Consider the following 57671-nt stretch of genomic DNA (forward strand, 5'->3'; position numbering starts at 1 on the left):
CCGGGAGCTACACGCGGGAGTGCTGTCCCGAGTATCTGAAGGAAGAGAATTTCTACAAGTTGAAAGGGGGCCTCGTCGATCGCATCACGACGCACACCAACACGGTGGAAGGTTTTCTTGTCGAGAATGATGTGGCGATCAGCAAATATGTGCTTCTGGATCATATGGACTGGTTGGCGGGGCGTTTCTTTCCGCTTCTGGAGGCGGAATGGCAGGCGATTTTCGATCGTGCCAGGCCGGGAGCGCGGGCGATCTGGCGGAGCGGCGGGCTGCGGACGGACTTCGTGGATCGTGTGCGCGTCCACATCAACGGCCGGACGGTGTCTTTGGGAGAACAACTGACTTACCATCGCGAACTGGCCGAGCAGTTGCATGCCCGGTGCCGCGTGCACACCTATGGGAGCTTTTACATTGCCGATTTGAACACCTGAACGGTCGCCAGCCGATTGTCAAGAAAGCTTATCCACGATGGGTCTGTGGAGTGACCTGAAAGTTTTGTATCACATGGTGTTCCGCCCGGGACGTGGTCGCGACCATGCCGAGCGGATGGAGAGTTTTTACGGGCCGCAGGCCGAGGCTTACGACAGTTTCCGCCGCCGACTGCTTCAGGGACGCGAGGATCTCTGGGCGAGACTGGGCGTTCCCGAAGGGGGGCTTTGGGTGGATCTCGGTGCGGGAACGGGCTCGAATGCCGAGTATTTTGGCAACAATATCCAGCGCCTGCGAAAAGTGATCCTCGTGGATCTTTCAAAATCACTGCTCGAGGTGGCTCAGAAACGCATCCAGCGGCACGGTTGGACGAATGTGGAAACGTGTCTGGCAGATGCCACCACCTTTACCCCCGGCGAGCCCGTTGACGTCGTGACGTTTTCCTACTCGCTCACGATGATTCCCGATTGGTTTGCGGCTGTGGATAACGCGCGGTGTATCTTGAAGCCCGGTGGGCGGATTGGTGTAGTGGATTTTTATGTCTCGCGGAAGCATCCTGCCCCCGGAATGCGGCGGCATGGCACGTGCGCGCGGCTCTTCTGGACGTTTTGGTTCAATTACGATGACGTCTTTCCGTCCCCCGATCATATCCCCTATTTACGCTATCGTTTTCGGGAGCTTTTTCTGGAAGAGCGGCGGGCCAAGGTCCCCTATCTCCCCCTGGCACGGGCTCCCTATTACATCTTCATCGGCGAGAAGAATACCGATCTGACGCCCGATCTCCCGGTGTGACGGGCGGGATGTTTTAAGAATTGGGCGACAGGGGGCTTCCTGTACGCAACCCAGGGACACCCGGGAAGTTCCTTGGACAAAGGATAACCCCGAGGATGACTTTGACCTGGGGTGAATTCTTCCGCGGACGATCTGAGCTGATTTGGCATTTGGGGGGTCTACAGGAGGGGGTGGGTTGCCGGGAGATAGGACGGTAGAGTAACGTAATGGCTATTCAAGTAGGGGCCGTTGGCTAGAAGACACTCAGATCTTATGCGGGAAGGAGTCCATCACGATGATGCCGGGTCGTAACCGCGTGGCGCTTGCTTTCATGGCCCATCCGGACGATGCGGAGTTTTGCTGCGGCGGAACGCTCATTCGGCTGCGGGAACTGGGTTGGGAGGTCCACATTGCCAGCCTTGCGCCCGGTGACTGCGGAACGATGACAGAGAACCGCTGGGATATTTCCAGTCGTCGAACGCGGGAGGCCACAGCCGCCGCCCAACTGATTGGGGCCACCTACCACTGCCTCGACGAGCGTGACGGTTTCATCGTGTATGATAAGCCGACAATTCAAAAGGCGGTGGATTTGTTCCGACGCATCGCCCCCGGTTTGGTGTTCACCCATGCCCTTCGCGACTACATGATGGACCATGAAATGACGGCGCTCGTGGCGCGGGCGGCCAGCTTCCTGCACGGTGCTCCGAATGCCTCGGCTTTTCCGCTGAAGGAGAATACCGGCGTTCCCTATCTCTATTACTGCGATCCGCCGGAAGGGCTCGATCCCTACGGCCAGGTTATCGCACCCACGACATACGTGGACATCTCGGCACAGTTGGAAAAAAAGGCCGAAATGCTGGCGTGCCATGCCAGTCAGCGAGAATGGTTGCGATCGTATCACGGAATGGACGAGTACATCGATTCGATGCGGCGGCACGCAGCGTTTCGCGGAAAGGAGATCGGCGTCGCCGCGGCCGAGGCCTTCGTGCAACATCGAGGACATGCCTATCCCCGAGACGATATCCTTGCGGAACTTTTTCCGCTGAAACGATAGCATCCCGGCGCACCTGGTCGGTGGGCTGGAGGGTTTATGTCAGAATAACCACGTGTGGAGGGCCGAAGAACGACAAGTGGGCCGGAATTCCAAACGTTGACAAAAACCGACGCTTGGTGGCAAATCCGCACGGCAAGACGGCGATAACCATGATCCTGACCAGCGAATCGTTCGGCATGGGAGGTGGGGGATTTTCTGGAAAGGGAATGTCAACAAGGAAATATGAGGCGAGCGGGCATGGGATCTTATGGTTCTGATTGGCCGAGGGAAAAACCATGGCGAAGAAAAAAACACAGGCGAAAAAGCGGACGGCCGCGGTCACGGCCAAAGATCTGACGCCGCGGGAAAGACAGGTGATCCGGCTTATCAGCCTGGGGTGCTCAGTGAAAGAGGCAGCCGCGATCCTTAAACTGGCCCCCAGTACTGTCGACAACCACAAGTCGAACGCGATGAAAAAACTGGGGGTCAATAAGTTACCGCTCGTGACGCGGATGGCGATCAAGTTGGGCATCAGCCCACTCAATGATCGTCTCACCCCTCTCGAAAAGCGCAGAAGTGGGCGAAAGAACGACGGCTGGAACTGATCCCAAGCCTGCCGGAACAAGATCCGGTGAGACGCTCTTCACCACAGCTCTATTCGGTGGGGGAAGACTGGGCAGGTCGTGAATCTGTCGGTGAGCCTTGAGGGTCTGCTGGCCCGATTTTCGGCGTCGCGCTTTCCCCTGCGGCCGGTTGAGGGTTGTCGATAGGCCTGACCAGCACGAGGCGAATGCGGTATTTCTTGGTCTGCGTCTTCGAAATCTCAATGGATGGTGAAGTCGGCTGCCCTTCCACCTGAGCGGCTGCCGCAGCAGGCGGGGCTTGCCGCCGAAGGCCTTCCCGTTGGGACCCCTCGACTCCGGCGGCTAGCTGTCGAGCCTCGGGAACAACGGCCCGTTGTTGGCTGCCATACACGGCCTTGCCCGATTTCGTCATGGATTCACTCTCAGGAATGGTCCCGGGAGCCGCTGGTTTCCCTGTCCCTCGCGCGGGAGAATGTGCGAGCGTTGTCAGCGACTGGGGCAAATGGACCTCTTTGACCCAGGAACGGTTTCCCGCCAGTTCATCGAGGATGGCCTTGAGTTGTGGCTCCGTGGCCGAGAATTCAAGCACGGCAAGTTGCTGATGGTCTTCGCGAGTTAACTCGAGACGTGTCCCGGGTGGCAGTCCACTCCGTTCGCCGGAGGCGACGAACTGGTCGCTTCCGGCGCCGCGCTGGAGGTGACCGGCAAACTCCCACGGACTTCCGGTGACGGCACCATCCGGTATGGACTCGCGGCGTGCCACCAATCGCTCGACAAGTGCTTGAAGGGGAGCATCGGGGGACAAGCGGCAGCGGATTTCCGCCGTCAGCGACTCTTCCGGAGATGTTGCCGCGGCGACCTGCTCTCGATTAGCCCGATCAGAGGGACCAACGGGGCGAATTCCCTCGATCACCAGAGGAGCAGCAGGGGCAGCACTCCCTCCACCGGGGGCAGACGCGATCGCTCCACCTGATTGCGTTTGGCCGGGTTGGGGAGTTGGGGCCATCGCACCCGGTGCTGCCTTTCCCATTTGTGGGGTTTGCGCCGGGGCCATCTCCGGCTTGACTGGCTCTGCCGCACGGCGCCGCGCGGAATCGACAGCGAACCCCTCAGCAGCCGGAGCCGCTTTCAACTCGGGCGCGGTCGCCTTCGCAGAAGCTGGCGCTGTGCCAGCTTGTTCAGGCTCGGACTGCGGGGTCGCGGTGGGATGAAAACCAACCTCGCGGGGGTGCCTTTGGGGGTACAAGAGCAAGATGGCCAACCCGATGGAACCCGCCAGGATGGCCCAGCCAAGATTGCGAGGTCGGAAAATCCGCCGGGCAACGGAAAGAGCCGCTTTCAGGCTGCGTTGTTCCCCCCGGCTGACTACCGGCTGGCTTACCGCAGAAGGGGCTCCCTCGAGGAGGATTCGCCGTTCCGCCGTCTCCAGAACGAGGGGGGCGAGGTCTCTCGGGCAGCGTGAACGCGGCAAACTGGCGAGGAGTTCTCGCTGCCTGCGAAGCCGGTCCAGCAGCCGTCTGGCCTCCGGATCGCGCGAGAGCCACTGCTCGACGTGGAGCTTTTCCTGGGGGGTTAGCTCCCCATCGAGGTAGGCGCTCAGGAGTTCTTGATCTGGCTTCCGGGACATTGTACTCTATCCGCCGCGATCCGTAACCCGTAGACTCACCATATTGGTGAGTCAAAAATGCATCGCTATCTGCGAAATCGGAATGGCTTCCGATTGCTACTCGGCCTGGATCGGGAGGGCGAGGAACCCAGTTTACCAACCCTTTCGATCTTAACCGATTTTTCAGTGCCGAATCTTTGACGCACTACCTGTTGAGTAAGTTCCCGCGTTTCAACCGGGATGTCAATAATTATCTCATTTTTTCGCGATAGCCAACGGGAATTTTGAATCGACCTGTGTTTCCGTAAGCTAGCCCACGCTGGGCCCGTATCCTCAGCGGGTTGACTCGCTGGAAAACCGATACATCCGCCTGGTCGTCTGGCTTACCTGACCAGTCAAAATAATTCGTTCTCCCAAGCCTTTAATCTTTCGTAGAGTTCCATCCGCGCGCGGTGAAGGCGGCTTCGCACGGTTCCTACCGGAATATCCAGGATGGTGGCAATTTCCTCGTACGAGTATCCCTCCAAATCCCTTAACGCCAGGATGGCGCGATGGTCTTCCGATAGGGTGGCGATGGCCCGCCTGACCCGCTCACAGCGTTCCTGAACCTGAAGTTTTTCTATAGGGGATTGATCCGGGTCGGCCAGTTGGTGCCCCTGGTCGCCGGTGAGTTGATCGAACGATTGTGTGGATTTGCGCCGCCGGTGATGAGTGGCTGCCACGTTAAAAGCAATTCGGTACAACCATGTGTAGAAGGCGCTGTTTCCCTGGAAAGAGGGGAGGTTCAGGAAGGCCTGCACGAACGCCTCCTGCACCACATCGAGGGTTTCATCGGCGTCACCGACCACGTGCAGCATGGTGTTGTAAAGCCGGTCCTGGTATTTCTGGACCAGCTTGCCGAACGCGGCAGGGACGCCTGCCAGAGTTTCTCGGATCAGATCCTCGTCCTCTTTCACCGTCGTTCCGTATTTCCGGGCTGCCCGCCGAGTTTTTTGGCCCTGACGCCGTTCCACCTTGAGTTGAGCGATCGTCTATTCATCATGAGGCGCAGGAGAAGGTCTGTCAAACGGTGCGAGGAGGGACGCTTTCAAGCGGCTGACCTGGGGGTTTCCGCTTGGGCACCTACCACGGCAGGCGGAACGGGTACTCTTGGGTCGGCGCTCGCGTGTCCGTCTGCCCTTGAAGAACACAATGCGCTGCCCTCGGAGGTCCCGTGGTGGCAAACCTGGACATTTCCGTTGGGTTCGATGCGATAGGTGATGCCACGCCAGGTCACCGACCGATGTAAGCCCGCGGAAATACTGAGAATAAACCCCACGGTGCCAATGAGCAAATTGGCCACCCGGTCCCACCAGAAAACCCGGCGAAAAGGACGCTGCTGGGACAGCTGCGGAAAGTAAACCTTGGCGGCCGCCGCACGAAACTCGGCCCTGACCCAATTGAGAATGAAAATGACACCCGCCGTGGCCAGGCCGCTCCATCGAACTGGACCTCCCCCTGAAACCGCGGCACCAACCGCCAACCAAAAAACGAGGATATGGTAATTTCCCACTAGGGTATCGAACAGCCACCACTTGGGAAGGACATGTCTCAGCAGAAAATACTGCCGATGAATGAAAGCGACCATTTCTCGGGTGGAAGCATAGCAAGCGGTGGCGACAAGGCCCGCGGGCTCGTATTGGACTCGCAGGCCGTGGCGTAATAAAAGCCGGGCGACGACGAGATCATCGCAGATTTGGCCTTCCCAGGCGGCGCGGATACCGAGTTCGTGAAAACTCTGGCGGGCGATGGCCCAAGTTCCACCCCAAACAAGATTGGGCGTCTTACCCGCCATCAGCATGGCGTACGATCCGTTGAGGGAAGAAACGAGTGCCTCGCGGAATGTCCCCCGGGCGGGAACGAACCAGCGATAGCCGGTAACAGCAGCGGCTCGAGACTCTTCCAATCGGTTTATGAGGGCCCTCAACCAGGTGGGACAGGGCGAGGCGTCTGAATCGGCGAAAACCAGATAGCGAACCCGCTCGGGGATTGAGTGGGTCGCCGCCCGAAGGTTATGGACCTTTTGGGCCTCGTTGGTAGCTAACCCGGCCACGACAAGCTCCGCTGGAACGCGGGGATGGTGACTCATGAGACGCCGAATGACGCTGGCGGCGGGGTCATCTTCCGACTGGACGACGAATCGGAGTGAATAGTTGGTGTAATCTTGACAGAAAAAACCGGCCAAATTCTCCTCCAGATTGCGTTCTAAGCCACGACAGGGGATGATGACGAGGGCCTGTCCAGTCGGCTGACCGTAGGCTTTTTTCTGGAGTCGGCGCGCCGCGTAACGGTAATGTTCAAACGCCTGAAGAGCAAGGAGCACCAATTGAGCGGCGGCCAGCGCACCAGCCAAAATCAAGCCGATTGAAAATCCGTCCATGGACTGTGCCTTTTTACCAGCTTTTTCTCCATTGTCCATTTCTCCCTTTGCACCAGCATAGGCATGAAGCAGCAAAAGTGTCAACATGACGTCTGAAACATCCCCACTTTTCCTCTGGCGATGGAGACCCCGAGGTCCACACGAGTTTGCCCCAGTCTGGAGGGACCTATTTGTCAGTTCCGCTTGTCAACGTTCGATGTTCCACTGCAATCTACTCGGGTTTCGGTAGGGGCAATTGATGAATTGCCCCCACCACGCTGGTGACGTCCCGTGGGAAGGGACACCGGGCACGACAAGCGTGCGCCTCCGAGGTACATTCGCCTTCGGAGGGGCCTGCTTGTCAGTTCCGCTGTTCAACGTTGGATACTCCGTCCCGCATGAGCGGGCACGACAAGCGTGCCCCACCGAGGTACATCCGCCTTCGGAGGGACCTGCTTGTCAGGTCCGCGGTGGACCGGCCATAACAATCTGCCGGTTTGCGCCCCCCAGCCCCGGATTGTCACTCCGCACCGAGTTTGACAGTAGCAGAATTCGACGAATCGCGTGACTCTGATAACAGTTCTCAATCGCGTGAGTCGCGACAGACTCGGATGCAAGGAAAAGCGTTCCCTTACGCGTGGCAAGATTCGATCATGGTGCCGAGGTGCCTGAGAATCGCCGCCTATCGGGATTGCATGCGACAGACCGAGCAGGATCAAGTTGCGTCCGGCAGGCCGGCGGCATTTCCCGGCTGAGATGCGGGGGGCTCCTCCCGAGGAGCAGTGAACGGGTTTTCTGTCGAGGGCCGGTTGGTTTCGGGAACCAGGACAATACGGTTCGTTCGTGGGCTGCCCGAGCCGCTTGGGGGTTGAACTGGCGGCGAATGTGCCAGGGAACCGCTCCGTTGCTGGCGGATTGCTTCCCATTGTTCCAAAGTCATGAGAACTTCCCGAGCTTGGGAGCCGTTGTAGGGCCCCACTATGCCGTCCTCCTCCATATAGTCGATGAGTCGGGCTGCCCGACCGTACCCGATGCCCAGCGCGCGCTGCAGAAGCGACACACTTCCGCGCCCTTCTCGAATGATGATGTCCACGGCGGCTTCGTAGAGTTCGTCGCGGGCTGTCGGGGCACCTTTTTGTCCCTGTTCAGGCAAGGACGGTTTCAACTGCACAAGCTCCTGCACGTACTCCGGTTCGTGGACGGCCACCGCGTCGATGACGCGATTGATTTCATCGTCGCTGACGTAGGTGCCCTGGCCTCGAATGAGGGTACTGGTACCCGGGCGCAGGAACAACATATCGCCATTACCCAACAGCTTTTCGGCCCCCATTTCGTCGAGCACGACGCGACTGTCCACCCGGCTGGCCACTTCGAAGCAAATCCGGGCGGGTAAGTTCGATTTGATTAATCCGGTGATCACATCCACCGTTGGTTTTTGTGTGGCAAGCACGAGGTGAATTCCCACCGCTCGGCTTTTCTGGGCAAGCCGAATGATATGAGTTTCCACCTCTTTGGCGGCGGTCATCATAAGGTCGGCCATCTCGTCAGCAATGATGACGATGTAGGGCATATGGGTCGGGATTTGGGCCCGTTCTTCCTCGCTTTCCGGTCGCATGCGGCGCATCAACTCTTCTTCGCCGAGCTGGTTGTAAACGCTGAGGTGACGAACTCCTGCCCGGGCCAGCAGGGCGTATCGTTCCTCCATTTTCTCCACGGCCCAGGCCAGGATGGCCTCTGCTTTACGCATATCCGTAACGACGGGATGCATGAGGTGCGGTACCCGCTTATACGGACTGAGCTCCACCATCTTCGGATCGATGAGAAGGAGGCGCACCTCATCAGGCGTCTTGGTCATCAGGATGGAAAGAATGATCGAATTGAGGCAGACGCTTTTACCAGTTCCCGTGCGGCCGGCGATGAGCAGATGGGGCATTGTGGCCAGGTCCACGACCATAGGATGGCCGGCCACGTCCTTGCCGAGGAAGATCGGAATCCGCATCGCCTGGTACTTGCCGTGGCTTTCCTCGATAACTTCTCGCAACCGAACGATTTGCCGCTCGTTATTGGGAACCTCGATGCCTACCGTGTTCTTACCTGGAATTGGCGCGACGATCCGTACACTGGGGACCCTCAGGGCGATGGCCAGATCGTCCGCAAGGGCCGTGATCTTGCTGAGCCGCAGACCGGCCTCCAGCTCCACCTCAAACTGCGCAATGACGGGCCCCGTCTGAATCTCTACCACCCGCACGTGATAGCCGAAGTCGGCGAAGGTTTTTTCCAGGATTTGGGCTTTTGCGCGGACTTCCTTTTCCTGTTCTTCAAAACGGAAAGGCTCTGGCTCCAGAAGCAGATCGATGGAGGGCAGCTTGTATTGCACGGGACGCATAGGGCGGGAGTTGCACTCAATCTCTTCCAGCAGTTCCTCGCGAGGAGGTCGCACGGGCTTCCGGATGCGGGGTTCACTCACCCTGCGTTCTGCAGGTTTGGAACCGCTCGGCAACTCTTCCTCGGTTGCCTGTGTCGAAGCAATGGGAGCCACCTGGGCGGGTTTCTTAACGACGATTTCGCGGGAACTGTCGCTGTCACTTTCGACCTCCCGTCGCTTGTCTCCAGCAGTGCTGGAAGGAGTTTGCTCTTCTTCTGGAAATGCCGCTTTCGGCTTCGCGGGGGATGACGTCGTCTCGGATGCGCGGCGGAGGACTCCGTAACCCTCTGCAACGACAACCAGTCCGCGGAGGATCCCTTTGACCGGCCAAAGAGCGGCCGTTGTAATGGCTCGCACCAGCGAGAGATCCGTCCACAGCAGGAATCCCAGAGAAAAGGTCCCAAAGAATGCTCCTACTGTTCCCAGATATCCGAGCCGCTGTTCCGCGAGGTAACGGAAAAGGAAACCAAGATATCCGCCTGGACCTGCAATACTTCCCGGGCTCCATGTGGGAAACACACAGTCCGCCAGCGCCAGGAGTGAGACAAGTGATACAAGCCAGCCGACAATTCGGGTATTGACTCGGGTGATGGGCTGTCGCATAAGCAGCGTTACGCTTGTAAGACAGAGACTCAGCACCAAGTACCAGCTGCCCAGTCCCAGCCACTCCAAAAGGTGAAAGGCCACCGTGGCGCCCAGCGGACCGCAGACATTGATCACCTGCGTGTGGGAGGGAAAAACGAGATCACTAGGGGGATCTGCGGGATCAAAAGTGATTAAGCTCGCCCCCAAAAATAGCGTGATGGCAAGAAGCACGAGGGCTAGAAGATCTCGGCGCAGGTCGGAATGAAACGACATACGAGTTGGGTGGATCGACGGACTGAGCGAGCTGTCACCTCCATTAGAGATGGAATATCCCACTCGCGCATCGGCGTTGGGCCAGCCGGGAGAAAAGAGATTCTCGCTCCGGGCTTCGCACCAGCGCATCCGCTTCTCTTTGCGGAACCCTTTCGAACACCGTGATATTGAAAAATTTTGCAGTCTGTGTAACACGGGTGATCATTTTTTCCAATACATTGGGAAGAATTCTCCCTTCCCACCTTGCCAGCAAGTCTCAGAATGCGGATATTACCGGGGTGCGCTGACCGGCCATCGAGAAAGCCGGACAGACATTCACGTGAGTACCCGGCCGGGTTTCTGACGTTGCCTTTCCAAGTATGGTCCTTCCGGAACGAGGAGGCAAAGCATGCGAGTGCGAGTTGTGGTGGGTCTGATTCTGGTTGCCGGCACGTTTGCCACCGCCTGTGGCGAAAGCATCTGGCAGGAAGGGGAACAGCCGACGGCCCATAAGATGAACCGCCATCCTTGGTGGTACGATCAGGTAAAGAAAGAGTTCCTCTCGGGAGGCGACTGGATCAGCAATTTTTCAGAAGAGAAAGAAGGCACCGCCGAATATCGAATCCGTGTGCGAGAGGGCGGCGAATACGTCCTGTGGCTGCGGATCAATCCGGTGCGGACTCGGGTGTCCCTCAGCATTGATGGCGGTGGCTGGCGGGAACTGGATCTCTCCAATGCCCTGGAGGTCACGAACATCGCGGCGGATGGAAAAATCGATCTGCGTTTCATCGGTTGGGTTAATGCCGGCCGAGTGACGCTTGCTCCCGGCGAACACACCATTGCCTTCCGTTTCCATGGAGAATTACAGAACCACGGCGGCCTGGATGCCTTCGTTCTCACCAATGAGCGGTTTTCACCGAAAGGACTGGCCAAACCGGGCTCGCCAGAAACCCAGGCGGACGTCGTGACGGAGGTCGGAACCTGGGCGTTCCAACCGAGTGACGATCCCGTCCGTCCCGGGGCACTCATCGACCTTCGTGACCTCAATGAGCCAATCGCCGGGGAAAAAGGTTTTATTCGGCTTTCCGCTGATGGAATGAGTTTCGTTCGTGGAGACGGGCAGCCGATTCGCTTTTGGGCAATTGTGGATTACGGCTGGCGAATGGAACCCGACAAGATGCAGCGACATCTCCGCTGGCTGGCGAAACTGGGTGTGAATATGGTGCGAGTGCATGCCCAATTGTGTGTGGAAAAGGAAGGGGCAAAATTGACAGACGTGGATGAAAAGGTCATCGATCAAATCCAGCGGTATGTGGCTGAATGCAAAAAGCATGGCATTTATGTGACGATCTCTCCCTACTGGTCGCACACGCAGAAGATCCCGGCGAGCTGGGGACTCGATACGTACACGGGACATTCCGGGCCGGAGGGGCTCATCTTTTTTGAAGAAAGACTTCAAAACGCCTATAAAACCTGGGTGAAAGAACTGTATACACGCCCCAATCCCTACACCGGCATTCCCCTTGCGCAGGACCCCACGGTGGCAATCATCCAGGTGCAAAATGAGGATAGCATTCTGTTCTGGACGTCTCAGAACATTCGGGAACCATTTGCCGGTAAGCTCCGCCAACTGTTCGCGAAGTTCCTGGTGAAAAAATACGGCTCGCTGGAGAAGGCTCAGGCAGCTTGGGGCGGAGCCAAACATGAAAAAGACCGTCCTGAAGCCGGCGAAATGTGGATGGAAATCATTTGGCGGATGACGTCCCAGGCCCCGAAGCCGAACGCCGCCTGGGCCAAGCGGCTTGCCGACCAACTCGAATTCATGAGCCGTCTCCAATACGACTTTTACGCGGATATGGCAAAGTATTACCGCCAAGCGCTGGGATGCAGACAACTTCTCAACGCGACCAACTGGCGGACCGCCGATCCAGTACTGCTTGAGGATTGTGAACGCTGGACCTACACCGCGATGGATGTCTCGGCGATCAATCGTTACACCGGGGTTATCCACATTGGGCCTAATGATGGGTGGCGGATCGATCCCAACCACTTCTATTTGAGTCAATCCTGCTTGCTCAATCCGGACGAGTTTCCTGGTGCCCTCAAGCAGACGGTGGGCCAACCGATGATCCTAACCGAGGTGGCCTGGGTCCACCCGGGGTTGTATCAGACAGAGGGGCCTTTCCTGGCTGCTGTGTACATGTCGCTGACGGGCGTGGATGCGTTTTACTGGTTTTCGTACGGCGACGAATTCTGGACAACGGATCCCGTCTGGCCGTGGTGGAAAGTAGGCGGGCTCAATTCTTTGAAAAAATGGGAAGGCTCCGTGCCGACTCAGGCGGGGATGTTTCCCGCCGCCGCCCTCGCCTACAGGCTGGGGTACATTCAGACGGCCGACCAACCCGCTGTGTACGAAGAGCGAAGTCTCCAGGGGATGTGGGAGCGGCGTGTTCCGATCATCGCGGAGGCAGGGAAGTTTGATCCCAATCGGGATCCCGGGGATTTTGCTCCTCAATCGCCGATCAAGCAGGAAGTGGATCGGCTGGCATTCTTTGTGGGGCCTGTCCATGTTAAATTCGACGGCCAGGAGAAGAACAGTCGGGTGGTTGATCTCTCCCGCTACATCGATCGGGAAAAGGGTATCGTCCGCAGCATGACAGGGGAAATTACCCTGGATATCCGCAACGGGGTGTGCACGGTGAACACGCCCAAATGCCAGGGATGCACGGGATTTCTTAAACAGGCAGGAGGGCGATTCCGCTTCGGCGATGTGATGCTCACCTCGGACAACGATTACGCCACCATCATGGTCGTGGCGATGGACAATCGTCCACTCCGGGATTCGGAAAAGGTCCTCGTTCAGCTCGGAACCACTGCCCGAATGACCGGCTGGACCGAGCGTGATGCGACCTTCGAATCGGGAGGGCAGAAGCTCCAGGGCAGGCAGATTCTCGATACGGGGCGACCACCTTGGCGACTAGCGGATAACCGGGTCAAGCTTACGCTAAATAATCCGTCGCTACAGCGAGCGATCGTTCTGGACGTGGATGGCTATCCCCGCCAAGAAGTCTCCCTGGAGCGGCACGGTGGTGCGGTCATGCTCGATATTCCTCGCGATTGCCTGTATGTGATTTTGACGAAATAAGCAGCGAGCCAACCGCCGAAACCTGCCGAGCCAAAGAAAGCGGAATTACCGCGGTAGTTCCAAAGACGTAATCCAGGATACCGAAGACGCTAATGACAAAGGCCCGCCGGTGAGCGAAAGGCCTTTCGGTTGGGACTTTCCACGTACCGGCGGAATAGCTTGTGCGCCGACAAGGCGGCATGGAAAAAGAGACGGCTGTTCCATGCCGGCTGGGCAGATTGAGCCATGGGACCTCTTGAGGAGCATCATGATGAGTCAACCCCGAGTTGTTTCGTTTATCAACTACAAAGGAGGAGTGGGCAAGACGACCACCACGTACCACATCGGATGCAGTTTGGCGGAACACCACGGCAAACGTGTGCTTCTAGTGGATATCGATCCGCAGTCCAACCTCTCGTTGCTGTGTATGGCATACGAAAAATACGACGAATTCCGCCGCCAGCAGGGGACGATTCGCGATCTTTACCGACGTTTTCGCGAGAGTCGACATCCACTGGATGCCCGCGATTTCATTGTTCGCAACGCAGTGCAGGGGGGTGGAGAACCCATCGACGGAGTTGATCTTTTGCCCTGCGATATTGACCTGCTGGGCGAAGACCTGGGTGGTTTGGTCCCCACAGTGTCGGCAGCCCGGGCCGCCAGTGGGTACGAAGTCCTCCAGCAGCTTGCCCAAAAGCTGCTCAACGAGTGGGCATTTTTGGAGCGTATTTGCAAAGAGATTGGGCAGAGCTACGATTTTATTCTCATCGACTGCCCTCCGAATCTCTACCTGATGACGCAGAACGCCATTCGGGCCTCGCACTATTACATGGTAACGCTGATTCCTGAATTTCTTTCTGCAATTGGTCTCGACATTCTGGTGCGAAAGATCGACGATATCAGAAAGAAAATCAGCCACGTGGGTGCACTCGCCGGGTACGACAATGTCCCCATGGCAACACTGGGCGGTATTATTTGGGTCAAAAAGCGGAACACCAAACAGCACGAGCGAACGATCGAAAGACTCCGTGAGCATGAAATCTTTGGACCGTTTGTATTTGATTGCGGCACCACCGAGCGGACCGGCTACAGCGAAGCTGCTGAGGCCCAGTGTCCAATTTGGCGAGTGAAAACTCCGTCAGCCCAGGATGCCGCACGTTTAGGCGAATATGAGAAAATTACCGAGGAATTCCTGAAACGCTGTCAGTAACGGCAAGGGATGCGATATGGGCAAGAAGTCAGGTTATTCCATGGAGACGGTGCTCCAGGATTTGCAGTCCGTTGTTGGGATGCTGCCTGAGGAGGAGCAGAAGAACGAGTTTTTGACCGTCGTCCAAAGGATGATTCACATGATGGGTGAGCTGAGGGAAGCGATCTCGCGTGTCCCGACCCGGGAACGAATCGCCTCAGAAGGAATTCCCGAAGGACTCAAACGCATCAGGGACTTTTTGAAAACCTTTGAGTCCGGGAGCACGCGGGGGCGCGGTCGAAGCCAGTCGAAGTCGGTGGACGAAGCCAAGATCGCGGAATTTGTGGAGCAACTCCGGCAATTGCCAGAAGCGGAGCTGCGGGCGTTGGTTCAGAAAACAAAGCTCAGTAAGGCAGAGTGGCTTGCTGCCGTAAAGTACGTGGGAGGTTATACCACCACCAAAGACTCAATTACCACGCTCCAGCAGCGACTGGTGCAGGAAATCATCAACCGCCGAACACACGAGGGAATTCTCGGCAATGCCCGACCTTGATGGACTCACACGGATACCGGCAGAAAAGACACGGTGCTGTATTCCGGTGATTATCAAGCCGTCAGGTCTTTCCGAGGGAGAACCTGATGTTTCCGCGTTGGAAACGATGGTTGTACTGGCCCTGTAGCGTAAAATCTCCGCTGAAAATATCCAAAAACGTTGACCGCACGCACTCACGTGGGGAGAAAGAAACACGAGGGAATCTCCATGAAATCGCAGAAGAGTTACAGCAGCAGAACTGACGATCATCGATTGTCTCGACGCGATCTGCTAAAAGCCACCGCGCAGATTGCCGCTTTGGGCATTGTGGGATGCAGCGGTGTGTCGGCAGCCCCCGACGAATGGGTCAGCCTGTTCGACGGCCATTCCCTGGACGGCTGGCGAGCATCGGAAAACAAGTCAAGCTGGAAGGTGGAGGGCGGCTGTCTCGTCGCGGATGGGCCCCGCAGTCATCTTTTTTACGAGGGGCCTGTGGGCAACCACACGTTCCGGAATTTTGAGCTTACGCTGGAGGTGCTCACCAAGCCGGGCGCAAACTCCGGCGTCTTCATCCATACGCGTTATCAGGAAACCGGCTCCCCCACCGCCGGTTACGAAGTGCAGATCAATAATTCCTATCCCATGGTGGGCGAAAACCCGGAGTTTCGGCGGACCGGGGGGCTGTTTGCCATCCAGGACGTTTTCAAAGCTTTTCTGCGCGACGATCAGTGGTTTCGGATGCGGATTCTCGTGGTGGGCAAACGGATCCGGGTGTGGGTGAATGAGTTCCCTATGGTGGATTACCTGGAACCTGCGTTTCCACCCCGGATGAAAAATCGTATGGGGCGACGGCTTTCCCAAGGAACGATTGCCCTTCAGGCCCATGATCCAGGCAGCCGCATTCATTTTCGCAATATCCGGATCCGCCTTTTGCCCGACGATGCCGACCCGTTTGCGGAACCTCGCCCCGATGTGAGCCCGTACGGCATGACCGAAGGACTGATTGACCGACTTTCGATGCTTTCAATTCCCGTCACGGACTTTCACATTCACCTCCGCGGCGGCATGACTGTCGAGAAGGCTATCGAACGTCAGGCCGTCACGGGAATTAATGCTGGCGTTTTGGAGAATCACGGTCGTGGCTGGCCGCTGGACACCAACGAGAAACTTGCCGCTTTCCTGGATGGCGTGGTGGGTAAGCCGGTTTTTGTGGGGATCCAGGTCAACGATCGGGATTGGGCAGAGACAATCGACCCCAAGCTTCTGGATAGGTTGGACTACGTGCTTGCCGACACGATGATTATGCCCATGCCCGATGACAACAGCCCGCCGGTAAAACTCTGGTTGACCGACCAGTACACGATCGACGACCCCAAAGCGTGGATGGAGCGCTACATTCGGCACAATGTACGCGTGCTTTCGGAACCGATCACGATCCTGGCCAATCCCACCTGGCTTCCCAAGCCAATTGCCCATCTTTACGACGAACTGTGGACGGAAGACCGAATGAGGTTGATTATTGAAACCGCTGTCAAGCGAGGTGTGGCTTTCGAGATAAACGCAAGTGGGTATCCGCCCGAGAAATTCATCCGGCTTGCCAGGGAGATGGGGGCCAAGTTCACTCTGGGAACGAACAACTTTGATGACCGGCCGATCTCGCTTGCCCGATGCTTTGAGATGATCGACAAATGTGGGCTTCACGGACGGGATTTCCTGCTCATCCGGCCAAAAAGCGGTTCGGGCGCCAGCTAATGGGGGCAGAGCCGTGCGGCTGGAGTGACGAAGCGAAAAACGACGGATGTTAGGGAGCACGTCGAGCGTGAACGAAACGCTTACCAAAAGGCAGCTTGTTTATCGGGGCCTCGTGTTTGTGTCCCTCGTGATCGTTGGTCTTGCTGTAGACCTCGCGACAAAGGAGTGGATTTTTCGGCAGTTGGGTATGCCTGGTGAGAGGCCTGTGTGGTGGATTATTCCCGGCGTGTTTGGCTTTCAGACCAGCCTCAACGAAGGGGCCCTTTTTGGTATGGGTCAGGGTTTGGCACCATGGTTTGCCGGACTGTCGGTGATTTTCGCCTTGGGGATTTTGGCGTGGCTATTCGTCGGTGGAGCCGCCAGAAGTTGGTGGCTGTTGATCAGTCTCGCGGCGGTCACTGCGGGGATCTTCGGGAACCTCTATGATCGTTTGGGGCTCCATGGGTTGAAGTGGCATGAAGGAAACCCCCTCCATCCGCCGGGCGAGCCGGTGTATGCCGTGAGGGATTGGATTCTGGTTATGATCGGCTCCTGGCCGTGGCCGAATTTCAACGTGGCAGACAGTCTCCTTGTCTGCGGCGTGATCGCGCTTGTGGTTCATACGCTATTTTTTTCTGGGGACGCTGCGTCAGAGGGGGCAGTTCGTCACGCGCCGCCCACCTAATGGTGCCACAGGTAGCTCACATTGGTAGGGGATGACCGCGGTGGACGGCGGCTTTCCCTTGGGTGTCCACGCTCGAGGCGATTGTCTTCCCTGCGGTGCGCACGTGGGACACGGCTGTCTCCCGGGTGCAGACGATCTTCTGCGACGGTTATACTCAAAAGATTGTTAATGCGAGAATTGCCTGGGACGGGTCACTTACCGTGAAAAAGCTGGGGACATCAATTTTTCGAGATCGCCTGGCCATCTCTTCGCGACCAAAGCTCGAATGGTATCGGTGGGGACGTCCGCTGGGCTTTGCCGTACTTGTGGGCGTCTGCACGGGTCTGGCGGCGGTTGTATTCACCTGGGCTCTGGAAAGTTTTCAAGGCTTTGTGCTCGGCGATCTTCTCGGCTACCATGCGCCACCCCAGCCATCTGGAAATCCAAATGCGCCATTTGTGTTTCCTCGGGCAAGCTGGCTGGTGCTGGTTATCCCCTCCCTGGGGGGGCTGCTGTGTGGGCTAGTCATTCACTTTTTTGAACCTGAAGCGGAAGGTCACGGCACGGATGCGATGATCAAAGCCTTTCATCGATTGGCGGGAAGGATTCCCCTAAAGGTGCCCATCGCCAAGGCTGTGACCAGTGTGCTTGTGATTGGCACAGGCGGGTCGGCGGGGCGCGAAGGGCCCATCACGCAGATCGGTGCTGGGGTGGGATCAGTCGTGGCCCAGCTCTTCAAATTGGGAGATTGGGATCGCCGCATTCTCATGCTGGCAGGGGCAGCCGGGGGACTGGGGGCGGTATTCCGGGCACCTCTGGGTGGGGCGATGTTTGCCGTGGAAGTTTTGTACTCGGGGACAGCGATCGAATTTTCGGCACTGGGACCCGCCTTCGTGGCTTCGGTCGTCGCCTACACGGTATTTGTCGGTGTCTTTGGACAATCCGTCATGTTCTATTTGCCGCGGACGCCAGATCCGGTCACCTGGCTTTATCCTTGCGTTTTCCACGGAGCTCACGAATTGCCGTTTTATTTCGCGCTGGCGCTGCTTTGTGTGGGCGTATCCTTCGTCTTCAGTGAAGGCTTTTACGCCATGCATGACCGAGTGTTTCGGCGATTGCCAATCCCGTTGTGGGCCCGGCCGGCGATCGGAGGATTGGGGGTGGGGCTGCTTGTGCTCGCGGGCTTTCCGCATGTGATGGCGGGCGGATACGGCTGGATGCAGAAGGCGATTCTTGCCAGTCCGGATCTGCCGTTTCGGCTGGCCCTGGTCCTCGTGCTGATGAAAATCCTTGCCACTTGCCTTACTGTGGCATCGGGTGGGAGTGGGGGGCTTTTCGCACCGTCGTTATTTGTAGGGGCGATGACCGGCGCCGCCTTCGGTTGGGGATGTCAGGCCCTGTTTCCACATTTTGCCCCGCCAGTGCCGGCATGCGTTCTGGTGGGGATGGGCGGCGTTCTCGCGGCCACGTTCAAGGTTCCCCTGGCGGCGCTGATTATGGTGTCGGAGTTAACCGGCTCGCACGACTTGCTCGTGCCCATGATGCTCGTGGGGGCTGTGGAAATGACAATCTTACCGGGAAGAATTTCGCTTTGTCGGGAACAGGTGCCTTCCTTTGTGGATAGTCCGGCGCATCTGGGTGATTTCGTGATTGATGTTCTGAAAGAAATGCGGGTAGAGGAGGTGTGCCCGCTGGATCGGAGGCCGGTTGTCATTAGGGAGGACATGCCGCTTCCGGAGATCCTCCACATTGTGGCGGAAACGCAGCAACACGCGTTTCCGGTGGTGGATCGTGAGGGACATCTGGTGGGCGTCATCTCGCTGCACGACTTGAGGACGGTCCTGGCGGGGGATGGAGCTGGCGATCTCGTGCGAGCAATTGACCTCGCGGTCCCAGTCAGGCCGGTGACACCGCAGGATGACCTGCACACGGTGCTCCAGGTGCTGGCGGAGTCTCATTTGGAAGAGGTCCCAATCGTAGCGCCGAACGATCATGGCCAGGTGATAGGATTGATCCGCCGGGAAGTGATCCTGAGGGCCTACGATCGCCGCGTGGCGGGACTTCAGGCGGGGTTGGTCCCCCGCTCCGGGACCCCCGCGTGAGGCTTCGATAGAAAGGATCTGCTGCTGTGGACGCCATTGAAATGGGAAAACTTTCACCGGTGTGGTGATAGCCAAGTTTCCCTCCGCAGCGATCAACCACCCTCTTCCGGAGTTACGGCGAGCAACAGTTCTTCCGTTCTGCGGTAACGGGCAATAACCTGAGCCGCCTGTAAAAGATGCGTGTGGGCACTCTTTTCAACCACATCAGATGGGAAGAATCCCAGGATGTGACCAAGAAGGGCCAGTGTCCAATCGGAGTGGGGTTGATACTGAAAGATCCGCTTGTTGTACGCGGCTCTCAGCGAAGCCTTCATCAGTTTCCACGTTTGCCGTCGCCGTGCTTCGGTTTTGATGTGCTGGTAATCCTCAGCGAACTCTTCCAACCGGTAGGTGTCCACAGCCAGCGATCGGATGTCCCCAAACGAGGCGAGCATTCCCAACAGCAGGTCGTTCCAACGGTCGGTGCGCTCGCACAGTTGGAGAAGTCTCTGGGCATCCGCCCGAGGAAGGTAGTCGGGGCGATTGAGGGCTCCCAGGATGCGGCCTCGGAGCTCCAGGTGGGAGAGATAAACGTTGTGCACAAGCGAGGCTGGGTAGTCGTCGCCCGTCTTTTGCCCGTACAGGTGCAGGACGGCCATCCAGATCCGGGTGAGTAACTCCTGGGTGATGATTTCCTCCGCCAGGCCGCCACGTTGGTGCCGCAACGGGTACTCCTCACCATTTCGTGATGCGGTTTCGAGAACCTTCAACTGGCGCGTCCAGTTGTCCATTTGCAGTCGGGCGGCCAGCCAGTAGCCGTCGATCGCCGTTTTGGGAACCTCAAGGTGCCGCCTTTCCCATAACTGGGGGCCATAATCCATCAAAAAGATGACTAGGTCAATGATGTCCTGATTGTGCATTGGCGACCACTCGTGATGCGATATCAACACACTGACCACCCATTTCCGCCGGTGTTAAACGTCTGAGAGACGTCCATGCAACTGATGTGCCAGACCCCGTGGTCGTGTAGAAAGGACTTTTTCGTGCGATCTGGGCGTCGCAGTCCAGTGTAAATTGCGCATCTTACGGACTGTGACGAATATTCGTTGAATACAGAGCTCCCTTTTGGCCGATGGAATACAACAGGGCGTCGGCTCCTATGGGAGGTGCCAGTACGGCTGATTGGGGCGAACAGCCGGCCACGGAGGGTGTTAGCGGTTGAAACAGATCCGTTGTTTGTCACGGTTTTGGTGCTTAACACAGGGGGAAAACATGTTCCGCCGTATTGTGTTGCTCGGCGTTTTAGGCGTTTTGCTGGGGTTGGTCAGCGTCCGAGAGGCCTCGGCTCAGCAGGCATTCGGACGGCAATGGGCTCGAACTTACAGCACCCAGGACTGGCAGCGGTTTTACCATTATCCGTACGTGTACTATCCCCAGAATTTTTACGGGCCCGACTATTTTAAGAGCTCAGAGGATCTGTATTACCGCTATCCACCCGAGATGAGGATTCCAGTCTACAACCGAAAATGGCAGAACTTTTATCCGGAACCCCGTCGGTACCACCAGGGCCATCACTTCATCCTGGATGTTTTCTGAGTTCTGCCGTTGTTTGCGGAAAGGTTATTGTGGCGGGCCCTGCTGAGTTGCGGGGCCTTTTTTACGTTATTCAGGTTGGACGAAATCTGTCCAACCTAGATGGGGTATTGCAACCCACTCTGGGTAAGGGCATTCAGATGTCGGGGTAGTGTAAGTCATCGCCAAAAACTGCAGTCAGCATGGGTGGGCTTCACCGTGCGGGGGCTTGGGTGGGCCGGAGGACTCGCTCGATCACTTCCGCGTAGGCCAACAAGGTCAAATAATTCCTCAGCCCATAGCCGGAGCACCGCAGAGCTTCTGAAGAAAAGTCCCCCATGAATCTCTGCGGGTTGCTGGGATGGACCCCATCGCCGGAGATGAGCGTGGGCACCTCGTAGACCTCGTAGCCGCGGAATGCGTCGCTGGCCCCGTCCCAGTCGGTGGGGCGTCGTTTAAGAATTTCCGCGTGATAGTCAATGAGCGGTACCCGCAAAGCGTCTGCTATTTCGCGAACAATTTGGGCAAATCGGGCGGCTTTTTCTTCGCGTCCGTGCCGCGGGGGAATTGTCGTCAAAATGACCACTGTTCCGTTGTCGAGACATTCCTGAACAACCTGCTTAAGCGTACTTCTGTATTCATCCTCGGAAAGATCGTTGAGATCATTCGTACCCCACATTATGATGGCGGTCTCAGGATTGAGTTTTTTGAGCCATTCACGGATATGTTCTTTGCCCCAGCGGACTGTGGTTCCGCCTTCGTTACCAAATTCTGGACCGCGCCACTCCCGCCAGCATTCCGGTCGCATGTAGTCCTTGACGATGGCCAGGGCGTGGGCCATCTCCGGGGGGACGTTGCGGCACTCGTAAGCCAAGGGTGCCCAAAACGCCAAACTGACGGTGATCGAGTCTCCAAAAAGGGCAAGGGTTCCGGGTTGGCCGGTGAATCGGGCATGAACCTCTCGCACGGGCCCCACCCAAGCCGGAAGTGGTGTCGGCTCGGGAGTTGGGGAAATCTCGGAAAAAACACCCACCAACAGTGTGAGTAGCAACGAGCGCTGCATAACCTGAATCCCTCCCGTTTGGAAAGTAACCCTCAAGGGACCGCCGGCCCCTATTGTCTGGTCTTGTTGATGGATTGCAAGCCGGTCGGACGCCATCCGGCCTTTCTGAGGGTGGCGCCGGTTGGAAGAGTTTTGCGGAACAAATCGTGGAAGACTTCGGTGACCCTCTCACTTCGAGGGAACACACTTTGCAGGTCGAATTCATTGAGAAGGGGAAAACGAGAGGGTTTCGCTGGAGCCGACGCCCCGTTGTTCATCTTGGGCAGATCGTCTTCGCAGGACACTGAACGCCACTCCCGTCTGTTGCCTTAAACAGCAATGCGTGCAAGTGAGATACACAACTACTGGGAAGAATCGCGGGTGCCGCTGGCCAGCCTTATGTTCGTTGCCCCGTTGCTGGTCTTTTACGAACTGGGTGTGCTCTTGCTTGGACCGGAGGCCATCCGCAACGGCGCTGAGGTCTGGCTCCGTCAAATTCTCTACACAATCGGGTTGGGGCAGTATTTTTTCTTGCCCACCCTGACGGTTGGAATTTTGCTGGCGGCACATTATCTTTCGCGACGGCCGTGGTATGTGCGTTCGGCAACATTGTGGGGTATGCTCGTGGAGTCTCTGTTTCTCGCCGGTTGTCTGAGGGTGTTATTGGGGCTTCAGGCGATTGCTTTCCAGCAACTTGCTCAGCATGGGCTGATGGCGACGGGGATCAATATTTGGTCCCGTTCTCTGGCAGAGCGGGCGGTCGCCTTTGTCGGAGCCGGAGTTTATGAGGAACTGGTGTTCCGCCTGATTATTTTGAACCTCGTGGTGGGAATGGCGCGGGTCTTTCATCCGACGCCAACCGCCGCGATGTTCTCGGGCGTGGTGGTCAGCAGTTTGATATTTGCGGCCGCTCACCACGTGGGGGCATTCGGGGAGCCATTCGAGTTGTTCACTTTTCTCTTCCGCTTTGTGGCGGGGATCTTTTTTGCCCTCCTTTTTGTGCACCGCGGATTTGGCATTGTTGCAGGGGCCCATGCAGCGTACGACCTGCTGGTCGGCCTGGTGTGAGGTTCCTCGCCGGAAGTTTGTTCGATGGGCATGGGGCAGAGTTGGTGTGTGTGAGGGCGGTGCATGCGGCGTGCGCAACGCTTTTGGCAATGGCTCCCCATCGGCAGAAGCACTGGAGGGAATGCTCCTCAGGCCGGTTGTCAGGGCCTTGCGGGAATGGCTTTTTCGACGAATCCGCGGGTCTCCCGGACCTGACACGCGTTCTGCCAATGCGAAAGAAGCTTCAGAACAATCCGCCGCAGTTGTCACATAGGGTTTTTACACTTGGCTGGGAAACGAATCTAAAACTTTGCCAGTGTTAAGCCATTCTTGCAGGACGACCGCCCGCGCGGAGCGCGCAACGGACCGATATAATCCTGTTCCAACTTGGTCGGACCTGGAAATATCAGCTTCCTGTGTCTCAGACACACCTATCTTCCCTGTTCCACGCATCCGCTTGATCTCTCTTTCGGCGGCTGTTTCTGATCTATCCAGTTCCGCTCACTTAACTGACCCCCGGCAAAGAGGTTACAGTACAAACGGCTCAGCTTGTCTGCTCGGCTGCCGCCCAAGGGAACTTGCGGAAGCGAATTCTTACCACCGGGGCCACCGCCCGTCCAATAGTGGATACTCTGCGAGGCTCGCGGAGTTGACCGTTGCGGTTCTCATCCTTGCGCCGCGGGAGTTTTCTTCCCCATCCGCGCCAGGTCGATAAGCGCTTTGACCAGCACCTGAGCGGCGTTGGGTTGGAAGGGCGGCAAGTCGAGGATTTTGGGAACCACCACAGCCGCGTATTCCTTGGCGGCGTGAGCGCGGGGATCGGTGAGATACCCCACGAAGTCATCGGCATATCCTACCACCAAGGTATGCTCGGTGGGAGAATGCTTGCGCAGCCACAGCCCGTAATAACTGTACAGCTCGCTCCCATGAAACAGGAGGCTGAGCGGCCCCAATCGCCAGCAAGCGATTTCGGTGTGCAGTTCCCGTGGCACGGTCTGGGGATCGCGGTCTTTATTGGCTTCGAACCATTCAGCGGCGAATGGGGCATCCACCCACACGCCCGACTTGCATGCCTCGGGATCCCGGCGGTATTCGTCCACCCAGGCCGCCCACCGATCCACGTCCAAGGGCAGGGCACAGGATCCGCCGATGATCTCCAGGCGGTCGACGCTGACGGGCTGCGCGGAGTTGACCGCGGCTTCCAAGCCCGCCCAAACGGCAGTAGACGTCTTGCTGGCATCGCCTCGCCACGGATTGCCGTCGCCGGGATTCACGTCCCCGATATGCCCTTGGAGATAACCGGGGGAAAGACCCCACCGAGCTTCGGCCTGGTGCGCGACCATGGCCGGCCAATCCGGGCCTGTGAGTTCGTCGGCGAAACAGACCGGGTGCGCCGAGAAATGATACCACAAGACATTCTTCCGCCCTTGCCTCTCGAAGAGTAGGGCGTGCAAATGACGATCCAACCAGCGCTCTTCTTCAGTCGCCTGATCGCCGAAGGCGTCTTCCGTTTTCCACGTCGGTGCGGTGCGGTTGAAGTTTCCGCCCACAACTGTGGCCCTACCCAGTTTCAGCCGGGCAGGCGCCAAATCCCCTAAGGCCTGCCGCACGGCGGCGACAGTCCGCTCCTCCACCAGGGCCAAATAGTCTGGCGAGACCGATCCCCACTGGCGAAGCGGTTGCAACGAGGGCATGGAGTGCGTGTGCGTGGCGCAGAGCTTCACATGCTCCGGCCTGAGTCCCGTTGTCTGCGAGATGGTCCGCCGTATACGTTCCGAGGCCGCACGCCCAATCGCCAGCAACTCTAAAGAGACCACTGCAGCTCGGAGGCCATGGACCTCCAAGACCAAGGCACGAACCGAAGACGGTTCTCGGACGCCCGCGGAGCGGCGTTCCTTCCCCGGCGGATAATGAAAACCGGCCAATTCGATGCCTTTGGGCGGGGTGATGTCGGCCACGCCTTCCCCCACGCTCAAATCGGTGTCCGCCAGCTTCTTTGACCATCCCACCTTAGGAAGACATGCCCACGCAACTCCACCGCCGAGTGCCGCCAAAAAACTCCGGCGAGCGATGTCGTTCTTCGCGCAGCGATTATCGGATCGATTCATGCAAGGTCTCCTCGCTTAAAGCGTGCTTGCCAATAGGGGCGTTAGCCTGCCCAGCAGACGCCGCCGATGAAGCACGTCGCCGATGTCGGGGTTGGAGTCTACCGGGCTCGGCGGCCATCGGGGTGCGAGGAACATTATATCACCGAGCGCGAACTGGTCTATTATTGGCGAGCCGATCGGGAGATTCTTTCCGACCCACTGCCGGCCAGAGTGACGCAGAGGGAACAACCAAGAGCCGTTGGCGTTGTACGCGAGGCGTTGGGGCAGCGGATTTCCGCGACCGGCCTGAGCAGAGGGGCGTGGAGAAAACTCCAAATCTTGGAGAACTCGATGGATCCAGTGGGACAGAGTGCAGAAGGTAAACTCAGATGAGGCACGAACCTCCGTTTGCGTCGGAGAATCGTGGGCACTATTGCCCGTGTGCGGGCCTTGTCACATGCCAATAATAATGGAATCAACTCTTGTTTTTCAGGGAGGTCCGCAATGAAAGTTGCCGTATTCAGCACCAAGTCATACGATAAAGAGTTTTTGGAAGCGGCGAATCGGTCCTTCGGACACGAGCTGGTCTTTCTGGAACCACGGCTGACGAGCCAAACAGTGTCCCTCGCCAATGGCTTTCCCACGGTGTGCGTCTTTGTCAACGACGAGGTGGATGCACGAGTGCTGCTCCATCTGCAGCGTCATGGAACAAAACATATTGCCCTCCGTTGTGCCGGTTACAACAACGTCGATCTTCAGGTGGCGGAAGAATTGGGATTCATCGTCAGCCGCGTTCCCGCCTATTCGCCCCAGGCCGTGGCGGAGCACACGATGGCTCTCATCCTGGCCCTGGCCAGGAAGCTTCACAAGTCCTACAACCGGGTGCGAGAAGGAAACTTCGCGCTGGATGGTCTTTTGGGAATTGACCTGGCTGGAAAAACCGCGGGAGTCATCGGGACAGGAAAAATCGGTCGACTCGTGGCCAAACGGTTGCTGGCTTTCGAATGTTCAGTTTGCGCGTTTGATTTGAGGCCAGACGAAGAGCTGGTTTCGCTGGGGGTGGAATACGTGGGGTACGATGAGCTTTTCCGCAAAAGCGATATCATTACCCTCCATTGTCCGCTTGTCCCCGCGACTTATCACCTGGTCAATGAGGAAACACTTGCCCTCATGAAGCGGGGGGTTATCCTCATCAATACAAGCCGGGGTGCCCTTGTGGACAGTCAGGCCGTTATCCGGGCACTCAAATCGGGAAAGATCGGAGCCCTGGGGCTGGATGTGTACGAAGAGGAAGCTGATCTGTTCTTCGAAGATCTCTCCAACCAGGTCATCCAGGACGATGTTTTCATGCGGATGCTGACCTTTCCCAATGTCATCATCACGGGACATCAGGCGTTTTTTACGAATAACGCCATGCAGGCCATTGCCCGAATGACCCTCGAGAACATCACCGCCGTGGAGCGTGGCGAGCCCCCACCGGGCCTTCTTCGGTGGCAGGAAGCCCGGGCCATTGGGGCATAAACGCGAAAAACAGCATCCCAAAAATATTTGCTGTATCACGCCGATGGTTTTTCTCGCCCAAAAGCAGGCGATGATGGGCTACCTCTGCCCGGAGTGACCGCTGCGCAACTTCAGCCTTGGGTGACGTTTATCTCCTGGCTTTACCCGGCACCGTTATATCATTGAGTTGAAGGAGGACTGGTTAATCCTGAGGAATGCTTCGCAGCACATCCGTGGGGGCGTAATCGTCGGTGAGAATCTCCCCCTGACGGACGTAATCTTCACCGGAAGTCCCGAGTTGAGCCACTTCAGGAAGAAAGAAGGTGAATTTTTTCTCGGCCTGAAGTTGCTCCGCCCGCTTTATTATTTCTTCACGAGAAAGACGTTGCGGCTTTTTGCTGGCCACGACAATCACATTTCCATATCGGCCGTAGGACCATTCTGAGGGAAACACCCGAGCAATCGTCCGCCGCTGATAATGGTATGAGGCGAAACCAGGTTGCAGGTTGCTCACAACCACCCCGTCTTCCTCAAGGAGCTTGGCCACCAATTCCATGAACTCCCGCGTTGTGAGGTGATAAGGGATGTACCCGCCGCGGAAAGCGTCGAGAAAAATCATGTCGTAGCGAGCGCCCTCCTTGGCCAGGCGGGTCATCTGCACCCGTGCGTCGCGAATGTACACTTTCATCCTGCTATCTTCCTTAAATCCGAAATAGGCTTGGGCGGCTTCCACGACGACGGGGTCGAGCTCGATCACATCCAAATGCACGTCGGGATAGTAATGTCGAATCGCCCGAACGAGCGTTCCTCCACCCAGCCCCACAAAAAGAATGCGCTGCGGATGGGGGCAGTGAATAAAGCCGGCCATCATCAACTTGTAGTAATGCAACGGAAAATCCAGTGGATTACGCACGTTAATGGCGGATTCTTCAAAGTCGATTCCAGATCGGCGAAACTGAAGGCGACGAATATCGCCCTCCTCCACCACCCGCACATAGTGGTAAAGGGATTCTTTCTCGAACAGAACGCGGCTCAGTTCTTGGGCAGAAATACGCTGAGAAGGCGCAACAACTCCCAGGCCCACCACAATCATGCCCAGGACCAAAGCCCTAACTCCGGCTGCCGCACGCAGGATTTGTGTTTCGAAACACCTGTCTTTGCGGTTTGAACAACCCACCTGACCAATCTCGCTGAGTTTTTCAGGAGATTTGCTCCCCAGGAAATAGAGTCCAATCATGGCCGAATTTCTCTAACCCAATGGACAACAAAAACGAATTGGTATTGAGATCGGATGAACCGGTATCAATGCCGATCAATGAACCGTGCAGCGACGATCTCCTTGCCTAAGCAAGCTTTCCTCCCATTATCTTTTTACCAATTCCGGCGGCTCAACCCGTTTGACTGCGGAGGACGGTGGCGCGGTAAAGGCAGCATTTCCCCGTGGTGAACCGACCACCGCGACCACCGCCACAAGGAGCCCCAAAGCCGCCAGCACACCGGCTCCCAGAAACAGACAGTGGCGAATTCCCAAACTCAAAATGAGATAAAACGCAGTGTGAATACATCCAAGAAAACTGCCCACGGTAGAAATGGCGTAGAGTGTCCCGGCACTTGCACCGGACTTTTCGACACTTGTGGTCATCAGCCGGATACAGTAGGGTGAAACCATCCCCAGTAGGGTGCTGGGCAGAAAAAACAGCGCTGTCGCGGCGGCCAGCGCTCCGTAACGCTCATTCCACTCCAAAGCTGCAAACCAGCCGCTGATCTCAGGATACCACAGAGCTACCGGGACAATGCTCAGGGCAGCGGCCAAGATCACTCCTGCGAGCACCCCCAGCAACGGCCATCGAGAGGAAGCCCAGCCGCCGATCAGGTAGCCGGTGCTCAGCGAAAGCAAAAAGACGCCAATGACGCTGCCCCAGACGAAAACACCGCTTCCAAAGTCCGGGGAAAGGATCCGCCCGCCGAGAATCTCCAGGCCCATCATCACCCAGCCGCATACGAAAGCGGTGGTACACAGGAGGAAAGAGCGCAATCCGGACATGCGCGGCAAACCCCGTCACAGCGGAAATGAAGGGAGGGCTTCAGAAACCACGATAACCCGAAATTACCCTGTCCCGGTTTGCCAGTCAACTCGCTCTTCGGCCGAAGTTCGCCTCGTGGGTGGAGATTGGCACACAAGGGACAGGAAAAAAGAAGTTCTTCCAGGATATTCTGGGGCGCTGGCTGCCATCTTCCACCGGCGTCTTCCTGCTATCCACAGTCAGAGGTGCGAGAAAGGAGCAATTCACGAATTGACCCTACCGGCGTCACATCGATTCGGCGAAGTTTCGTGTGTTGGAGGGGGCAATCCATGAAGAATCCGAGCAGCGATCAGCTCACAACAGAACAAAGACAGGCGGCCGATGTGATCGACCGCCTGCCAGAATTCATCGTCATTGAGTAAACCGGGACCGCCACAACAGTTCACGAGGCACCACAATCCTGCCCCACAAGCCCGGCTTTTCGCGGCATGCGATCAGGGAAGCCGTCAAGGTTATTCGGTCTTGCCCAGCGCTTCCGGATGGAAGACCGCATGGCAATCGTCGCAAGTCTTCGCGAGGGCAGCCACGGCTTTTTCGGCTCCCGCCGCGTCCTTGGCTTTCGCTGCCTTGTTGACTTGAGCCGCTGCATCCCGCATGGCCGCACAGAACTGGAACCACTGTTCCGCGTTCTCGGGCTTGCTAGTCTCGTCCAAATTCGCCATACTGCCCTGGGCGATTGCAGCGATCACGGCGGAATCCATTGCGATTGTCTCCGCCTGTCGTTCGAACCGCCGCATGTTGCGCTTCAGCCGGGAGTTGACGAGGGGAACCTGTTCCATCAATTCTTTCAAAGAGGCCACTTTTTCCCACTTGAGGCCATTCGAATCTCCGGACGCAGATTTGGCCGCCTCGACTGCCGCCAGCGCTTTCTTGGCCGAAGCATAGTCCTTCGCTGCGGCAGCCGAGAGCTCCCGAGCCGCCTTGATCAGAGCGGGGGCAGCCGCCTTGTATGGTGTATTCTCATCGTGAAGCCCCAGCACCAGGGCAAGGACCGCCAATGTTTCAGCGTCTTTAATGACCTTCGACTGCAAATCTTTGAAATCCTCCTCAGACTCCAGGACCTTGGCGATCCCTTGGATGTAATCATCCACCGCCTTCACGAGATCAGCAGCGGGCGCGTAAGTCGATGCCTTGGGGGCCGGGGGAATGTCCGCGCCACGGGCTATTGTCCCGCCACTAAAAACCAGAAAACCGATCGCAACACCAAGCGTGAGCACGACGGGTCGCATGAACAAGCCTCCTCGTTATTCAGGTGGGACGTACCAACCTCTAAAGCGGGGTGATTAAACTCTGGCAGCGTGATTGTAATACGGTGGTCGACCCGTAAGCGGTTCGGCGTACTCGCTTTCAAATCCTCGCCACCTGAGTTCAATTCTCGCGACTTGCTAACCACCCCAAAATCCGTTGAAAGACGCACACTCGAAAAAATATTTTCGGTGTGCTATCTTGGCTAGTGTCATCGGGCGACAGGCGGATGTCAAGGACCGCGGGCGAGTCATGGGGTAAACAACTGTCGAGGGCGAGGTGCTGCCGACCCATGCGGCTGTGCGACGTCGAATTTCTTCTGACCAAATTGGACCCGTTGAGTCAGGGCATTGCGGATCGCCTTGTGCTGGTCCGCGTGCAAACGGACGCTGCCGTGGATGGCTGGGGCGAAGCACCGGTACCATGGCGAGTGGGCGAACTGGCGCGGCGACGCGAGCAACTCCTTCCAACCCTGGCAGGGCGAAACATCCTGGACCTCGCCGAGCTTGCCGAATTGAACGTCCTCTCCCCACCTCTCCGTGCGGCGGTCGAGATCGCCTGCTGGGACGCGGCGGGAAAGGCCCTGGGGCAACCCGTGGCGCGGTTTTGGGGAGGCTTTTACCGCCACCAGGTGCCGGTGGGACAGTTCGTGGGCGACATGGATGAGGACGAGATTCTGGCCCAGGCTCAAAGAATGTATGACAGAGGGGTGACGTGCTGGATCCTGGGCACGAGTGGACAAATCGCTCAGGATCTCGAAGTACTCCGTGCCATTCGAGATCAGTTTGGAGAGGCCATTCAACTGCGAGTGGACGCCCGCCGCAGGTTCGACTTTACCGCCGCCGTGCACCTTTGCCTTCAGATGGAATCCCTGGGTATTCACTGCCTCATTGATCCGCTGGCCACAAATTACTGGCAGACCTACCGGCGGCTGCAGCAAGAATCCCCGGTTCCTATCGCCATCCGCCGGGGATTAAAATCGCTGCGGGACGTGTGGGCGGTGTGTCAATGCGGGGCCGCTCGGCACCTCATTCTGGACATGTATGAGCTCGGGGGACTTCTGGCCATCCGTAACGCTTCGGCCGTTGCCCAGGCAGCGCAGATTGAGGTCTCTCTGGGAATGCCGGCCTCGGTGGGGATTGGCCTGGCGGCAGCACTTCACCTGGGAGCAGCGCTGCCTCCCCTCGTGCATGCTCACAACTTATGGCAATATTGTGAGGACTCCAGAATCGTCCACCCGTTCGCTGTTAAAAATGGGATGTGGACTGTCCCGGAAGAACCGGGGCTGGGAATCCCCCTCCAGAGAGATCATTGGGAGTTGCTCACTCTGGCTCGGGATTTTTAACGCATAACGAGCGGTTGTCCGAGAGCATTCACTTCTAGCCAGACGCGATGGCCATTTTCTTCTATCGGCTGCACTGTCGGCATTGCGGACACACAGAAATCCTGTCTCGGCATGAGGCAGAGCGAAGGCTCCAGGCGCACAAGAAGCTCCGCGCCGGCGTCCAGACGGACGAGGCCCTGCTGGATGAATTGGTCCCCAATCTTCTGCCGCAAACTCCGTGTCGCCAGTGCGGAACAATGCCGCTGCAGGTCACCGTTCAGCATGACGTTGGTGATTGGTCGGAACAAAAGCGCTGTATTGCATGTGGTGGTGTCATCCCAGCAGCAAGATTGGCCGTGTTTCCTGAGGCAGAGATGTGCACCAAATGTCAGAGTGCCGTGGATAGGGGAGAGACGCCGGGGCCACCCGTTTTCTGCAGACGCTGTGGAAGCCCCATGCGGATCGGCACACGCCAGATCGGCGGCCGGACGCGCTATGTGTGGATATGTACCAATGAAACCGGATGCTCGTACTGGTGTGAAAGCATTCGATAACGCGCTGCTTTTCCCGAGCGAGTATCTGCTACGTGTGCCCCCACGCCCTTCCAAACAGAAACGGCTGATCCCCGAGTGCGGAATTTAAGTCTGCACGCGGATCAAAGACCCGACGTGCCTAGACCTGTGCGTCACAACGGCGAGCATTGGACGTCGCAGAGCAAAGCTGCTAGAGGCAGCGGTCACGCGGCTTTTCGATCGCGAAGCAATTTCGTGCAGGCATCACAGACCATTTCAGGGGTAATCGCTTGCATCAGGCTTTCCGGTGCTCGTCGGGGATGACGACCCTGGTATTCTGCTGCCCGAATTGCAATGTGTCCGGGTCCGTAGGGACCGACCCGCGCCGGATCGGTTGGCCCAAAAAGCCCAACGCAGGGGACGCCAAGGGCGGCCGCCATGTGGAGCGGCCCCGTATCGGCGGAGATCATGAGCGACGCGCGACGGAGAATGGCCGCCATCTGACGTAGATTCGTTGGTGGAGCCAGCCGACATGCTTCACCGGCTTGGGCCACAATTGCTTCCGCCCAGGTCCACTCAATCTGGCTACCCCACAATACAAGCGTCGGTAAGGCCAAGGCGTCGTGCAAGAACTTGGCCACAGCCGAGAATCTGTCGAATGGCCATCGCTTGCATGGCCAGGCTGCTCCCGGATTGATCACGGCGAACCGACCGACCAACCCCAATTCCGCCAGAACGCTCTGTGCCCATTCGGCTTCCTCGGGTGTTTCGAAAAGTTTGAACTCTACTCTAGGGGACTCTATCCCCAGCACCCGGAGCAGGCTCAGAAAGATTTCCACCACGTGGGAGCCCAGGGCTGGAACCCGATGTGTCGCTAGCCAGGGGGCCAGTTCCCGCCCTTGAGGACGAGCGAAACCGACCCGAAATCGCGCCCCACTCAGCCAGGCCAAGAGTGCGCTCTTGGAAAGACTTTGCACATCAAGGGCCACATCGAAAGACCGCTCCTTCAATGTGTGGCGAATTCGTCGAATCTGGCCCCACGATTTGTACCACCTCCTCGGCACGGCGATAATCTCATCCACCGCTGGATGGCCGACCAGGATGGGGGCGTTTCGCTCTTCGACAATCCAGGCGATCCTGGCTTGAGGAAACCGCTGGCGAAGAGCAGAAGCCACCGGGAGTGTAAGGATGACATCACCCAGTGCGCTCAGACGGACTATCAAGAATCGGGCTGTCGGAGGAACTTCCACGAGAGGTGTCAACAGATTCGACACGACTGACCTCCTGCAATTCCCGCATCATTTCCTTGGCCGGGCCACTATCACCCCACCGATCCGTTAAAATAGCGTGAATTGTCGCTGGTCATTCCGTGGCCAACGGCTCGGTATTGGGACATCTATTGATAACTCCGCAGGTGAGAGAATGGCGAAGGTTTTTATTACAGGCGGTACGGGCTTCGTAGGATACCATCTGGTAAAAGCCTTGACCGAACGAGGCCATGAGGTTGTTTGCCTCGTCCGTGCTACCTCTCGCACAGGTCCCCTCGAGCCCTTCGGTGTGCGATTTCACCCGGGCAGCTTACACGATGTGGAAAGCTTAGTCCCAGCGCTCAAAGGCGTCCAGATCGTTTACCATCTCGCTGGAACAACAAAAGCTCTCAAAGTCGATCAGTTTTTTCAGGTTAACGAAAGAGGGACTGAGAGCCTCCTGCAAGCGTGTCGCCGAGTGTCTCCCCCTCCTGTGGTGGTGATTGTGTCGAGCCTGGCGGCTGCGGGGCCTGTCAGAAAAGGGCGAGAACCCCACCGCGAGGGAGAGCCTTCGTACCCCGTCTCGTGGTACGGGAAGAGCAAGCGGGCTGGTGAGTTGGTCGCCGAAAAATATGCGGGGGAACTCCCCATTACGATTGTTCGGCCACCGATCATCCTGGGGGAGTGGGACAAAGACGGGCTCGAAATGTTCAAGCCGATCGCGCGGACAGGGGTCCACCTCGTGCCCGGCTACCGCCGGAAGTATTACTCAGTGGTCTACGCGGGTGACCTCGCAGAACTCCTGGTGACGGCCGCCGAGCGAGCCGAACGCCTCCCCAAGCCGGATGGCTCGACCGACAAGGGGCAAGGCTACTACTATGCCGCTTTCGATGAATGTCCCTCTTACGGGGAACTGGGCAAACTGATGGGGAAGGCACTCGGACGCCGAACTCTTGTCATCCCAGTGGCACCGCCGGTCGTCTGGACGGTGGCCCTCCTGGGCGAGTTAACAGCCCATCTAAGGCGGCGACCGGTCGTCTTCCATCTGGACAAGGCCCGAGAGGCACTCGCCGGTTCCTGGATGTGTTCGGCACAAAAGGCTCGAGAGCAGCTTGGTTTTTCCACTCCCAAGACCTTGCTCGAGCGGCTGGAACAAACCGTCAAGTGGTATCGTCGTGAGAAGTGGCTGTGAAAGGCCGCGCGGAGGCCACGATTTGTTAAACCAGGGACAGCTTTTAGACCGTTCACTACGAATGTGCTCGGCCTAAGAATCGGCAACCGATAAGAAAGCGGCCTTTCTCGTGGTTGTCCAACTCGTGGACGTAGACCACCTGGGCCGTCAGATAGATGCATTTCTGATCGTTGCTCACGAGCGCCACCAACTGGGTGAAGTCAGGTCGTTCGTCAAGATAGAAAGAGAACCCGCCGCGCGAGATGTCCCGGCATCGCACGGGGATAAAATCTCCAGGATTTGGTTTCTTCCCGTTGCTCAGCGGTGCCACTCGCTGAATCGAATCGAAGGCGAAACGCGGCATTCGCCGCCTTTGTACAATGCTTTTGTCCATGGCCGGGGCTTGTGCTCTTGAAATTTCGCAACGCGACTCCTCTACGAATTTAGCACACGGCATTGAGCGGATGGGTCTTTTGCCGATAAAGTTTTTTCAGTTTTTGCAGTCACAAGGCTGAAGCTGATATTTCCGACGCGAATGTAACGCTTATTCAGGGGATTCTGTTGAAGCGGACGTTTTGTTTTAGGGAGATGCCCAACCGTCAAGACACTTCAACAGGCGAGGACTTCTCTTTCACGGTTTGCAGAGCTACGACGGCCGCTCCGCGATTTCCTTTGTCAATAGCAGCAAGCGCCTCTTTCAATCCTGCCACCTGGTCCGGTGTGAAGGGAATCGCCTCGCCCGGGGGAGGCGGATCGGGCACCAGTTTCCGTGCCAGGGCTTTCAAAACCGCGGGGCGATCTTCTGCAATTCGCGTCGAGATGAGCAAACCATCGCACCATGCTCCCGGTCCGGGCGGTAGATCTCGCTTGTTCAAGATGACCATAGCTTCATGCCACTCCTTTTGAAGCCGCGCATACTCCGACGTCCATTCGGTGCTTCGGTCAAAAACAAGGAGGACCAGATCTGCCTCGCTCGCAATTCTGCGCGTCCGAGCAATGGCCTCCGCTTCCAGTTCGTCCTGCGGGGCCCGTATTCCTGCTGTGTCGTACAACTCCACAGGCCAACCCGCGACGACTGTCGCCACCGTCACAAAGTCGCGCGTAGTGCCCGGAGTTGGATCCACGATCGCCCTTTGGTATCCCACCAACCAGTTGAGGAGACTGCTTTTGCCTGCGTTGGGCGGGCCCACCAGTGCCACTTTATAGGGCTGGGTCAGATGAAGTCCGACCTTTTCCCAAGCGAGCAGCCGTCGGAGGATAGCCGACGCTTCCTGAAAATTGTCCTGTGCCAGGGCCCTTTGGGCTTGGTCGATCATCCTTGAAAGGGCCCCTCCGTACTGGTCCAAGAGAATCGACGTGACGGTCCAGGTGGGGGCGTCGGCCAGAGCGATTCTTGCGGCCGCCGTAATGGCGTTTTTTTCCATCCGGCGAATCCACTGCTCCCATGTTTCGCGACGAAATCCTGACGCCTCGAACTTCGCTACGATCGCCTCCACAAGAAGTGGATTACCATGGCAATGCAGTTCGGCCGCCTCCCCATCCACAACCCGCAGGATCATCTCCTCATACTGACCGTCTCCGATCGGAAAACGCACCAGTACAGGCCGGGATTTCCGTTCGAAGCGGAACTCAGCGCCCGAGCGCCGCGTAAGCTGCCGCTCGAGGACACCTTTGACCGCCGGGCCTTCCAGTCGAATGGTGGCTAGCGCCGCACGGCCAGGGGGCGTCAGCACGATCACACGGTTCATGGCACGTCTTTCGGCAAAACCTGCTAATTCAGACTGGGAACAGGTGAGACGGTGTATATATGCGACACACTCGTCTTAACAATAAGCATCCTGGATGTCTCTTTTGGGAATGGCAGGGTGGTCGCCACCCCAGTGATTTATTTGCAATCGCCTTTCCCGTTAACTATATTCTTTAAAGGAGAAAATTTCCCTGTGTCCTGCAGTTTCCCACCCGCGAAAATCAGTTCGCCCGCAATAGCAACTTCTTACTGTGTCGTTGTTGACTGTTGTTGACCAGTCTCACTAGTAACAGGAGGGAAGCACCATGGCGAAAAGACTCTTGCTTGTAACGGCCGCGATCCTGTCGTTGGGTTTCGCGGCGAATGTGTACGCGTGCAAGTGGTGGTCGCGACTTTGTGGCCGACACTACTGCTGTGAGCCGGCTGCCTGTTGTGTTCCAGTTCCGGCATGCGAGGTGGCCCCGCCGGCCTGCGAGGCTCCGGCTGCCACAACCGAGGAAGCGCCGCCTGCACCCACACCATCGCCAGGCGAGCTGAAGCCCGAGGCTCCCGCGGTAGCCCCCGCACCCGCCCCGGAAGCCAAACCGGAGGAGAAACCAGCCCAGCCGCCCGCCCCGGCAGCACCACCGGCTCCTGCGGCACCGGCTCCAGAAGAGAAACCAGCTCCCCCGGCCCCCCAGCCGGAACAAAAACCGGCTGCCCCGGCGGCACCGGCTGAGACAATGCCTGCGCCGCCAGCACCGGCTCCGCAACCTGCTCCCGCTCAGCCGGCGCCTGCCCCCGAGGCAAAACCCGAACAGCCCGCAAGCCCGCCGGCAGCCCCAGCTCCTGAGGCGGCTCCACCTCAACCTGCCGCACCAGCCCCGGCTCAGCCGCCAGCCCCTCCAGCCCCAGCCGCGGAGGAAAAGCCCGCTCAACCGGCCGAACCACCTGCCCCACCGGCACCCGCCCCGGCTCAGCCCGCCGCTCCACCGGCTCCTGAGGCAGCACCACCGGCGGCTCCCGCTGCCCCGGCCGCCCAAAGCTCCTCCTATCGCATTTGGACGGATGATACCGGCCGGTATCACGTGGTCGCCCGATTTGTCGAAACACTCGAAAATGGCCGGATCGTCCGGCTTGTGCAACCCGATGGGCAGTTTGTCCGCGTGGCATTCGAGCGTCTGTCTCGGGACGACCAAACTTACGTGTTGAGCACCCTGGGGCAACTCGCCCAGCGGTGAAGCTTGCTTCCTGCGGAATCATTGGCCGTAGGCATCCCAGAACGGTGTCTGCTTCCAGGTGGTTTTTTCAGGAAAAGCAGGCACCGATCAAGAACCATTGCCGGAGCTGAAATGAGAGTCCGAGACGGGAGTGCTGTCTCCCGTCTCATTTTTTATTGAGTTAAGCCTTGCGTAAGAGAACCGGCAGCCAACCGGGACAAAGGACCGGGCAATTGGCTTAGGTGGGACTTCAAGCGGGATAGGACGAGCGCGGCCCAACTCTCGAGAAAAGGGACCTGCTGGTCAGGTCCACATTGCCGGATTGGGTCGTCGAGACGCGAGCACCCGCCAGGACCGAAGCTTTTCCCGTCGGGAAAAAACTTCTTACTTTCTCCACACTCTTCGAGAAACCCTCTATTCGAACTCCGTGCAGGCCGTTATCCAGGAGCGGATGTCAGAGCCAGCAGCGAAGCGAACTCCTCCGCGCCAGGCAGCTCATGCCAGATAACGTGCGATCCGATTTTTGGTTTGGCACGAGGGAACCTGCGGGATCTGGTACGCCATCTGGTAGGCGTCCTCGACGGTGTCTGCGTAAAAGTTTCGCAGAATCCTGCACGCCCGGAAACCGAGCGATCGGAAGAAAAGCTGAGCAACGAGATTTGTTTCGCGAACCTCAAGCAGAATCTGATGCCGCCGATGTGGCGACAGCTTGTTGATCAATCGCTCCACGAGCGCGCGACCGATTCCTCTTCGTCTCCAGGCAGGGTCTACAGCCAGCGTCAGCACACGGAAATGATGAGGAGCCATCTCGTAGATCATGTAGCCGACGACCTGATTCTGGACCTCGGCCACAACGGCGATGCAATGAGGCTGATGAGTACAGGAAAGAAAATCCGATTTCGTCCAGGGGAACTCGAAGCTTTCCTCCTCGATCTTAAGAACAGTCGGTAAATCCTCCTTCAACATCCAGCGAATGACAGGTCGAGTCGCCACGTCGAAATCAGTACTCATGGCAAACGTTCCTTGTCAGCCAGAGTCAGGGGAGAAAGGAAGAACTGTCCCTCTGCCGCCTTCCGCGACTGCCCTCCGTCATGCGTCACAGCTGAATAGACTATCAGAAATCAAATTGGCTGCCAAGAGAGCTTTTTTCGATTGGGAAATTTCGACATATTGCAGAAGGTTTGAGGAGAAAATAGCCTGCGCTTCAGCCCCAAGAAAACCCTGCCAAACTTCGCAGTTTTTTGCGCAAGCGACTCAACCGGGCCCGCAACGGTCCCGGCTTGCAGCCAAGTTTACGTGCGATCTCCACAATCGGTAATCCTTCCAGTTGCATCCGGAACAAGTCGCGTTCCTCAGGAGTCAACTTATCCAGCAATTGGGTCAAAAGCTCTTCATTCTCCCACTGTTCGGCTGGTGCCTCGGGCGCCGACCACCGCGTCTGCTCGAGCGTGTCCTCTCCCAAACGAACCACGGGTTGCCGCCGCTGACGACGCCAGTACAGTGCCACCTTCCGTCGAATGACAGTGGCTGCCAGAGCGACGAGCTGCTCGGGCGAATCCAAATCGTACAATCCCGCTCGCAGGCCCGGGATCAACATCCGCTTCATTGACTGGACAAGGTCCAGGGTATCTACCTGGGAGCGAAGCAGCGGCCCGAGGGCCACACGCGCGATGATGTGGAACTTCGGCTCGCAGTATTCGAGAAGTTTGGCGAGGGCTTCGTCGTCTCCGTCGGCTGCCCGCTCCACCCAATCACGAAAGGGCGAGCGGGGGCTGGGTGACGATGCATGAGAAATCACATCTGCCATAGCCGAGGATTCCGACGCTCGCATACCGAGCACGCAGAGGTCAACAACCACCCACGCATTCCCGCTTTCGACCGAGCACAAAAACAACATCGAGCGAGCCTCGCGCCCGCCAGTTCTATTATAATCGAAATGTCACAACTTCCCGCAACTGTGGGGTTGCGCTGGCCAAAACTTCCACAAGCGGCCACCGTATCATCGGTCTGTGTTTCAGTCTTTGGAATTCGAGCGAGTTTTTCGAGGCGTCATTTCCCTGAGTTTGAGCATGGCAATTCTGGCAGTCCGCAGGCTTTCCTTCGCGATTGCGGGACAAACAATCCTTGAAAATGTCTCCTTCGAACTTGATCGGGGTGAGTTTGTTGCCATTGTCGGACCAAATGGAGCGGGCAAAACGACGCTCCTGCGGTGCTTGGCCCTCGTTTATCGCAATTGGCAGGGGGAAATCCTTTGGCTGGGCCGACCCGCGAAAAGCGTGGGCCAACGGGAATGGGCAAGATTCGTCGCTTATTTGCCCCAGGAGGAACGGGTTGACATCCCGTATACAGTGGAGGATTTCGTCCTCATGGGGCGCTATCCGCACGGCAGCCCCTTTTCACCACCCTCTTCCCAGGACATCGAGGCAGTTCGCGAAGCCCTGGAATTAACAGGCACATGGAGTTTTCGGCATCGCGTCGTGCGAACTCTCAGCGGCGGGGAACGGCAGCGGGTCATGCTGGCCGCTGTTCTTGCGCAGCAGACCCCGGTCCTGCTCCTCGATGAGGCCACCACCTTCCTGGATTTCCGCCACCGCGAAGAAGTCCAACGCCTTTTGGAAAAGATCAACACCCAGCGGCAGGTGGCCATCCTTGCGGTCACACACGATGTCAACACGGCCGCACTCTTCAGTCACCGGATTGTGGCCCTGCGCGATGGTCAAGTTATATTTGACGGCCCACCGGCAACCTTTATGCAGGAATCGATCTTGCAAAAGGTCTTCGGTTTTCGCCCGCTGCTGGTGGCTCATCCTCACTTAGGCATTCCTGTGATAGTTCCCACGCGGGGCGGAGGCGAGTCGTGAAGCCGGGCCGATCTGCGCTTGTGATCATTGCCCTGGGAACACTGGTGGTGCTCAGCGTTGCGCCGCTGGCAGGCCCTCGGTGGATCGATCCCTGCATCCTCTGGAAAGGAGAAAATCCGCTGGAGGCAAGAATCCTGTGGGATATTCGCATCCCCAGAGTGCTGGTGGGTTTTCTTGCCGGGATGGGGCTCGCTGTAGGGGGCACAGCCTATCAGGCCATGTTTCGCAATCCGCTGGCAAGCCCTTTCACGCTGGGGTTGGCAAGTGGGGCCTCACTGGGCGCGGTTCTGGCCATCCATCTCGGTTGGACCAAATTGTTATGGGGCACACCTGCCGTCACCCTCTGTGCGTTGATGGGCGCCGGTACGACTCTGGTTGTCGTTTACGGCCTGACTCGACTGCGGGCAGAGCTTTCCGTCGCCACCATGCTGCTGGCCGGTGTTGCCATGAGCTTCCTGAATACCAGTTTAATTCTGATGCTTCAATATGCTGTCGATCCCGTGCGGGCATTCCATGCTTTTCGCTGGATGCTGGGTGGATTGGAAGGAACGCTGGGTTACCGAGACGTCCTGTGGCTGGCACCTGTGGTCGTGGCGGGGAGCTTCATTCTGTGGGTCTTGCGACGGGAGCTCAACCTTCTTTCACTGGGCGACGAATGGGCGGCGGCCCGGGGCGTTTCCCTGCCGACGGTAAAGACATTGATTCTCTTTGTCACCGGTTTGATGGTGGCCTCCATCGTGGCGCATTGTGGACCGATTGGCTTTGTGTGCCTTATTGCCCCGCACATCAGCCGCCAGCTTGTGGGACCACAGCACACCCGGCTTGTACCTGCCGCCGCACTGCTCGGCGGGGCGTTTTTGGTGATCAGTGACACGGTGGCCCGAACCATCCTCGCTCCCGCGGAAATCCCCGTTGGTGTGATCACCGCGATTCTCGGTGGTCCGTTTTTCCTCTGGCTGCTTCTGACGCGCCCGCTTTCGTGGGAATGGGTACCATAAGAGTTCACGGCCGCCCATGAGTGTCTTTTTCCGGCCTGTCGTTGTAAAATGCCTAACGGTCTTCCCAATGGCATACTAGCAGTGCGTTGGTCGTTCGAGTGTGCTGGTTTAGTGACGGGTAAAACTCATTTCCTAACAGAGAAAGGGTGCTTGCAATGGAGATGCGCTTTCTTGGTGGCACGGGTGTACGGGTCTCGGTGCTGTGTCTCGGAACCATGACCTTCGGCAAGAACCAGTGGCAGATGGGTAACATGACCTTGCCGGAGGTCAAGGAGGCAATCAAACTCTGCCTCGATGCCGGCGTCAACTTCATTGATACCGCTGACGTGTACTCCTATGGGGAATCAGAAGATCTCCTCGGGCAGGCCATCCAGGGTATTCGCAAGGACCTCATCATTGCCACCAAAGTCCGCATGCGGATGAGCGATAAACCGAACGACATCGGTCTTTCTCGCCATCACATCCTGGAGTCGTGCGATGCCAGTCTCAAACGGCTCCGCACCGATTATATCGATCTGTATCAGGTCCACATTTGGGATCCGGTCACGCCGCTGGAAGAGACGTTGCGGGCGCTGGACGACCTGGTCCGCTGGGGAAAGGTTCGCTACATCGGTGTCTCCAACTACGCTGCGTGGCAGATCATGAAAGCGCTGTGGGTGTCCGACAGGCACGGATGGGTACGCTTTCAATCGCTCCAAGCGCTGTACAATCTGGCGATCCGCGATATCGAAGTGGAACTGGTCCCTCTGTGCCAGGACCAGAACCTGGGCATTCTGCCCTGGAGTCCCCTGGCGTTTGGGCTGCTAAGCGGCAAATACCGGCGGAATGCTCCCATGCCTCAGGGGACGCGGATGCAGGGGCCACTCAAGGATTTTCTGCCCACTGATTGGGACCGTGTTTACAACATCGTCGATGTGCTCGACGAAATCGCCAAGGGACATGGGGTGCCGGTAGCGGCGGTGGCTCTGGCCTGGTTAATCCAGAAGCCCGCTGTCACCTCGGTGATTATTGGTGCCCGTACCTTGGATCAACTGCGTGAAAACCTCAAAGCGGCCGAGGTCAAGCTCTCTCAAGAAGAGATGAAACGACTCGATGAAGTCAGTGCTCGGCCGATGCCGTACCCCCAGTGGATGATCGCCACAGTGGGGCAAGACAGATAAGCGATGGCGGTCTTCGGACGCAGCTATTGCCCAGCCTCGTTGCCAAGAGCGAAGACATTTTCTGGAGGTGAAGCCGTGCGGGACCATGATTGCGCAAGCCGCGTCGCGGTGCTCGACCGTTCAAACCAACGGTGTTCCACCCCAGTGATCCTGCCCCTGGTGATTGCGCTGGCTGTACTTCACACACAGGGGAGCCGGTGGGCAGAAAGCAGCGAGGCTCGCATCACCCAATCGCCGCAACTTCGCTGGCTCACCCAGGACGTCAGGCGATGGCAAAAGGTGGAAGGGATCATCGATTGGCCAAAAACCTACGTCAATCCGTTCGATCCAGAAGAGGTGACCGTTGATGTGTTGATCACCACGCCGGATGGTCGGCAACTTGTGCAGCCAGCCTTCTGGATGGAGGATTACGCCTGGCGGCAAATGGGAAGGCAGCAGGGCGGCGAGTGGTTCTACCCCCAGGGCCGGGCGGGTTGGCGCGTCCGCTTCACCCCTACACAGCCTGGACAGTACACGGCCGTTGTGAGAGTGAAAGACGCCGCTGGCCAGGCCGACTCTTCTCCCGTCTCGTTCACCTGCGCGGACGGGCCTGGGCATGGATTCCTTCGCGTTTCCCGGATAGACCCGCGCTTCCTGGCTTTTGACGACGGCACGCCGTTCTTTGCGATCGGCCAGAACCTCGCCTTCATTGGCAGCAGCAGCCAGTACTTCACGCTGAGTGGTGCGATTGAAGCATTCCACAAATTGGCAACGCAAGGGGCCAACTATCTCCGCATCTGGACGTGTTGTGAAGATTGGGCGCTGTGCATTGAAGGGAGAAAAAGTGCCTGGGGCCGATCCTGGGCCTGGCGTCCGCCATGGATCGATCGTCCCGCGGACATTCCACCGCCTTCCTTCGCTGCCTCCAGCATTTTCGCAGGGGTACGGGGGGACAAGCTCATCCCCATCACAGAAAAATCGCTGCAGCCCGATCCTTCCCACCGCGTGGCAGTTTTACCTAACACGCGCTACCGTCTCTCCCTTGCGGTGTGGTCTTCCCGGCCAGGTGTCACGCTCACCGTTCGCATTTTTGGTCGCGAGGTTCCGTTTTCCATCCCGGAAGGCGACACAGGAAAATGGACAATTCTCACCGCGGACGTCATCTCCCCGGTTGATGCAGTGTGGCTGGGGCCGGTGGAGTTGGCGCTCAGTGGTACGTCGGGCATGCAATCCGCGGCTGTCTACCTGGCGGGGGTTTCGCTTCGTGATCCCGCAACAGACCGAGAACTTTTATGGGAAGCGGAACCGGGCCGTCCCGTTCTCGGTCGGTACAACCCGGTCGATGCCTTCATGCTCGATCAACTCCTCGCGGCGGCCGAAAAGGAGGGCCTTTATTTGCAACTTTGCCTGTTGACTCGGGACCTCTACATGCACCGACTGCAGGACCCCTCGTCTCCTGAATACGCGGAGGCCATCGCCGACGCGAAGAGAACCTTCCGCTACGCAGTGGCCCGCTGGGGCTACTCGCCGCATGTCGCGGCGTGGGAGTACTGGAACGAAATGGATCCCAATTTGCCCACTGACCGCTTTTATGAAGAGTTGGGCCAGTATTTGGATGAGATTGATCCCTATCATCACCTCCGGACCACGAGTACCTGGGGGCCATCACCCAAAGATTGCCGCCATCCACATCTCGAGATGGCGGAGGTCCACTATTACCTTCGTCCTGTGGACCGGGGAAGAATCCGTGACGAGGTAGCCGCTGTCATCGATCGCACGGCGTTTCTCAGAGAGCACGCTCCGAGCAAGCCGGCCATCATCGGAGAATTTGGTCTGGCCGACGACAAATGGCGTGAAGACCCTCAGATGCCCCAGGACACGGAACTTATTCACTTCCACAACTCGCTATGGGCCTCGCTGTTGTCTGGTCTTTCAGGAACCACGCTGTTCTGGTGGTGGGACCAGCTCGACCGGATGAATGTCTATCCCCACTACGCACCAGTCGCTCGATTTGCCCAGGAAATCCGGTTTGGCAGGGAAGAACTTCGTGCGGTCGTGTGGGAAGATGAACGGTCAGGAATCCGTGTCATGGGATTGCTGGGGCAACGGACGAGCGCTTTCTGGCTCATCCGCTCCAACGGGACCTGGCTGAGCCGCGTTCGGGGTGAGGCCCCACCTCGAAAGGAACCAGCAGACGTTTCGCTTCCCGGCCTGGCTCCTGGAAAATACCGTGTGACGTGGTGGGATCCTTGGTTGGGTCAGCCCGGCGAAACCGGCACGATCACCATTTCAACTGCCCAAAACCAGGTGTGGACACCCGCGTTTGAGCGGGATATTGCCGTGGTGGTTCACGTTGGAGAGGAATAGCGGGTGAAACCGCCCGGTCGTCGTCCGCCGGGTCATCGCCGCACATAGTCTGCCGCAAAAGATCGCTTGGGTACTTCGACCGGCTGTGGCTGGATGTCGAACGGAATGCCGATCAGCGTCTTGGGTTTGTACCCAAGTGTGGGCATCCCGGGCACTGGTGGCGCGGGATCGGCTTTGAAGGTATCAATGATCGCCACAATCCGGGGATCGAGCTCGATTTTTCCGTCCGGGCGACGCACGCCGAGGCTGTCAAAACTTCCCACCGTGACAATGCTGGCACCACGGTCGTGGAACTCGTAGGCCTCGTACCCTTTTTCGCGGAGGGCCAAGGTCAGCTCATGGGCCTTTCGTGCGGCCTCGGCGAGGCTGCCCCGGAACTGCTTCTCTCCCCGCTCGATGGCTCGGATCTCTTTCTGGTCGATGATCACCTCTCCGGTGAAGTGCGCCACCTGAACGGAATACCGTCCCGGACAGTTCAAAAGATTGTATTCATACCCTTCGTTGAGCGCGAGGATGAACTTGTCCACTCCCTTGGGAGCAAAGTATTCATCCGGAAGAAGTGGATTGGTTGTAAGAAAAGCGTGTCCCATCGGGCCTTTCTGTTTCTTCTCGTTGTCGTCGGAAAGGAGCGATTGCTGAATCGTGCGGAGCGCGGCGAATGTTCGATTGGTCGGCTTTTCCGGTCTAGGTTCGAGCGCGTTCGGGCGGAAATACTTGATTTTCTGCAGCAGTTCCTGCGCACGCGGATCGTCCACGGACGGAAAATCCCCCACGAGAACAGCAACCTCGCGGACTTGCTCGCCCTGCTGATAGCGAAATTTTTTCCTGCCATTGAGATCGTCGGTCTTCAATTCGAACGTTTTTTCGTACATGTAGGCAGGGAGTTTGTACCTCCGGCGAAGCTCCAGTACCAGTTCCCGTGCTTGATCCAGGGCGTGGTCTCCGGAAAAACTGCAGGCCATGATCATCCACGGCCCGTTGTTCTCGGTTACCCAGTACTCCTTGTTTGGGTCTGCTTCCACGTTTGAGGTTGTGAATAACCGCGGGAAAGGCACCGTTGCCCAAACCGAGGAACCAGATACCCACAACCCTCCGACCGCAACCATCACGGGCAGCCAAACAAAAACGCGAGCGCGTTCTGCCCAGGCGTGGTGCAGACGGACCGACAAGACTTCCTTGGAGTGCACCATTTCAGTCCTCCGAACCTAACTTTCCGTCGCGGGTTATAACGTGCAAACTTGATGCAGTATGGATTTCACCAGTAGGGGAATTTCTCTGACCAAATTCCTGTAAGATGTCTTGAATTTCAGGTTGGCGGGGCGAGTCTAGCAAAATCGGCTGGACGGGGAAAGATGTGTTTTTCGATGAAAGGAAACCGTGGAACCACAAACCTCAACACAGTGCGAAAAAGTCATGCGCACTTCGGACGAGCCAAAACCGAGCGAGCCGCGACTGCAGCGGGGGCGGCATCGCTGCCCCGTCCGTATCGCGACCGCGCAACTTAGACAACGCTGGTAATTTGAGTGGAGGCACAAAGAGATCCACCGACAAGAGGCAACCCCATTTCCGCCTGATATAAACGACAACTCTGCCTCGGAAATGTCTTTTTCGGACAACGGCTGGGTACTCAACTCTGACCCGGGTTCTTAACGATCCCCGCCTTTTTTGGTAACGTAATGGATTACTGGCGAAGGGCCGCCGGCGTTGTTGGTGGCGGGAGGGGGTTTTGTACTCCGGGTAAGCCCGCGAGGTGGTCCGTTCTGAAAACGTGGATTTTGATCTGGGGATATGCTCCGAGTCGTCCGCCGAAGCGCGGACATAAGCTGTCCGAAATTTTGCAACCTTTCAGGAAGGAGGAGTGCGACAATGGTAGTGACCAAGGAAAAAATGGAAGCCTGGCTGCGGCGAATCCTGGGAGTAGACAAAGTTAAGTTGGGGCTTCTCGATTACATCGCTCGAATTCCTCGGGTAAAAGATCTCACTGATGTTGCCTCAGGGACTCCGGTGCTTGTTCGCGGCGACCTGGATTGCAAGCCCGGAGCCAAAGTGGGCGAAGGTGATATCCGCCTTCGCTCCATGAAGGAAACGCTCGAGATCGGGCGAAGCCGGGGCTGGATTCAGGTGATTTTTGGTCATATTGGCCGCGATCCGCAGTTGAGCCTGGACAAAGTTTGCAAGCGGTTGGGAGAAATCCTCGGCTGTGAGATCAAGTTTATTTCCGATTGGTTCGATCCTGCCAACCTCACAATTCGTCCTGAACTCGTGGAAGCCATCAAGGCGGCCAAGCCCGGCGACTTCATCCTGCTGGAAAACACGCGGAAATACGACATCGAACGCGTGCTGTGGAAAGCCAAGCCTGCGGACATCCCCAATCTGGCCGAAAAACTTGCCAAAGTTGCCAACGAATTTGCTGAGAAAGTCGCACGGGTGTACGTCCACGAGGCCTTTTCAGCCGGTAGTCTGGATACCTCGTCGGTCGTTGTTCCAGCGGCTATGGACAAAGTCGCCCTGGGCGAATACGCCTATGGCGAGTTCTCGGGTCCTCTGGCGGATTGCCTCAACGCTCAGCTCGTCATCTCCAGCGGGTTGAAGATCGATAAGCTCGATGACCTCCAGGCAATGATTGATCGCGGCAAGATCCGCTGGGTCTTCACCGCGGGCTCGCTGGCGATGGGACTCATCAAGGCGGCTTACCAGTTGGAGGGCAAAGATTTCTGCATCGGAGTGCAGGAAGATCCTGCTCACAAGGATCAGCCCTATTACATTCCGCCAGAGCGGGTCGAACAGGCCAAGAAGATGATTGCGGAAGGACGGCAGAAAGGCATTCAGTTCGTCATGCCGGTGGACTTTGTCCTCCAGGATGGTCGGGTGGCCTCGACCCTCGGTCCGCAGGACCAGCAGTTCGACGTGGGGCCTGCCACATTGGACCTCTTTGAGAAGAAAATCGGCGAGTTCCTGGAATGGGCCAAGACGCTCAACGAGCCAGCCATCGCTTTCCACAACGGTGTGTTCGGCAAGTTCGAGGATCCCCGTTTTGAGGCCGGTACCAAGCGCTTCATGGCCCAGTTGAAACGCATGAAGGATGCCGGTGTGCGTGTGTACGTGGGTGGCGGCGAAGGCGGGAAGGCCCTGGAGCTCTACGGCCAGCCCGATTGGGTGACGCACAATTTCACCGCTGGGGGAACAGTGCTCAATGCTCTGGGAAGCGAGCCTGTTCCGTTCCTCGTTGCTTTGGAAATGGCGGCTACCAAGTCGTTTTAATGGCCACTGTGCCAACCATCGGTAGTCGTTGCTGCGGCTAGCGGCGAATTCTCCTCGCGGAACGGCCCAGATCAGGCCATTTGCCCCCGTCCTCAGCGACGGGGTTTCTTTTTGTACTGATTGACCATCCTGGGGATGCGGGCGAAATGAAATAGGGATGAGTGCACTTTCGATCGGAGATTTGTGAGGGAAATTTTGATGCGCTGTCACGGGACGAAGCGAGGGGCAACGGGATCTCAGGGAACTCAACCCGGGTGAAGTGCGTCGGAAACGGTAGGATGCGAGCTCCGGGTATACACTGGGCATTGACGAGCGATTATCAGCGTGATTGAGCTGAGCAGCTTGCGTCAGCCGAGCCGGAGTGGAATAATGCGCACCAGGCGAAACGTGGGACCTGGTGTTGGCGATAGAGCGTGCATCCTGGTCGTTGAAATGCCATGATACTCACGCTGTGGGTGTCATGATTGCCTTGTCGTATAACTTCTGACGCTGGGAAAAGGAAGGAAACCACCATGGGAACGTCCCAGAAGAGATGGATCGTCTTTGGCTCGTTGGCACTGCTGGCCCTCGGCACATTTGCGACCACGTCCAGCCTGTGGTATCGCACTTTGTTGTTGGGCATATTGAACGGGGAAGAAGTCATGAGACGACACAACGAGGGTGGGCAGGCACGCAAATTGTTTAAAGAGGGGCAGTTCAAAGAGGCGCTCGAGCTCTTCCAGCAGTCTCTCGCGGATCCCCAGGCCGATCCTCGGGAGGTGCCTGAAGATCTCTCCCTGGCTTGGCAATGTCTGGCGCGGCTCAATCGGGTTCATGAGATCGACGGCCTGCTGGAAAAAGCTGTCACAGTCCACAGCCGTAACTGGCGTCTGCTTCAGCGGGCGGCCGAACTGTACATGGAGCTGCCCCACATTGGAGTGATCATCGACAACGTTTTCACACGCTCTGAAGATTGGCAACGGGGAAAGGTCGTCAACTGCTGGGAGCGGGACAGGGTTCGGGCACTTCAGCTCATGCGGCAGGCAATGCCGCTCGTTGCCGAGGAACCCAACCATTCCGAGGCTGCCCAGTTCTATCGCCGTTTTGCGGATCTCATTCTTTTCGGCCGTGGGTGGGGCGACTCCTGGCGGCTCCAGGCGTTGACGAATCTTGATGAACTCCCCGATTACGAGGAAGGGTGGGGGCACGACGGCACTCCCCGCAACGCGCCGGTCGATGAACAGGGCAACCCAATCTTTTACTCTGTTCCCAAGACTTTTGAGGATGCCCAAAACGATGGCGAGCGGTGGCGGTGGTGCCTTGTCCAGGCCAAGGAGATGGATCCCCGCTTAACTGACGAGGTGGACTTCACATTCGCGGAGTTCCTCTGGACGCAATTCGGCGTTCAAACCCTGGCGGACTACGGCTGGTTTTTTGCCAGGGTCAGCGATGAGGAAACCCCTTCACAGGAGACGGGGACGTGGGCCCTTCACACTCTAAGTGAGGATGAGACAATTGCGCGCCTGGCTATCGGCATCAAGCGTTTCAAACTCCCCGACGAATTCAACTATATCAAGATTTGGCAACAAATCGCAGGCAGGGAAAAAAGCAACTATCAGGTTGAAGCCCTGCGGCGTCTGGCGCAGGAATTCGAAAATCGTCGGCAGTATCCCAAGGCAGCTGGATACTGGAAACAGGTCGTCCAACTCACTGGCGGGGATGAACGGCAGGCAGCCCAGCAGCGGTTGGAGCAAATTGTGGGCAACTGGGGACGGTTCGAGCCTGTCGGAACACAGCCCGCCGGTAAAGGGGCCACAGTGGAGTATCGTTTTCGCAACGGCCATGAGGTGACTTTTACTGCTTACGAGATCAAAATCGACCAACTTCTGGGGGACGTCAAAAACTATCTCAAGGGTTTACCCAGGGACCTGAACTGGGAGAATCTCGACGTCGAGAATCTGGGTTATCGGCTGCTCGCAAAATCTCAGGAGAAGTATCTCGGCTCAGTCGTCGCCACCTGGACACTGCCTCTCAAACCCAGGCCGAACCATTTTGACAGCCGCATCACCGTCACCACACCGCTGCAAAAAGCAGGTGTGTATCTTCTCAAGGCCCAGATGAAAGAGGGCAATGAGTGTTTTGTCGTGCTTTGGGTTGCGGATACTGCCATCGCGCAAAAACCGCTCGATAACGGAACATGGTTTTACGTGGCTGACGCTGTCAGCGGCGAACCGATTCCCAAGGCTAACGTTGAGTTTTTCGGATGGCGACAGGAGTGGCCCGGTGATGGGGCGAATCGCCCTCGATTGTTAATCAAGAATTTTGCCGAGTACACAGATGCACAAGGTCAGATTGTGCTCACTGCGGATCAACTTCCCGACAATTTCCAGTGGTTGATCATTGCCCGGACTCCTGAAGGGCGTCTGGCCTACCTCGGCTTTACGGGAATCTGGACCGGGCGCTACTACGACGCTGAGTACCGCGCCATCAAAGTTTATCCGATCACCGATCGCCCCGTTTATCGTCCCGGGCACAAGGTCCACTACAAATTCTGGATACGGCAGGCCCAGTATGATCAACCTGACACTTCGCCATTCGCAGGACAACAGGTGACATTGCGACTGTTTGATCCGAAGGGGCAAAAGCTGTGGGAAAAGCAGGCCAAATCCGACGATTATGCGGGTGTGGAAGGGGAGTGGGAGATCCCCGCAGACGCCACTTTGGGGGTCTACCGAATCCAGATCGTCGATGCCCGACCGGTCAATCCGCGATTCGGAGGTGCAGCCACCTTCCGTGTGGAGGAATACAAGAAGCCGGAATTCGAAGTGACCGTCCAGGCCCCCGAGAAACCGGTTGCGCTGGGGGAAAAGATCGAAGCAACCATCCAGGCGAAGTATTACTTCGGGGTGCCCGTTACGCACGCCCGGGTGAAATACAAGATTGAGCGCACAGGGTACACAGAGCGGTGGTATCCGCCACGACCGTTTGACTGGCTTTATGGACCGGGCTACTGGTGGTTTGCGTATGACTATGTGTGGTACCCGGGATGGCATGAATGGGGCTGTCTCCGTCCGCGGCCGTTCTGGATTCCGTGGTCGCCTGAGCCTCCTGAATTAGTCGGCGAGCAGGAGGTGACCATCGGCGAAGACGGAACGGTGAAATTCACCATCGACACGGCTCCCGCCAAGGTGCTCCATCCGGACGAGGATCATCGCTATAAGATCACGGTGGAGGTCACCGACCAATCCCGCCGGACAATCGTCGGGACGGGTGAGATTCTCGTCACGCGGAAACCGTTCAAAGTGTACCTGTGGGTTTCCCGGGGATATTACCGAACGGGCGACGTGATCGCTGTGCATTCGTCCGCCCGCACCCCAGATGGGCGTCCGGTGCAGGGTTCCGGCCGACTCACGCTTTACCGGATCACCTATCAAGACGGGAAGCCGGCGGAAACCGAAGTCCGTACCTGGGACCTTCCCACCGACGAGCAGGGGATGGCGACGCTCCAGATCAAAGCCGCCGAGCCAGGGCAGTACCGCCTTGCCCATAAAGTGACCGACTCCGAAGGGCACACGATTGAAGGCGGCTATGTGTTCACAATCATCGGGGAATCCCTCCGCGCCAGCGAAGACTTCCGTTTCAACGATCTCGAGCTTATTCCGGATAAGCCGGAGTATCGACCGGGTGAAAAAGTTCAGCTCCAGATCAATGCTAATCGGCGGAACGCGGCGGTGCTGCTGTTCATCCGACCTGCCAACGGTGTCTATCTCAAGCCCCTCATGGTTCGACTTGATGGGAAGACCGCCGTCGTCCCCATTGAAGTTCTTCCTAAGGACATGCCCAACTTCTTTGTGGAAGCGGTGACGGTCTACGATGGGCGATTATTCACGGAAACACGCGAAATTATCGTCCCGCCGGAAAAACGGGTCCTGAACGTGGATCTAATTCCTTCCAAGACCGAGTATCTACCCGATGAGCAAGCCTCCGTGCGCATCAAACTGACCGACCTGGAAGGAAATCCCTTCGTCGGTTCTACGGTGGTTGCCATTTACGACAAGTCTGTGGAATACATTTCTGGCGGGAGTAACGTGCCGGAGATCAAGGCATTCTTCTGGAAATGGCGTCGCTCGCATCATCCACAGACAATGCATAGCCTGGCCAAAGGATCGAGCAACCTGGTGCGGCCCAACACACCGGCCATGGAAGACCTCGGCATCTTTGGCGCGACGGTTGTTGAAGAGTTGGCCGAGACGGCAGCAATGGGCCGGGGTGGTGGATTCGGGAGGCCCGGCGTTGCCTATGCACTGCAGCGTCGCATGGCAGCACCCATGGCGGAACGGATGGAGGCAAGGGCATTCGCCGCTCCCATGGCCCCTATGGCAAAGGCCGCCAACGGTATGGCCTTGGAACAGGCCGATCGGGCTGCCGCTACTGGCGCGCCGGAAGGCGGGGAAGCCCCCATGGTGGAACCCACCGTCCGCAAAGAGTTTGCGGATACGGCCCTCTGGGTCGGGGCGCTGACCACGAGAGAAGACGGTACCGCCGAAGTGACGCTCAAAATGCCGCAGAACCTCACCACCTGGCGCGTCAAAGTTTGGGCCATGGGACACGGCACCAGAGTGGGTGAAGCAGCTACCGAGATCATCACGCGGAAAAACCTCATCATCCGCCTTCAGGCCCCGCGCTTCTTCGTCCAAACTGACGAAGTCGTGCTGTCAGCCAACGTTCACAACTATCTCAAGTCTGAAAAAACTGCGCAAGTGAAGTTGGAGCTGGAAGGGAACACCCTCCAGCCCCTCGACGAACTCGTGCGCACAGTCAAGATCGCTCCCAATGATGAAGTCCGCGTGGATTGGCGGGTCCGCGTCACCCGGGAAGGCGAAGCCGTTATTCGGATGGCCGCGCTTACCGACGAAGAATCCGATGCCATGGAAATGCGGTTCCCCGTCTACGTCCATGGCATGGACAAAATGGTGGCCTACTCGGGATGGATTCGACCGGACCAGGATCGCCTCCAGTTCAAGATTACCATCCCCGCGGAGCGGCGTCCGGAAAGCACACGCCTCGAAGTTCGGTTCTCGCCCACGCTCGCCGGTGCCATGATCGACGCCCTGCCTTATCTTGTTGACTATCCCTACGGTTGCACGGAACAGACACTGAATCGGTTCCTTCCGGCCGTGATTACTCAAAAGGTGCTTATCGATTTGGGCGTCGATCTCGAGAAAGTCCGTCAGAAACGCGTGAATCTGAACGCCCAGGAATTGGGTGATCCAAAGCAAAGGGCGGAACAGTGGAAACGGTTTGAACGGAATCCGGTATTTGACAAGGCCGAGCTCGATCGCATCGTGAAAGAGGGCGTCCAGCGCCTCACGGAAATGCAGCTTTCCGACGGTGGCTGGGGTTGGTTTTCTGGATGGGGTGAAAGGGCTTCTCCCCATCTGACAGCCCTCGTCGTCCACGGTCTCCAGATTGCTCAGCAGAATGACGTGGCGATAGTCCCGGGCGTGATCGAGCGGGGCGTCGACTGGCTGAAGCGGTACCAGGCAGAGCAACTTCAATTACTGCGAAATGCGGATCAAAAACGCAAGGACGTTCCCTGGAAAAGCAAGGCCGATAATCTCGACGCCTTCGTGTATATGGTGCTTGTCGATGCCGGGCTACCAAATCCGGAGATGAAAAATTATCTCTATCGCGATCGGCTCGACCTCTCCGTCTATGCTCTCGCCATGTTCGGTTTGGCTCTGGAAAAAGAGCGAGATCACGAAAAGCTGGACATGGTTCTCCGTAACATCAGCCAGTACGTGGAAAAAGACGATGAGAATCAAACAGCCTGGCTGAACCTCAGTCGCTGGAGCTGGTGGTACTGGTACGGCAGCGATATCGAGGCCATGGCCTACTATCTCAAGCTGCTGGCACGCACCGATCCCAAAGGTGAATTAGCTCCCCGGCTGGTGAAATATCTCCTCAACAATCGCAAGCATGCTACCTACTGGAATTCCACTCGAGACACGGCCCTGGTGGTCGAGGCGTTTGCCGACTTCCTTCGGGCAAGTGGCGAAATGAAGCCCAACATGACGGTCGAGGTGTGGTTCGACGGAGAACTCCGCAAGGCAGTGGAAATCACTCCGGAAACACTCTTCGACTTTGACAACACATTCATCCTGACCGGCGAAGATTTGAAGGAAGGTGAACACACCGTGGAACTCCGTCGCAAAGGCCAGGGGCCGCTTTATGCCAATGCCTATGTGAGTTACTTTACCCTGGAGGATTTCATCCCCGCGGCCGGATTGGAGATCAAGGTCACGCGGCGTTATTACCGCCTCAAGCCGGTAACGAAGACGGCGCAGGTCTCCGGATCGCGGGGCCAGGTCATCGATCAACGGATAGCAAAGTACGAACGTGAACCACTCGAGAATCTCGCCGAACTGAAGAGCGGTGAGCTTGTGGAGATCGAGCTTATCCTCGAAACGAAGAACGACTACGAATACCTCGTGTTCGAGGACATGAAACCGGCAGGATTTGAGCCGGTGGAAGTCCGATCCGGCTATACACGGGATGCGCCGGGGGCTTACGTCGAGTTCCGGGATAATCGTGTGGTGTTCTTCTGCCGAGCATTGGAGCGCGGCCGATACAGCCTGAGTTACCGTATGCGGGCGGAAATCCCGGGCAAGTTTTCTGCCCTTCCCACCCGGGGCTACGCGATGTACGCACCCGAACTCCGGGCGAATTCGGACGAAATCAAGCTCCGCGTGATCGACGTGCCCATCGTCCCGGCAGAAAAGTAATCAACCCGTACCCTTGCTTCGCTCGCTGGTAGCCCTGAGTGGTCGAAGGCCGTCGTGATCGCGATCGCCGGCCCGGTGTACCGGCTCAGTCAGTCCGTGCGGGGAGCGCCCCGCGAGACGGGCTCAACGCTGAGAAGATTTCAGAGTGGTGGGTCTGGTGGATTAAAACCCCTGGATAATGGCTCGGGGAAATTCCTCCCTTGCAAGGTAGCAGAGCTGGACTCGGGACGCCTCGGAGCAGCAAACCTGAAACCTGCCGTAAACTTTTTCCGGTAAGGGCCAAGCCATCGGCTTGACGCGCATCTTCCCTCACGCGCGTTCCCGACCTGGGGCCATTGCCACAATCATCGCAAACGATCCATGAACCACCATCACGGCCCCAATCTGCTAAAAACGCCGGGCCTTGACACTGTGGTCCTCATCCGCCTCTCAAACAGCTTCAGCAGGGCACTCCCCCATTCCGCCGCCTGACGCCCAACGCGAGCCCGGCACCACCTCACCCAACCGGCGGACTACCGTGTTGGACACCAATGGCGATGCCCCGGCAAAAAGCCTCTGCTTTTCGGTCCATCCTGCGCGGAACCCTCTTTTTTCAGACTCTGCTTATATCTGCTGATTTCCACGCAGTGTGGACAATGCCAAGGATTCAGCTTGTAACAGACAAATTTGACAGCTAAAATCTGTCAATTAGTCCTAGCTATACTGGCGTTTTGGGCCGTGGGACGCTGGACTTTTCTTTTGATCGATGGTTTCAGAGTGGCACGCCTCAGGGGGTGCGACGATGAAAGCAGTACTCTCCTCGATTGCGAGTGCAGTTCTCGTGACGGCGAGTTGGTGGGTGGGGTGGGGGCTGTCACCCACTCTGGCTGAGTCTCGGAAGCTTGCCGATTTGCTGCACGGATTTGCCGTCCAGTTGCCCAGCACCTGGACGTGTAAGGCGGACGGCCGCGTGATTTGGTTCACGGACGGGGCACGGTTTATCGTCATTCGCGCGGCCGCTCAAGGCCAACTCCATGAAGTGATGAGGAACTGGTTCTGGGAACACCAGGCCCTGAAGACAGCCACGGGGCGTGAAGAATTCACTTTTCGGAAGCATGCTTGCGGACTGATCGTTTTGGGTGATGGTCTGGGGTTTCCATACGGGCTTGACCCGATGGCCGCTGTCAATTTTGGCCAGACAGGGACAAATCCAGATGAATATCGGGAGGTCACTGTGTGTCTCCCCGGACAGAACGGTGTGCTGCTGGTTACGTTCCTCGCCCCCCAAAAAACTGCACGAAGAGATTGGCTGGAGATGGTGGACATCGTACGAACCGTTGAGTTTGTGCCGCCCGAGAAACTGGTGGCCTGGAGTGTCCAGACAATACTCGATTCGGAAACGGGGGGGCCACTGGGAACCATTCACATTCCCCGGGGAGCTGAATACCGGGGCCAGACCGTCATTCTGGGAACTCAACGCCAGCCGGCCATCTTTGTCCGGCAGGGGGAATTCTTGTTTCGTCGGGACAACATTTTGGTTCAGAGCACAGTGCTCCAAACGCAATTTGGCGGGAGTGGAACGACGATTCTCAATATCAACGGCGCGAGTTCCCTCCAACCGCAACCGATCTTTCTCACCTCTGTCGACGACGTGGAAAAGCTGGTCCTCGCTATTTGGCAGTCCGAGACGGGTCAATCCTGGTCAGTGACCAAGCGTCGAGACATCCCCGCTTCTCTGATGGAAAGGGCTATGTTTCAGCAGGGCGCCCAGATGCTAAATCAAGCTGCAACCGTCTATGGCCGTAGCGCGACCACCAGCATGATTAAACGGGAGCTGCGTGCTGAAGCGGGGACACTTGTGCGTGAAGCGGTCCTTACGGGTTCACTTCTCCTGGCTCAGCAGGCCGATTTCATCTCCGCCAGCCAGGATTGCACGGCGAGCTTCTCCGTAATGATGAGTCAGTTCAACAGGGAGAACGAAGAGCATGATCGCGGCGTCGTGGTGGGGATTATGGCCAGCGTGCGATTTAGCCCTCACGCGGTGCTTGCCCTCCTCCAGCGGATTTCAGTTGAGAATGCTGCCCTCAACCGGATGGTTCTGGAGATGGTTCAAGAACAGGAGGAATTCAACAGTCGGATGGCGACTGCCTGGACCAACGCGTTGAGCGACCAAACGTATGCGCGGGACCCCGCGACGGGGGAGATCATGCGTCTCTACAAGCACGCGTGGGATGAGAGCGACTTCTGGCGGGATCCTGTCTGGAATACGGTTCTTGACGGTGTCGAACCGGGAAGCAAATTGGAGGATGTCCTCCGATCAGAGGGTTGGCGTCGCCTCGACCAGTCGCTTGAGGGGTTCCCGGAACAGTGGAAGTAAGTGCGGCTGAGGACCGACGGAAAGGTCTTGGGGCTTCTGTGAGCGGCATGCGGACAAATTACTGTTGCCGTTTACTGTTGCCGTTAGTCAGAATCCTTGTCCCGGCTCCACATCAAATCGCAAAAAACTCAGGTTAACTGATTATTGTCCTCGCGGCCTCTTATTCCCGCCACTTGATTTTGCGTGGAGCAGGATCAACAGGGGCGATTGTAAACCTGTTGGCGCAACGCTTGCGCGCTACGCCACTCAATGGATCAGATTCTCCAGGAGTTAGATTTTTTCGTCCCCCGTCTGCCGGGCTGGAGGTAAAAATTTGTCGCCCTAGTGCATGGAAGCCCATGTCCGCAGATCCTCCACGCTTGTATCCACAACGGTGGCAAGAAATCTTTCCCAGCTTGGCTTTCGCATAAAACTTGTCGATATCGCCAAAAATGGTGTTACAAGTTTCACGGGGTAGCCTCCGTGCTGAAGGCTCGGCCTTTGTCGTACGTAACCTCCTCCACCACTTTCCAGGATATTTTTAGCTCAAAAAGTGCAAAAGTTAGACCGCGTGCCGGATTTCCCGTTTCGGACCTCGGTTCTGGCGGGGCACCCGAAAGGGAAGAACTTCACGACGAGAACTCCCTTCTTTCTTTCCGGAAATGCGTATGATTGAAAGATCGAAGGGCTGCGAGCCGCGCGGCAAAACGGGGGCATGGTGTCAGTTGACGATCGACAGACAAGAGCGGTGTCAGCGAGATGGCT

General features: G+C 57.5%; 43 protein-coding genes (2 of these 43 cut by a window edge). 27 read left to right on the forward strand and 16 right to left on the reverse strand.

All coding sequences use genetic code 11. From position 1 onward, the window contains the following. From THTE_RS13000 to THTE_RS18550, 4 genes are all read left to right on the forward strand, one after another. Nucleotides 1–431, forward strand: partial view of a BtaA family protein gene (locus tag THTE_RS13000; RefSeq protein ID WP_095415832.1) — the end only. 760 nt of this gene lie to the left of the window's left edge; the window shows 431 of its 1191 coding nt (coding positions 761–1191); its start codon lies off the left edge, out of view; its stop codon occupies nucleotides 429–431. Nucleotides 432–468: 37 nt separating this feature from the next. Continuing rightward, a complete protein-coding gene (locus THTE_RS13005; RefSeq protein ID WP_095415833.1) occupies nucleotides 469–1221 on the forward strand; it encodes a class I SAM-dependent methyltransferase in 753 nt (250 codons plus the stop codon). A gap of 277 nt (nucleotides 1222–1498) precedes the next feature. Next, on the forward strand, nucleotides 1499–2254 hold the full coding sequence (locus tag THTE_RS13010; protein WP_237260267.1) for a PIG-L deacetylase family protein: 756 nt from the start codon (nucleotides 1499–1501) through the stop codon (nucleotides 2252–2254). Between the two features lie 275 nt (nucleotides 2255–2529). Next, nucleotides 2530–2838, forward strand: a complete 309-nt coding sequence (locus tag THTE_RS18550) for a response regulator transcription factor (protein WP_095415835.1) — start codon at nucleotides 2530–2532, stop codon at nucleotides 2836–2838. A gap of 49 nt (nucleotides 2839–2887) precedes the next feature. Here the strand turns inward: THTE_RS18550 and THTE_RS13025 are convergent, their stop codons facing one another. From THTE_RS13025 to THTE_RS13040, 4 genes are all read right to left on the reverse strand, one after another. After that, the gene (locus THTE_RS13025) at nucleotides 2888–4444 is read right to left on the reverse strand and encodes an anti-sigma factor family protein (RefSeq protein WP_095415836.1); all 1557 of its coding nucleotides are present in this window, start codon (nucleotides 4442–4444) and stop codon (nucleotides 2888–2890) included. 374 nt (nucleotides 4445–4818) lie between these two features. Further along, entirely contained in the window at nucleotides 4819–5379 is a 561-nt protein-coding gene (locus THTE_RS13030) for an RNA polymerase sigma factor (RefSeq protein WP_095416901.1), read from the reverse strand. A 131-nt stretch (nucleotides 5380–5510) separates the two neighbouring features. After that, nucleotides 5511–6929, reverse strand: coding sequence for a glycosyltransferase (locus THTE_RS13035; protein WP_095415837.1), 1419 nt, complete (start codon nucleotides 6927–6929; stop codon nucleotides 5511–5513). A gap of 607 nt (nucleotides 6930–7536) precedes the next feature. After that, nucleotides 7537–10233, reverse strand: coding sequence for an FtsK/SpoIIIE family DNA translocase (locus tag THTE_RS13040; protein WP_237260144.1), 2697 nt, complete (start codon nucleotides 10231–10233; stop codon nucleotides 7537–7539). A 259-nt stretch (nucleotides 10234–10492) separates the two neighbouring features. Here THTE_RS13040 and THTE_RS13045 point away from each other — a divergent pair, with 259 nt between their 5' ends. The 7 genes from THTE_RS13045 (at nucleotide 10493) to THTE_RS13070 (ending at nucleotide 19425) form a co-directional block, all read left to right on the forward strand. Then, on the forward strand, nucleotides 10493–13228 hold the full coding sequence (locus THTE_RS13045; protein WP_095415838.1) for a carbohydrate-binding protein: 2736 nt from the start codon (nucleotides 10493–10495) through the stop codon (nucleotides 13226–13228). A gap of 247 nt (nucleotides 13229–13475) precedes the next feature. Further along, on the forward strand, nucleotides 13476–14417 hold the full coding sequence (locus THTE_RS13050) for a ParA family protein (RefSeq protein ID WP_157732081.1): 942 nt from the start codon (nucleotides 13476–13478) through the stop codon (nucleotides 14415–14417). Nucleotides 14418–14433: 16 nt separating this feature from the next. Beyond that, complete coding sequence (locus tag THTE_RS13055; RefSeq protein WP_095415840.1) at nucleotides 14434–14949, forward strand: hypothetical protein; 516 nt, start codon at nucleotides 14434–14436, stop codon at nucleotides 14947–14949. Continuing rightward, nucleotides 14936–15076 carry a hypothetical protein gene (locus tag THTE_RS18020; protein ID WP_157732082.1) on the forward strand — a complete coding sequence of 47 codons (141 nt, stop codon included), beginning with the start codon at nucleotides 14936–14938 and terminating at the stop codon, nucleotides 15074–15076. Before THTE_RS13055 ends, THTE_RS18020 begins: the two co-directional genes overlap by 14 nt. Before the next feature lie 80 nt (nucleotides 15077–15156). Then, nucleotides 15157–16680, forward strand: coding sequence for a DUF1080 domain-containing protein (locus THTE_RS13060; RefSeq protein ID WP_095415841.1), 1524 nt, complete (start codon nucleotides 15157–15159; stop codon nucleotides 16678–16680). Nucleotides 16681–16747: 67 nt separating this feature from the next. Further along, the gene (locus THTE_RS13065) at nucleotides 16748–17344 is read left to right on the forward strand and encodes a signal peptidase II (protein WP_157732083.1); all 597 of its coding nucleotides are present in this window, start codon (nucleotides 16748–16750) and stop codon (nucleotides 17342–17344) included. Between the two features lie 62 nt (nucleotides 17345–17406). Further along, entirely contained in the window at nucleotides 17407–19425 is a 2019-nt protein-coding gene (locus THTE_RS13070; protein WP_095415843.1) for a chloride channel protein, read from the forward strand. Nucleotides 19426–19517: 92 nt separating this feature from the next. On the opposite strand, the gene THTE_RS13075 is transcribed toward THTE_RS13070, so the two are convergent. Then, nucleotides 19518–20324, reverse strand: a complete 807-nt coding sequence (locus THTE_RS13075) for a hypothetical protein (RefSeq protein WP_095415844.1) — start codon at nucleotides 20322–20324, stop codon at nucleotides 19518–19520. Nucleotides 20325–20676: 352 nt separating this feature from the next. On the opposite strand from THTE_RS13075, the gene THTE_RS13080 reads away from it, so the two are divergent. Next, the gene (locus THTE_RS13080; RefSeq protein ID WP_095415845.1) at nucleotides 20677–21000 is read left to right on the forward strand and encodes a calmodulin-binding protein; all 324 of its coding nucleotides are present in this window, start codon (nucleotides 20677–20679) and stop codon (nucleotides 20998–21000) included. Between the two features lie 190 nt (nucleotides 21001–21190). On the opposite strand, the gene THTE_RS13085 is transcribed toward THTE_RS13080, so the two are convergent. Further along, nucleotides 21191–22039: an SGNH/GDSL hydrolase family protein gene (locus THTE_RS13085; RefSeq protein WP_095415846.1), complete on the reverse strand. Its 849-nt coding sequence runs from the start codon at nucleotides 22037–22039 to the stop codon at nucleotides 21191–21193. 318 nt (nucleotides 22040–22357) lie between these two features. Between THTE_RS13085 and THTE_RS13095 the strand changes: the two genes are divergently transcribed. Continuing rightward, the gene (locus THTE_RS13095; RefSeq protein WP_095415848.1) at nucleotides 22358–23086 is read left to right on the forward strand and encodes a CPBP family intramembrane glutamic endopeptidase; all 729 of its coding nucleotides are present in this window, start codon (nucleotides 22358–22360) and stop codon (nucleotides 23084–23086) included. A 644-nt stretch (nucleotides 23087–23730) separates the two neighbouring features. On the opposite strand, the gene THTE_RS13100 is transcribed toward THTE_RS13095, so the two are convergent. Beyond that, nucleotides 23731–25173: a neutral/alkaline non-lysosomal ceramidase N-terminal domain-containing protein gene (locus THTE_RS13100; protein WP_095415849.1), complete on the reverse strand. Its 1443-nt coding sequence runs from the start codon at nucleotides 25171–25173 to the stop codon at nucleotides 23731–23733. A gap of 66 nt (nucleotides 25174–25239) precedes the next feature. On the opposite strand from THTE_RS13100, the gene THTE_RS13105 reads away from it, so the two are divergent. Both THTE_RS13105 and THTE_RS13110 read left to right on the forward strand, forming a co-directional pair. Then, nucleotides 25240–25545, forward strand: coding sequence for a hypothetical protein (locus tag THTE_RS13105; RefSeq protein ID WP_095415850.1), 306 nt, complete (start codon nucleotides 25240–25242; stop codon nucleotides 25543–25545). A gap of 111 nt (nucleotides 25546–25656) precedes the next feature. Next, complete coding sequence (locus THTE_RS13110; protein WP_095415851.1) at nucleotides 25657–26673, forward strand: 2-hydroxyacid dehydrogenase; 1017 nt, start codon at nucleotides 25657–25659, stop codon at nucleotides 26671–26673. A gap of 181 nt (nucleotides 26674–26854) precedes the next feature. Here the strand turns inward: THTE_RS13110 and THTE_RS13115 are convergent, their stop codons facing one another. The 3 genes from THTE_RS13115 to THTE_RS13125 all read right to left on the reverse strand — a co-directional run bounded on the left by THTE_RS13115 (nucleotide 26855) and on the right by THTE_RS13125 (nucleotide 29965). Beyond that, entirely contained in the window at nucleotides 26855–27889 is a 1035-nt protein-coding gene (locus THTE_RS13115; RefSeq protein ID WP_095415852.1) for a spermidine synthase, read from the reverse strand. Nucleotides 27890–28015: 126 nt separating this feature from the next. Further along, entirely contained in the window at nucleotides 28016–28696 is a 681-nt protein-coding gene (locus THTE_RS13120; protein ID WP_095415853.1) for a fused MFS/spermidine synthase, read from the reverse strand. A gap of 492 nt (nucleotides 28697–29188) precedes the next feature. Beyond that, nucleotides 29189–29965 (reverse strand): cytochrome c, encoded by a 777-nt coding sequence (locus tag THTE_RS13125; RefSeq protein ID WP_095415854.1) that lies wholly within the window; start codon nucleotides 29963–29965, stop codon nucleotides 29189–29191. A gap of 308 nt (nucleotides 29966–30273) precedes the next feature. Between THTE_RS13125 and THTE_RS13130 the strand changes: the two genes are divergently transcribed. Next, on the forward strand, nucleotides 30274–31326 hold the full coding sequence (locus THTE_RS13130) for a mandelate racemase/muconate lactonizing enzyme family protein (RefSeq protein ID WP_168175861.1): 1053 nt from the start codon (nucleotides 30274–30276) through the stop codon (nucleotides 31324–31326). Between the two features lie 47 nt (nucleotides 31327–31373). After that, nucleotides 31374–31859, forward strand: a complete 486-nt coding sequence (locus tag THTE_RS13135) for a TraR/DksA C4-type zinc finger protein (protein WP_095415856.1) — start codon at nucleotides 31374–31376, stop codon at nucleotides 31857–31859. Between the two features lie 182 nt (nucleotides 31860–32041). Here the strand turns inward: THTE_RS13135 and THTE_RS13140 are convergent, their stop codons facing one another. Continuing rightward, nucleotides 32042–33091: a glycosyltransferase family 9 protein gene (locus THTE_RS13140; protein WP_095415857.1), complete on the reverse strand. Its 1050-nt coding sequence runs from the start codon at nucleotides 33089–33091 to the stop codon at nucleotides 32042–32044. Nucleotides 33092–33239: 148 nt separating this feature from the next. On the opposite strand from THTE_RS13140, the gene THTE_RS13145 reads away from it, so the two are divergent. Further along, entirely contained in the window at nucleotides 33240–34256 is a 1017-nt protein-coding gene (locus THTE_RS13145; protein ID WP_095415858.1) for an NAD-dependent epimerase/dehydratase family protein, read from the forward strand. A 55-nt stretch (nucleotides 34257–34311) separates the two neighbouring features. Here THTE_RS13145 and THTE_RS13150 read toward each other — a convergent pair whose 3' ends face one another. Together THTE_RS13150 and THTE_RS18295 are read right to left on the reverse strand one after the other, a co-directional pair. Next, nucleotides 34312–34599, reverse strand: a complete 288-nt coding sequence (locus THTE_RS13150) for a PilZ domain-containing protein (protein WP_157732084.1) — start codon at nucleotides 34597–34599, stop codon at nucleotides 34312–34314. Nucleotides 34600–34834: 235 nt separating this feature from the next. After that, nucleotides 34835–35983: a GTPase gene (locus tag THTE_RS18295; RefSeq protein ID WP_095415860.1), complete on the reverse strand. Its 1149-nt coding sequence runs from the start codon at nucleotides 35981–35983 to the stop codon at nucleotides 34835–34837. A 304-nt stretch (nucleotides 35984–36287) separates the two neighbouring features. Here THTE_RS18295 and THTE_RS13160 point away from each other — a divergent pair, with 304 nt between their 5' ends. Continuing rightward, complete coding sequence (locus tag THTE_RS13160; protein WP_095415861.1) at nucleotides 36288–37202, forward strand: SHD1 domain-containing protein; 915 nt, start codon at nucleotides 36288–36290, stop codon at nucleotides 37200–37202. A gap of 474 nt (nucleotides 37203–37676) precedes the next feature. On the opposite strand, the gene rimI is transcribed toward THTE_RS13160, so the two are convergent. Then, nucleotides 37677–38192 carry a ribosomal protein S18-alanine N-acetyltransferase gene (gene rimI / locus THTE_RS13165; RefSeq protein WP_237260145.1) on the reverse strand — a complete coding sequence of 172 codons (516 nt, stop codon included), beginning with the start codon at nucleotides 38190–38192 and terminating at the stop codon, nucleotides 37677–37679. A gap of 193 nt (nucleotides 38193–38385) precedes the next feature. Continuing rightward, nucleotides 38386–38988, reverse strand: a complete 603-nt coding sequence (locus tag THTE_RS13170) for an RNA polymerase sigma factor (protein ID WP_157732085.1) — start codon at nucleotides 38986–38988, stop codon at nucleotides 38386–38388. Between the two features lie 262 nt (nucleotides 38989–39250). On the opposite strand from THTE_RS13170, the gene THTE_RS13175 reads away from it, so the two are divergent. The 4 genes from THTE_RS13175 (at nucleotide 39251) to THTE_RS13190 (ending at nucleotide 44546) form a co-directional block, all read left to right on the forward strand. After that, on the forward strand, nucleotides 39251–40042 hold the full coding sequence (locus THTE_RS13175) for an ABC transporter ATP-binding protein (protein WP_157732086.1): 792 nt from the start codon (nucleotides 39251–39253) through the stop codon (nucleotides 40040–40042). Further along, nucleotides 40039–41040, forward strand: coding sequence for a FecCD family ABC transporter permease (locus THTE_RS13180; RefSeq protein ID WP_095415864.1), 1002 nt, complete (start codon nucleotides 40039–40041; stop codon nucleotides 41038–41040). The genes THTE_RS13175 and THTE_RS13180 overlap by 4 nt, the downstream gene beginning before the upstream one ends. A gap of 155 nt (nucleotides 41041–41195) precedes the next feature. Further along, nucleotides 41196–42200: an aldo/keto reductase gene (locus THTE_RS13185; protein WP_095415865.1), complete on the forward strand. Its 1005-nt coding sequence runs from the start codon at nucleotides 41196–41198 to the stop codon at nucleotides 42198–42200. A gap of 75 nt (nucleotides 42201–42275) precedes the next feature. After that, nucleotides 42276–44546: a DUF5060 domain-containing protein gene (locus THTE_RS13190; protein ID WP_157732087.1), complete on the forward strand. Its 2271-nt coding sequence runs from the start codon at nucleotides 42276–42278 to the stop codon at nucleotides 44544–44546. Nucleotides 44547–44578: 32 nt separating this feature from the next. On the opposite strand, the gene THTE_RS13195 is transcribed toward THTE_RS13190, so the two are convergent. Then, nucleotides 44579–45736: a hypothetical protein gene (locus tag THTE_RS13195; RefSeq protein WP_095415867.1), complete on the reverse strand. Its 1158-nt coding sequence runs from the start codon at nucleotides 45734–45736 to the stop codon at nucleotides 44579–44581. Between the two features lie 676 nt (nucleotides 45737–46412). Between THTE_RS13195 and pgk the strand changes: the two genes are divergently transcribed. The 4 genes from pgk to THTE_RS13215 all read left to right on the forward strand — a co-directional run. Next, nucleotides 46413–47807, forward strand: coding sequence for a phosphoglycerate kinase (pgk, locus tag THTE_RS13200; RefSeq protein WP_157732088.1), 1395 nt, complete (start codon nucleotides 46413–46415; stop codon nucleotides 47805–47807). 512 nt (nucleotides 47808–48319) lie between these two features. Beyond that, nucleotides 48320–54571, forward strand: coding sequence for an alpha-2-macroglobulin family protein (locus tag THTE_RS13205; protein WP_095415869.1), 6252 nt, complete (start codon nucleotides 48320–48322; stop codon nucleotides 54569–54571). Between the two features lie 781 nt (nucleotides 54572–55352). After that, a complete protein-coding gene (locus THTE_RS13210) occupies nucleotides 55353–56927 on the forward strand; it encodes a hypothetical protein (RefSeq protein ID WP_095415870.1) in 1575 nt (524 codons plus the stop codon). A gap of 738 nt (nucleotides 56928–57665) precedes the next feature. Next, nucleotides 57666–57671: the 5' end (the start) of a glycosyltransferase family 2 protein gene (locus THTE_RS13215; protein WP_095415871.1), read on the forward strand. The gene runs 729 nt beyond the window's last position; the window shows 6 of its 735 coding nt (coding positions 1–6); it begins with the start codon at nucleotides 57666–57668; its stop codon lies beyond the right edge, outside the window.

This window comes from Thermogutta terrifontis, from assembly GCF_002277955.1.
GTDB lineage: Bacteria > Planctomycetota > Planctomycetia > Pirellulales > Thermoguttaceae > Thermogutta > Thermogutta terrifontis.

Bases quoted from the DNA above. Each gene is read 5' to 3' on its own strand.
- THTE_RS13055 (WP_095415840.1), top strand. From the start codon at position 14,434: ATGGGCAAGAAGTCAGGTTATTCCATGGAGACGGTGCTCCAGGATTTG.
- THTE_RS13135 (WP_095415856.1), top strand. From the start codon at position 31,374: ATGGCCATTTTCTTCTATCGGCTGCACTGTCGGCATTGCGGACACACA.
- THTE_RS13080 (WP_095415845.1), top strand. From the start codon at position 20,677: ATGTTCCGCCGTATTGTGTTGCTCGGCGTTTTAGGCGTTTTGCTGGGG.
- THTE_RS13095 (WP_095415848.1), top strand. From the start codon at position 22,358: ATGCGTGCAAGTGAGATACACAACTACTGGGAAGAATCGCGGGTGCCG.
- THTE_RS13150 (WP_157732084.1), bottom strand. From the start codon at position 34,599: ATGCCGCGTTTCGCCTTCGATTCGATTCAGCGAGTGGCACCGCTGAGC.
- THTE_RS18020 (WP_157732082.1), top strand. From the start codon at position 14,936: ATGCCCGACCTTGATGGACTCACACGGATACCGGCAGAAAAGACACGG.
- THTE_RS13210 (WP_095415870.1), top strand. From the start codon at position 55,353: ATGAAAGCAGTACTCTCCTCGATTGCGAGTGCAGTTCTCGTGACGGCG.
- THTE_RS13045 (WP_095415838.1), top strand. From the start codon at position 10,493: ATGCGAGTGCGAGTTGTGGTGGGTCTGATTCTGGTTGCCGGCACGTTT.
- THTE_RS13100 (WP_095415849.1), bottom strand. From the start codon at position 25,173: ATGAATCGATCCGATAATCGCTGCGCGAAGAACGACATCGCTCGCCGG.
- THTE_RS13105 (WP_095415850.1), top strand. From the start codon at position 25,240: ATGAAGCACGTCGCCGATGTCGGGGTTGGAGTCTACCGGGCTCGGCGG.
- pgk (WP_157732088.1), top strand. From the start codon at position 46,413: ATGGTAGTGACCAAGGAAAAAATGGAAGCCTGGCTGCGGCGAATCCTG.
- rimI (WP_237260145.1), bottom strand. From the start codon at position 38,192: ATGAGTACTGATTTCGACGTGGCGACTCGACCTGTCATTCGCTGGATG.
- THTE_RS13170 (WP_157732085.1), bottom strand. From the start codon at position 38,988: ATGGCAGATGTGATTTCTCATGCATCGTCACCCAGCCCCCGCTCGCCC.
- THTE_RS13075 (WP_095415844.1), bottom strand. From the start codon at position 20,324: ATGCACAATCAGGACATCATTGACCTAGTCATCTTTTTGATGGATTAT.
- THTE_RS13160 (WP_095415861.1), top strand. From the start codon at position 36,288: ATGGCGAAAAGACTCTTGCTTGTAACGGCCGCGATCCTGTCGTTGGGT.
- THTE_RS13050 (WP_157732081.1), top strand. From the start codon at position 13,476: ATGATGAGTCAACCCCGAGTTGTTTCGTTTATCAACTACAAAGGAGGA.
- THTE_RS13195 (WP_095415867.1), bottom strand. From the start codon at position 45,736: ATGGTGCACTCCAAGGAAGTCTTGTCGGTCCGTCTGCACCACGCCTGG.
- THTE_RS13115 (WP_095415852.1), bottom strand. From the start codon at position 27,889: ATGATTGGACTCTATTTCCTGGGGAGCAAATCTCCTGAAAAACTCAGC.
- THTE_RS13110 (WP_095415851.1), top strand. From the start codon at position 25,657: ATGAAAGTTGCCGTATTCAGCACCAAGTCATACGATAAAGAGTTTTTG.
- THTE_RS13130 (WP_168175861.1), top strand. From the start codon at position 30,274: ATGCGGCTGTGCGACGTCGAATTTCTTCTGACCAAATTGGACCCGTTG.
- THTE_RS13145 (WP_095415858.1), top strand. From the start codon at position 33,240: ATGGCGAAGGTTTTTATTACAGGCGGTACGGGCTTCGTAGGATACCAT.
- THTE_RS13010 (WP_237260267.1), top strand. From the start codon at position 1,499: ATGCCGGGTCGTAACCGCGTGGCGCTTGCTTTCATGGCCCATCCGGAC.
- THTE_RS13060 (WP_095415841.1), top strand. From the start codon at position 15,157: ATGAAATCGCAGAAGAGTTACAGCAGCAGAACTGACGATCATCGATTG.
- THTE_RS13085 (WP_095415846.1), bottom strand. From the start codon at position 22,039: ATGCAGCGCTCGTTGCTACTCACACTGTTGGTGGGTGTTTTTTCCGAG.
- THTE_RS13005 (WP_095415833.1), top strand. From the start codon at position 469: ATGGGTCTGTGGAGTGACCTGAAAGTTTTGTATCACATGGTGTTCCGC.
- THTE_RS18295 (WP_095415860.1), bottom strand. From the start codon at position 35,983: ATGAACCGTGTGATCGTGCTGACGCCCCCTGGCCGTGCGGCGCTAGCC.
- THTE_RS13185 (WP_095415865.1), top strand. From the start codon at position 41,196: ATGGAGATGCGCTTTCTTGGTGGCACGGGTGTACGGGTCTCGGTGCTG.
- THTE_RS13205 (WP_095415869.1), top strand. From the start codon at position 48,320: ATGGGAACGTCCCAGAAGAGATGGATCGTCTTTGGCTCGTTGGCACTG.
- THTE_RS13040 (WP_237260144.1), bottom strand. From the start codon at position 10,233: ATGCGCTGGTGCGAAGCCCGGAGCGAGAATCTCTTTTCTCCCGGCTGG.
- THTE_RS13125 (WP_095415854.1), bottom strand. From the start codon at position 29,965: ATGCGACCCGTCGTGCTCACGCTTGGTGTTGCGATCGGTTTTCTGGTT.
- THTE_RS18550 (WP_095415835.1), top strand. From the start codon at position 2,530: ATGGCGAAGAAAAAAACACAGGCGAAAAAGCGGACGGCCGCGGTCACG.
- THTE_RS13120 (WP_095415853.1), bottom strand. From the start codon at position 28,696: ATGTCCGGATTGCGCTCTTTCCTCCTGTGTACCACCGCTTTCGTATGC.
- THTE_RS13035 (WP_095415837.1), bottom strand. From the start codon at position 6,929: ATGTTGACACTTTTGCTGCTTCATGCCTATGCTGGTGCAAAGGGAGAA.
- THTE_RS13175 (WP_157732086.1), top strand. From the start codon at position 39,251: ATGGCAATTCTGGCAGTCCGCAGGCTTTCCTTCGCGATTGCGGGACAA.
- THTE_RS13025 (WP_095415836.1), bottom strand. From the start codon at position 4,444: ATGTCCCGGAAGCCAGATCAAGAACTCCTGAGCGCCTACCTCGATGGG.